Raw genomic sequence first — 57,671 nt, forward strand, 5'->3', positions numbered from 1 at the left:
GAAAGCCCGCTCCATGAGTTCGAGAACGCCATCCTCACGCCCCATCTGAGCGCGAGCACCGTTGAAGCCCAGCGCCGCGCCGGCGTGCAGACGGCCGAGTACGTGGCCGCAGGTCTCGATGGGTCCATTGTGCCCACGGCTCTCAACATGGCGCCGCTGCCGCCCGAGGTCATGGATGCGGTAGGACCCTATGTGCCCGCTTGCCAGATGATGGGTAGCATCCTTGCTCAGATGGATGGCGAGATACCCCAGTACCTCAAGCTCACTGCGGCCGGATCGCTCTCCACGGTCGACCTGTCCATCCTCGTAGCGGGCACGCTCAAGGGCCTGCTCTCGTACAAGCGGGTGGCCATGGTCACGCCGGTGAACGCCGAGTCTATGGCGAAGCGCCACGGCATCAAGGTCGAAACGTTGTCGCATGCCGACGCGGAGGGCTATGCCTCGGCGGTTTCCATCGTGGCCGACGGTACCGAGATAGCCTGCACGCTCGCGGATGAGGCTCACGGCGCCCGTCTGGTCTCGTTGCTTGGCTATAAGCTGGACATCGCTCCAGCTGGGCAATCGCTCGTGTTCGAGTACGAGGATGCTCCGGGTCGCGTCGGCGTTATCGGCACGATCCTGGGCGAGCAGGGCATCAATATCACCACGATGCAAATCTGCACGAAACCCGACGAGCAGCGAGCGCTCGTATACGTGAACGTTGAAGGCGCCGTGGACGATACGGTGCTCGCCGAGCTGCGCGAAGGCGTGAGCGGCCTTGCGAACCTCTGGTACATCAGATTGTAGCTTCGGAGCGAGCGGCGCGAATCCCGCGACTGGCGGGGTGCTGCTTTGTTATGATGGTGCAGGTACTTGATAGGGCCGCCGTGCAGAGAGGCACGCTGCGGCTGGCACAACACGGAAAGGAAGTACGCATATGACGCGCAAGATTGCCATCTTCGACACCACGTTGCGCGACGGCGAGCAATCGCCGGGCGCATCCATGAACACCGAGGAGAAACCGGTCATCGCGCGTCAGCTTCTACGCTTGGGCGTCGACGTCATCGAGGCAGGCTTCCCCATCTCGAGCCCTGGCGACTTCGAGTCCGTGCGTCGCATCGCTGAACTTGCCGGTGATCAGGCTACCGTCTGCGCCCTCACGCGCGCAGTCGAGAAGGATATCGATTCGGCGGCCGATGCGCTCAAGTACTGCAAGCGTCCCCGCATTCATACCGGTATCGGCGTGAGCCCCAGCCATATGCGCGACAAGCTGCGCATCACCGAGGACGAGTGCGTCGAGCGCGCTGTGAAGTGCGTCGCCTACGCCAAGAAGTACGTCGAGGATGTTGAATTCTATGCCGAAGATGCCGGGCGCAGCGATTACGCTTTTCTGGCGCGCGTCATCGAGGCCGTCATCAAAGCCGGTGCGACGGTGGTGAACATTCCTGACACGACGGGATATTCTCTTCCCGAGGAGTTCGGCGCGCGTATCGAATACCTCATGAATCATGTGGACGGCATCGAGAACGCCACCGTGTCGGTACACTGCCATAACGACCTTGGCATGGCTACGGCGTTGTCGCTTGCCGGCGTAAGATGCGGTGCAGCGCAGATCGAATGCACAATCAACGGTTTGGGCGAGCGCGCCGGCAACACCGCTATGGAGGAAGTGGTCATGGCGATAAAGATGCATGGCGAGGAGCTGGACGCCCACACCGACATCAACACGCGCGAGTTCATAAAGGCGAGCCGTCTCGTATCATCTATCACCGGCATGGGCGTGCAGGCCAACAAGGCCATCGTAGGGGCCAACGCCTTCGCGCACTCCTCCGGCATCCACCAGGACGGCGTGCTCAAAAAGCGCGATACCTACGAGATCATCGACCCGGCTGACGTGGGCGCAGGCCAGAGCCAGATCGTGCTCACGGCGCGCTCGGGCCATGCGGCGCTCAAGCACCGCCTGGAGGAGTTGGGCTACGAGCTGGAGGGCGAGCCGCTCGACCAGGTGTATGACGCCTTCCTCAATCTGGCCGACAAGAAGAAGGAAGTGTATGACGAGGATCTCGAGAGCCTGGTCAACGAGCGCGAGCGCAACGAGAGCGCGCTGTACTCGCTCGAAGGCGTGCAGATCAGCTGCGGGTTCCCGCTCACGCCCACGGCGACGGTTACGCTTCGCAATCAGGCCGACCAAGTGGTCACGGCGTGCGAGTTCGGCACGGGCCCGGTCGACGCCATGTGCAAGGCCGTGAACAAGATTGTCCAGGTCGACAATGATCTCACGGAGTTCTCGGTGCAGTCCGTCACCCGCGGCATCGACGCCCTTGGAGAGGTGACCATCCGCGTGACCGCGCCGGACGGCGACGTATACACGGGCCGCGGGGCGGACGGCGACATCGTGGTTTCATCCACCAAGGCGTATCTGAACGCGCTCAACCGCCTGCTGAACGACAAGCAGGGCAAGCGCGGCTAGGGCGGCGTCGAAAAGACCGACCGTCTCGGGACGGACGAAACCGATGAGCGCGCAAAGAACAGGGCGCGTTGGTGAAAGAGGGTGGCAGCGATGCCGCCCTCTTTCACGTTGAAACCCGATCGAAACAGGGGCTCTACACGGCGGAAACATTGACCCCGTAAGCTGAAGTCATAGCGGAAACGAGGGCCATGCATCCTCATGGAAAGGCGCGGTGCTTTTGGCGGACCTCCCTTGCCCGCGCCTTTCTGCGAGGATGCAGCCTCTGTTTCCGCTCAGGAGACCAACGTGAGACGCATGCAAGAGACGAGGAGCCCATCGATGAGAAAGTGGGCGACACTGCGCGAAGGCGACGTGCGCATTCCCTCCGGATGCGCCATCGCCGGCATCATGGACAGAAGCGGTGCGCGCCATGGCGGCAGCGACATCCTGAAATCGATCGCGCTCATGCACGATCGCAGCAACGGACTGGGCGGCGGGTTCGCGGCCTACGGCATCTACCCCGAGTTCGCGGAGCTGTACGCGTTCCATGTCATGTACGAGAGCAAGGAGGCGCGCGACCGCACCGAGGCATACCTTGACGAGCATTTCACGAGCGAGAAACAGGAGCGCATCCCCACCGAGCCGGTGAAGGGCATCCAGGATCCGCCGGACGTCTGGCGCTACTTCCTCGCGCCGCATCCGATAAAGCTCTCGCTGAGCGGCCTCGACGAGGCCGAGTACACCATGCAGCACGTGTTCCATATCAACGCGGACATCCCCGGGGCGTTCGTGGCCTCGTCGGGCAAGAACATGGGCGCGTTCAAGGGCGTGGGCTATCCCGAGGACATCGGCGCGTTCTACCGCATCGAGGAATACGGGGCATGGCTGTGGACGGCGCACGGGCGCTTTCCCACGAACACACCTGGATGGTGGGGCGGCGCGCATCCGTTCACGCTGCTCAACTGGTCCATCGTGCACAACGGCGAGATATCCAGCTACGACGCCAACCGCCGCTATGTCGAGCAGTTCGGCTATGATTGCACGCTCAAAACCGACACCGAGGTCATCACGTACCTGTTCGACCTGCTGGTGCGCCGGCACGGCTTCTCGCAGGAGATGGCCGCACACATCATGTGCGCGAGCGCCTGGGACGAGATCGACAAGATGGAATCCGGGCGTGCCGCGTTCGAGACGGCGCTGCGCTGCGTGTACGCGAGCGCGCTCGTGAACGGCCCGATGTCGGTGATCCTCGGCTCGGACGAGGGGCTGCTCGCGCTCAACGACCGCCTGAAGCTGCGCGCGCTCATGGCGGGCGAGAAGGGCAGCATGGTGTACCTCGCTTCCGAGCAGGCTGCCATCGAGGTGGTCTGCCCCGACGTGCAGAACGTGCGCTCCATCGAAGGCGGCGAGCCTTTCGTGGTTCAACGTGAGAAAGGGGCGTGAGGGGCATGCAGGACTACCTGCTTCCGCGCTACAAGGTGCTGCGCGACGCCGACCAGTGCGTCCGGTGCGGTGTGTGCGAGCGCTCGTGCAGCAACGAGGTACACAAGGTGGACGAGGAGCTCGGACGCGTCATCGCCAACCACCGCGCGTGCGTGAACTGCCAGCGCTGTGTGGTCATGTGCCCTACGCAGGCCCTCGCCATCACGCGGTGGCCCCAGGTGGGAAACGGCTCGAACAACTGGACGCTCGGCGCGATGCAGGACATCGCCAAACAGGCGCAGACCGGCGCGGTGCTGCTCTCGTCGATGGGCAACCCGCAGCCCTATCCCCTCTACTGGGATCATCTGCTGCTGAACGCGAGCCAGGTGACGAACCCGTCCATCGATCCTCTGCGCGAGCCCATGGAGACCCGCGTGCTCTTGGGCAGCCGCCCCGATGCGCTCAAGGTGGACGAGTGCGGGCGCCGGGTGATGTCGAAGATGCCGCCGCAGATCAAGCTCGACGTGCCGCTGATGTTCTCGGCCATGAGCTTCGGCTCCATCTCGCTCAACACGCAGAAGGCGCTCGCCATGGCCGCCGAGGAGCTGGGCACCTACTTCAACACCGGCGAGGGCGGCCTGCATAAAGACCTCGAGCGCTACGGGGAACACGCCGTGGTGCAGGTGGCGAGCGGCCGCTTCGGCGTGGACGCGCGCTATCTGAACGCGGGCGCGATGGTTGAGATCAAGATCGGCCAGGGCGCGAAACCGGGCATCGGCGGCCATTTGCCCGGCGAGAAGATCAACGAGGAGGTTTCGCAGACCCGCATGATTCCGCGCGGCACCGACGCCATCTCGCCCGCGCCGCATCACGACATCTACTCCATCGAGGATCTGCGCCAGCTCATCTACTCGCTCAAGGAGGCCACGCGCTACGAGAAGCCCGTCGCCGTGAAGATCGCCGCCGTGCACAACGCGTCCGCCATCGCCAGCGGCATGGCGCGCGCCGGCGCGGACGTCATCGTGTTGGACGGCTTCCGCGGCGGCACGGGAGCGGCGCCCCTGCGCATTCGCGACAACGTGGGCATTCCTCTGGAGCTCGCGCTCGCGGCGGTCGACCAGCGCCTATGCGACGAGGGCATTCGCTCGAAGGTGAGCCTCGTGGCCGCGGGATCCATCCGCAACTCGGCGGATGTGGTGCGCGCGGTCGCGCTCGGGGCCGACGCCGTGTACTGCGCGAGCGCTGCGCTCATCGCGCTCGGGTGCCACCAGTGCCAGGACTGCGCGAGCGGCCGCTGCAACTGGGGTATCGCCACGCAGCGTCCCGAGCTCACGCGCCGGCTCAACCCGGAGATCGCCGCCGAGCGCGTGGTCAACCTCGTGCGCGCCTGGAACCACGAGATCCAGGAGATGATGGGCGGCATGGGCATCAACGCCATCGACAGCCTTCGGGGCAACCGCCTCATGCTGCGCGGCGTGGGGCTGAGCGATAAGGAACGGGAGATCCTCGGCGTGAAGCATGCGGGAGAGTGAGGAATACGATGGGCAAGACGGTTTCCGTGACGCTGGGCACCGCGCACTTCGCCGAGGCGAACGCGACGGTGCGCGAGGCCCTTTCGCAGAACGATACGGTAGAAGTGAACGGGGTGTTCGCCCAGCGCTATCTAGGCTGCGCGATGCCGGCGGGCAAGACGCTCAGGATACACGGCGTCCCCGGCAACGACTTGGCTTGCTATTTGGACGGCGGCGAGATCGAGGTGTTCGGCAACGCGCAGGACCAGATCGGCAACACCATGAACGACGGCTGCATCGTGGTGCACGGCCGCTGCGGCGACGCGGCGGGATACGGCATGCGCGGCGGGCAGATCCTCGTGCGCGACGGCTGCGGCTGGCGCGTGGGCATCCACATGAAGCAGTTCGAGGGCAAGCGCCCTGCCATCGTCATCGGCGGCGACGCGGGCAGCTTTCTCGGCGAGTACCTGGCCGGCGGCATCATCGTGCTTCTGGGGAAGCCGGGAAGGCATCTGGCCACCGGCATGCACGGCGGCGTGATCTACCTGAGGCACCCGATCGGCGAGGACGAGGTGTCCGCGGGCCTCGTGCAGGAGCCTGCCGACGAAGTGGATCGCACGGTCATCGGCGCGCTGCTCAGGCGCTATAACGAGTGCTTTGCCGCCGACCTCGACGAGCCTCTGGACGAGTCCGGTGAAGGCTTCCACCGCTTGAGGCCCACCACCGTCCGACCCTACGCCGCCCTGTACGCAAACTGAGCGGCGGCGCCGAGATCGTCGGGGGGGCTCAAGACGGCATTCCGCCCCGTCTCGCTACGGCCGCCTCGACCAACCCCAGGAACAGCGGATGCGGGCGGGTGGGACGGCTCTTGAACTCGGGGTGGCCCTGGCTGGCCACGAACCAGGGATGCTCTTCCAGCTCTACCATCTCGATGAGCCGGCCGTCGGGCGACACGCCGGATACGACGAGCCCCGCCTCTTGCAACGCATCGCGATACGCGTTGTTCACCTCGTAGCGATGGCGATGCCGTTCGTAGACCACTTCCTCCCCGTATGCCCCGTGCGCGCGTGTGCCCGGCATCACGCGGCAGGGGTAGGCTCCCAAGCGCATGGTGCCGCCCTTATCCTCCACATCCTCCTGCTCGGGCATGAGGTCGATCACGGGGAAGGCCGCCTCCGCGTCGAACTCGGCGGAGGTCGCGCCCGGCATGCCGGCCACGTGGCGCGCGAACTCGCATACGGCGGCCTGCAACCCAAGGCAGATGCCGAGGAAGGGCAACCCGTTCTCGCGCGCATAGCGTGCGGCGGCTATCTTCCCCTCGAAGGCGCGCTCGCCGAAGCCTCCCGGCACGAGAACGCCGTCGACGTCTGCCAGCACATCGGCGGCGTTGCCGTCTCCGACCTCCTCGCCGTCCACGAGGCGCACGTCCACATGGCGTCCACAGGCAACGCCCGCGTGCCCGAGCGCCTCCATCACCGAGAGGTAGGCGTCGGGCAGGCTCACATACTTGCCCACCACCGCGATGCGCACTTGGCCCTCGCAGGCGCGCGAGGCCCCGATGAACGAGCGCAAGGGCGCAAGATCGGCCTCGGGCGCCTCGAGCCCCAACCGCGCGAGCGCCAACTCGTCGAAACGCTGGTCGTGCAGCATGAGCGGCACCTCGTAGATGGATTCCGCGTCGACGCAGGCCAGCACCTCCTCGGGCCGCACGTCGCAGAACAGCGCGATCTTCTCGCGAACAGGCTTGGTGACGGCATGGTCGCTACGGCACACGATGAAGTCTGGCTGCACGCCGAGCGACCGCAGCTCCTTCACCGAATGCTGCGTGGGCTTCGTCTTTACCTCGTGGGCCGCGGCGATGTAGGGCACGAGCGTAACGTGCACGAACAGCACGTCGCCGACGGGGCGCTCCTTCTTGAACTGGCGTGCGGCCTCTATGAAAGGCAGCGACTCGATGTCGCCGATGGTGCCGCCGATCTCGGAGATGACGATGTCGGCGCCCGACTGCTTGGCGATGCGCTGCAGCCGTTCCTTGATGGCCTCGGTGACGTGCGGGATCACCTGCACCGTGCCGCCGAGGAAGTCGCCGCGCCGCTCGCGCGCGATGAGTGAGCGATAGATAGATCCCTGCGTAAAGTTGGATTCGCGCGAGAGGTTCTCGTCGATGAAGCGCTCGTAATGCCCAAGGTCAAGGTCGCCCTCATGGCCGTCCTCGGTCACGAACACCTCCCCATGCTGAAAGGGGCTCATGGTGCCGGGATCCACGTTGAGGTAGGGATCCATCTTCTGCATGGTCACGCGGTAGCCGCGCGCTTTCAGCAGGTGGCCGAGCGAGGCTGCGGTGATGCCCTTGCCGAGCGACGAGACGACGCCGCCGGTTACGAAAATGTGCTTTGCCATGGGTCTCCTCACGTTCAAAGGCGTTCTCCAAACGTCTTTCGATTGTACGCGCCCGATGCAGTCGCCGTGGCCCTCGCCACATGATTTCACCTGTTGGAAACACGGTGTCGCTGCATGACCCGGATGGACGCCTCGACGTAACAGGAGTTTTCCAAGTGGAAAACCCCTTGAAACACAGCGACGGTAGCGTGGATGGGGAAGTGGGAACGGCAAGGCTGGCGAAGGTGGGCCGGCATCGACGAGTGAGGAGCTACCCTATGGCACGAGTTTCGGATACGTACGGCTCGATGGTGTTCAACGAGCACACGATGCAGGAGCGTCTGCCCTCGGCGACGTACAAGAGCCTGCTCAAAACCATGAAGCAAGGCGAGCCGCTGGAGATAGAGGTGGCCAACGTCGTGGCCCACGCCATGAAGGAGTGGGCAATTGAGAAGGGCGCCACGCACTTCACGCACTGGTTCCAGCCCTTGAGCGGCATCACGTCGGAGAAGCACGACAGCTTCATCGATCCCGGTCCCGACGGCCGCGCCATCATGAGCTTCTCTGGCAAGGAGCTGATCCAGGGCGAGCCGGACGCGTCGTCGTTCCCCTCCGGCGGCCTGCGTGCCACCTTCGAGGCCCGCGGCTACACGGCCTGGGACCCCACGAGCTACGCGTTCATCAAGGATGAGGTGCTGTGCATCCCCACTGCGTTCTGCAGCTATACCGGCGAGGCGCTTGACAAGAAGACGCCGCTTCTGCGCTCCATGAGCGCCATCGACGAGCAGGCCAAGCGCGTGCTCGAGCTGTTCGGGGAGGCACCGGCCCGCGTGACCACCACCGTGGGGTCGGAGCAGGAATACTTCCTCATCTCAGAGAAGGATTACGCGAAGCGTCAGGACCTCATCATGTGCGGCCGCACGCTGTTCGGCTATCCGCCCTGCAAGGGCCAGGAGCTCGAGGAGCACTACTTCGGCGCCATCCGCCCGTCGGTGAATGAGTTCATGAAGGAGCTCGACGACGAGCTGTGGAAGATCGGCGTGTCCGCCAAGACCAAGCACAACGAGGTGGCCCCCGCCCAGCACGAGCTGGCACCCATCTTCACCAACAGCAACCGCGCCATCGACGAGAACCTGCTCACGATGGAGAAGATGCGCCTGCTGGCCAGCCATTACGGCTTGGTGTGCCTGCAGCACGAGAAGCCGTTCGAGGGCATCAACGGCTCGGGCAAGCACAACAACTGGTCCATATCGGCCGGCAAGACCAACCTGCTCGACCCGGGTGAGACGCCCATGGACAACCTGCGCTTCCTCGTGTTCCTGACGGGCGTCATCCAGGCGGTGGACGACTACCAGGAGCTTTTGCGCATGTCGGTGGCTTCGGCCGGCAACGACCATCGCCTCGGCGCGAACGAGGCCCCGCCCGCCATCATCTCCGTCTTCCTGGGCGATGAGCTGGGGGCCATCGTTGACGCGCTCATCGACGACCACGTCTACACCTCGGCCGACAAGGTGGCCATGGATCTGGGCGTGGCCGTGCTGCCGAATTTCCTCAAGGACAACACCGACCGCAACCGCACCTCGCCGTTCGCGTTCACGGGCAATAAGTTCGAGTTCCGCATGCCGGGCTCGGCCGTGAACCTGTCGGACTGCAACATGATCCTCAACACGGCCATGGCGAAGAGCCTGAAAAGCTTCGCTGACGCGATGGAGGGCAAGTCCGGCGAGGAGTTCGAGGCGGCCGCCCTCGCCTACCTCAAAGACGTCCTTGTCGCGCACCGACGCATCATCTTCAACGGCAACGGCTACGCCGACGAATGGCCGGCGGAGGCCGAGCGCCGCGGCCTGGCGAATCACCGCACGACGGCCGACGCGCTGCCGTGCTTCGTCGCGCCTGCGAGCATCGCGCTGTTCGAGGAGTTCGGCGTGCTCACCGAGGCCGAGGTGCACAGCCGCTACGAGGTGAAGCTGGAGAAGTACAACAAGCTCATCAACATCGAGGCACGCACGATGAAGCGCATGGTGCGCCGCGCCTACCTGCCCGCCATCAACGGCTACGCGGCCGAGGTGGCCGGTCACATCTGCGCGGTGCGCGCCGTGAACGCCGATGCCGAGGTGGGCCAACAGGAGAAGCTGCTGGAGAAGCTGCTGGCCGGTGTGCGCGAGATCGACGCGCAGCTGCAAGCGCTCGACGCGGCCCATCACGCCAATGTCGAGATCGCCGACCAACAGGAGCGCGCGAGCGACAACGCGCACCGCGTCCTCCCTATCATGGAGAAGCTCCGCGCCGCCGTGGATGCCATCGAGGTCGTCGTCGACCGCGACCACTGGCCCGTGCCCACCTACAACGACCTGCTGTTCTACATGTAAGGTTTCGGCGGCTTGCCAGCCGCCGAAACTACTCGACGCTGCGAAGGGCCCTTAGTTCCGATCTTGCCCTTTTTCTACCTTTGCATACTATATCTATGCGAGGAAAAGGCGTCTGCCCGTGGATAGCCGGCTTCTGCAGAAGACGGGAGCTGGTATCCTTCGGACCCCCGGCTTGCTGCGAACCGGGGGGTCCGCTTGCTCCCTCGTTCCTACGCCATCGTCTCCTTGATGCGGCGAACGGCCTCGAGCAGGCGATCGTCGGGCGTGGTGAGCGAGATGCGCACGTAGCCCTCGCCGCCGGGGCCGTAGCCGCTGCCCGGCGTGACGATGACGTGCGCGCGCACCAACAGCTTCGTGGCGAACGACTCGCTCGTCTCGCCGGCGGGCACCTTCGCCCACACGTAGATGGTGGCCCTCGGCGCATCGCACGAAAGCCCGATAGCGCGCAGTGCCTCCACCACCAGATCGCGACGGCGCCGGTAGAGCGCGCAGAGGTCGGCCACGCACTGCTGGTCGCCGGAAAGCGCGGCGATGGCGGCGTCCTGCACGGCGGCGAACTGTCCGGAGTCCAGGTTGTTCTTCACCATACCCAATGCCTGCACGGCGGCCTCGTTGCCGCAGCAAAACGCGATGCGCCAACCGGTCATGTTGTAGGACTTCGACAGGCTGAAGAACTCGATGCAGCACTCCTTCGCGCGCGGCCGCTCCAAGATGGAGGGCGCGCGGTAGCCGTCGAAGCAGATGTCGCAGTAGGCGTTGTCGTGCGCGAGCAACAGGTCGTGCTCGAGGCAGAACGCGATGGCGGTGTCGAAGTATCCCTCGGTGGCGCAGGCGCCGGTGGGATTGTTCGGGTAGCCCAGGAACATGATCTTCGCCTTCGCCAGCACGTCGGCGGGCACCTGCGCGAAGTCGGCCAGAAAGCCGTCTTCCTCGCGCATGGGCATGAAGAAGGTGTTCGCACTTTGCAGCGTAGCGCCGCCGGAATACACAGGGTAGCCGATGGACGGCGCGAGCACCCAGTCGCCGGGATCCACGAACGCGGTGTGCAAGTGTGCAATGCCCTCCTTGCTGCCGATGAGCGCGAGCACCTCGCGCTCAGGGTCCACCTCCACGCCGAAACGTGAGCGCATCCAGTCGGCGCAGGTCGTGCGGTACGCGAGCGAGCCGGCGTAGTCGGGATACCGATGGTTTTCCGGCTTGCGGATGGCGGCGGCCATGGCTTCCACGATATGTGGCGGCGTGGGCGTGTCGGGGTCGCCGATGCCGAGGGAGATGACGTCGGCGCCCTGCGCTCTGAGCGCGTCGCGCTTCGCATCGATCTGGGCGAACAGGTAGGGTGCCATGCGGTCGAGGCAGGCGGCGGTTCTCATGCAGGGTTCCTTTCTCGCAGGGATACGGTGCCGCGGAACGACTCTGCGGCCGGGCCGGTCATCATGACGTGCCCGTCGTCGGCCCAACGGATGTGCAGCGCGCCTCCGCGCAGCAGCACGTCGGTCTCGCGAGCCGCGCGGCCGGTCAGGCAGGCCGCCACGGCCGTCGCGCACGCGCCCGTGCCGCAGGCGAGCGTCTCGCCGCACCCGCGCTCGTACACGCGCATCGCGATGCCGTGCGGCCCGACGACGGCGAACTCCACGTTCGCCTTCTCGGGGAAGGCGGGGTGAGATTCGAAGAACGCCCCGATCGTGTCCACGTCGAACACGTCGAGATCGACGTCGTCCAGGAAGCACACCGCGTGCGGGTTGCCCATCGACACGCACGCGAACGCGAACGGCCCCCAGGGCGAGTCGAGCGAGAGCGCGCCCGCGAACGGCTCGCCGAAGAGCGCCACCGCATCGGGCTCGGCGTCCACCGGCACGAGCGCCGGGTCGAGCACGGGCCGCCCCATATCCACCGTGGCGCGCGTCAGCATCCCCGCGGCGTCCACCTCGAATGCGATGGGCCGCGGGCCGGCGGGTGTGTCGGCCACGAGCTTCCCGTTCGCCGCCGGCACGTATCCGTTGTCGACCAGGAACTTCGCGAAGCAGCGTACGCCGTTGCCGCACATCTGGGCGGGCGTGCCGTCGGCGTTTACGTAGTGCATGTAGGCTGCGCATCCGGGTTGCGGGGAAGGGCGGACAACGATCACGCCGTCGGCCCCGATGCCAAAATGACGGTCGCACATATGCGCTATCTGGCCGGGCGAGAGGTCGATGCCCTTCGCAAGCCCGTCGAGCAGGATGAAATCGTTTCCCAAGCCTTGCAGCTTGGCGAACGGGAGGATGTCTTGCATGCGGGCTCCTTTGCGGTTCGGATCGTTGCCCCGCATGGTAAACCCGCTCGGCCCTTGCACCCGCCGATTTAACAGAGCTTTTACCTTCGCGCGGTCGGTCGTTCATGGGCGCCGACGTACCGTCGGCTCGTCGGACGCTCCGAATGTTACTTCATCAGCAGCGTTTCTCGACCGTTGACGGCTTTCCATAAAACGTCGACTGACACGCGGGGGAGGCGCGCGGTATGCTGAGGGCAGCGGTCATGCTGGCCGCGAGGTTGGGAGTGGCGGCGCGCCCGTCGCCGGAAGAAAGGATGCACGAATGGAAAATCCCGCTCAGAAATCCTACCAGCTCTACATCGACGGCCAATGGGTTGACGCCTCGGACGGGGGCACGCTCGATGTGTTCTGCCCCGCCAACGGCGAGCAGCTCTCCACCATCGCCGACGCCACGAAAGACGACGTCGACCGCGCGGTCGATGCGGCGTGGAGGGCCTTCGAGACCTGGGGCAAGACCGACAAGGCCGAGCGCGCCATCATCCTGAACAAGGTCGCCGACGTCATCGAGGCCAACGCCGAGAAGCTCGCGCTGCTCGAGTCGCTCGACAACGGCAAGCCCATCCGCGAGACGCGCGCCATCGACGTGGCGTACTCCGTCGACCACTTCCGCTACTTCGCCGGCGTGCTCCTGGCCGACACCGGCGAGGCCGATATGCTTCCCGGCAACATGATGTCCCTCGTGCTGCACGAGCCCATCGGTGTCGTGGGCCAGATCGTGCCGTGGAACTTCCCGTTCCTCATGGCCGCCTGGAAGCTGGCCCCGGTGTTCGCCGCCGGCGACTGCACGGTGTTCAAGCCGTCGTCCACCACCTCGCTCACGGTATTGGAGCTGGCGAAGCTCACCGAGGGCATCATCCCGGCCGGCGTGTTCAACGTGGTCACGGGCCGCGGCTCGAAGTCGGGCCAGTACATCCTGGACAATCCCAAGATCAGCAAGCTCGCGTTCACCGGCTCCACCGAGGTGGGCCGCGACGTGGCCCGTGCGGCTGCCGAGCGCCTGATCCCAGCCACGCTGGAGCTGGGCGGCAAGTCCGCCAACATCATCTTCCCCGACTGCAAGTGGGACATGATGCTGGACGGCGTGCAGCTGGGTATCCTGTTCAACCAGGGCCAGGTGTGCTGCGCCGGCAGCCGCATCTTCGTGCACGAGGACATCTACGACAAGTTCGTTGAGGACGCGTGCGAGGCGTTCTCGAAGGTGAAGGTCGGTATGCCTTGGGAGGACGACACCCAGATGGGCAGCCAGATCGACCAAGGCCAGATGAACAAGATCCTCGATTACATTGAGATTGCCAAGCAGGAGGGCGGACGCGTCCTCTGCGGCGGCGAGCGCGCTACCGAGGGCGAGCTGGCCAAAGGCGCGTTCCTCAAGCCGACGCTCATCGAGGTGCCCAACAACTCGTGCCGCGTGGCGCAGGAGGAGATCTTCGGCCCCGTGGCCGTGGTCATCAAGTTCAAGGACGAGCAGGAGGTCATCGACCTGGCGAACGACTCGGTCTACGGCCTGGGCGGCGCCGTGTGGACCCGTGACATCAACCGCGCCTTCCGCGTGGCGCAGGGCGTGCGCACGGGCCGCATGTGGGTGAACACCTACAACCAGATCCCGTCCGGCGCGCCGTTCGGAGGCTATAAGGAGTCCGGTATCGGTCGCGAGACGCACAAGGTCATGCTCGAGCACTACACCCAGACGAAGAACATCATGATCAACCTCGGCGAGGAGCCCAGCGGGTTCTACCCTGAGAGCTAGCGCTTCCTTCCAGCACGGTATGAGACGGGGCCCGGCAAATATGCCGGGCCCCGTTCCGTTCGATCCTTGGTTTCTGCGTCCGGGCGTGCGGCGGCGGCTTCTTCGCCGCCGTTGCCCTCGTGCGACATGCGCGCAGGCCGGATTCGAGCATGCAGATCGAATGCCGCACTTATTCGAACAGGGATTCATCCTCGCTGTCCGAGTCGGCATCCCACGAGTTCGAGTCCGCGAAGTCCAGAAACGCTTCGGGAGCGATGTCCATGCGCAGTCCGTCTTCGCCGAAGGAGGAGTCGAAGAACGCCTCGAGCTTAGCGCGATTCTCTTCGTCGGCAGGTTCCTTGAGCCAGACCCAGGCTGCCACAGGCTCGCCTTCGTCTTGGAAGTCGGCTCCGAGACCGCCGTCGAGGTTTGGTGCGCCCGGCGTAAAGAACCTATCATTGACGGCGAAGTGCCCTGCGAACGTCATGCGCGTCTCGACGTCGGGAACCGACTCGTCGACGACGTTCGATCGCTCGTAGAACACGACGCGCGTGCCGTCGGGTCCTTCGATGAAGCGGGTCGATCCGAGGCCGGCGAGGGCGGAGTACGCGGAGAAGGCCCCTCCCATGCCGGAGGGCATCGCGAAGGGATCCGGGGTTCCGTTTTCCATATGCATTCCTTTCCCATAAGCGGATTCAGGTTGGGGCGACGCAAGGCCGCATGGCAGCAGTGTAACAGCTCCTGCGCTCCGTGCGCCTCCGTTTCCGTTCCGTTGACGGACGTCAAAGATTGCGCCGCAGCTGGGCTTCCTTGATCTGCATCTCGATGGAGCTATGTATGATGTTGGCGAACGGGCCGGCTTGGCCTGTCAGCCGCTCGGAGAGGGGCTGGTCGCATTTGCGGATATGGTAGTACAGAAACGCGCATGTGTAGAACTCCGCCAGGAACTGGATGTTTTCCTCGGGGAGGTAGCGGTTCGATAGGATGATGTGGATATCGCGGCGCAACGCCGGCAGGTAGAGATTGTACAGGTAATTGCGGAGCGAATAAGGATTGTTGTCCATGAGAGCCTGGGTGTAGAAAGTGCGTTTCGCCTCTAGGACGTTGCCGAAGCACTCGAAGAAATCGGAATGGTCGAGCGAGCGGACACCGGACTTCTGCAGGATGTAGTAGGGGAACTGCGACGCCGAATCGCCGATGTTCTCCTCGTATACGAGCGCGCTCTCGGGGAACCGTTTCTTCAGCTCCTGCCCAAGATCGTAGCGGAAGATCCATGTGATGAGGGAATCCTTGTTCTCGAAATGATAGTAGAACGTCTTGCGGTTCTTGCCGGTTCGTTCGATGATGTCGCTGATCGATACCTTCTTCAGCGGCGTTTCGTCGCAGAGCTCGACGAACGTGTCCGCGATGAGGAGCATCGTGCTGAGCGCGTTCATGATGGACCTTGCCTCACTCTCGATTGCAGTGCTAAAGCGCGTTCTCAGGCATCGTCGTACGTGGCGATCGGTGCTGTTGGACAAAAAGTAGTATATGTGCAAAACTTCCTTTCGTAAACCCCCAGAAGTGCAGGAAGTATGTCCTAAAGCGGCCTTGTGATACGACCGATTGTTGCAAAGAAGCCGCTAAAGCGCCGATTCGATCCAACAATACATCCCATCTGTCCATCGTCACTCGAATAACGATCACGTACAATACATACTTAGAGACTGCGCGGAATCAGATGTTCCGCGTGGACGTGGGCGAGAGTGCACCGAGGGCATCCGACGGGGATCGCGAGACGAGAAGGATCGGCGCCGCGCGCTCCCGGGGCTTTACGAGCGCCGCACGGGGCATACCGCAGGTAAGAACGCTTTGCAAAGCGAAGCGGAAAGGGGTTTTGACGTGGCAAAGTATCAGAAGCTGCTCGAGCCGTTCTCAATCGGCAACGTCGAGTTGCGCAATCGGTTCGTCATGCTGCCCATGACGATCGAGAAGGTCGACAACTATCATGTGACCGACGACCTGATTGACTTCTACGAGCAGCGCGCCAAGGGCGGCGTGAGCCTCATCGAGATTGGCAGCGCCTATGTGTGCGACTGCTTCGACACCGAGCCGAAGTACCATACCACCACCGGTGCCTGCGGTATTTGGGACGACCAGTTCATCCCCGGTCTCCAGCGTGTCGCCGAGGTTTGCCACAAGCACGGCACCAAGGTGGCTGTTCAGCTGCAGCTGTGCTACGAGTGGCGTGCATCGGGAGATGACCCGCTGCTGTCGTATGCTCCTTCCAAAGACGTTCAGAGCGGCCCGTTCGTGGGAATGCCCGAACGCGAGTACACCAAAGAGGAGATCGCCATCGTCGTGAAGCAATACGGCGAGGCCGCCAAGCGCGCCAAGGATGCGGGCATCGATATCATCGAGATTCATGCCGGTATCGGCTACATGGTCATGCGCTTTCTGTCGAAGTACTCCAACCATCGTACCGATGAATATGGCGGAAGCCCCGAGAATCGCGCCCGTCTGCTTACCGAGATCATCGATGAGGTGCATAAGACCTGCGGCGACGACATGCCCATCCTCATCCGCATCTCCGCCGACGATCTCATGCCCGGCGGCAACCGCATCGAGGACACCAAGGAGCTCGTTCCCATCATCGAAGCCCACGGCGTGGATGCCTGGAGCGTCCAGGCAGGCTTCCATGAGGCGCCGCGCCCCGTGGCGAACCAGATCGTGCCCGAAGGCGAGTTCATCGATTTGGCCAAGGAGGTCAAGTCCGTCACGAACAAGCCTGTGTTCCCCGGTACGCGCATCAACTCGCTTGACATGTGCGAGAAGGTCGTCACGCAGGGATACGGCGACGCGGTGGGTATGGCCCGTCAGTTTATAGCCGATCCCGAGACCGCCGGCAAAGTGGCCGCTGGCCATCCCGAGCAGGTTCGCCCCTGCATCGTGTGCAGCCGCTGCCTTGACAATATCTTCATCGGCAAGCCGTGCCAGTGCTCGGTCAACGCCAATGTGTGGCAGGGCGCCGAGGTGGGCCTGCCTCAGGACAAGCCGGCCGAGCAGAAGAAGCACATCGTCGTCATTGGCGCCGGCCCTGGTGGCCTGGAGACGTCCCGCGTTGCTGCGCTGCGCGGACATAAGGTCACGCTCATCGACAAGGCCGACCGTGTCGGCGGCCTGCTCAATATGGCTCAGGTTCTCAACGCCAACATGGAGCCGTTCGTCACGTGGTGGGGCAACGAAATCAAGCTGCATCCCAACGTTGATCTGCGCCTCAAGACGGAGGTCACCGCAGCCGATATCAAGGCGCTCAATCCTGACGAGGTTGTCGTCGCTCCCGGCGGCGGCGTCATCCAGATCGACGTGCCCGGCATCGACGGCAAGAACGTCGTGAAGTCCGAGGATATCAAGGCCATGGTGGCCGGACATGTGCCCGAGGGCAAAGGCCTGATCTGGAAGGCCGCTGTGGCTGCGATCAAGGCGCAGGGCGGTACGGTCGGCTTCATGCGCTTCGGCCTGAACATGTCCACGGGCCCGACGGCTATCGTTGGAAAGCGCGTGGTCATCGTCGGCGGCGGCTTCGCCGGCCTGGAGTGCGCCGAGTCGATGTGCGAGGGCCGCGAGATCACGGTCATCGAAGAGGCCAAGAAGCTCGGCAACGGCATTGGCATCATCGACAAGAACCCCACCATCAATCTCGTGAAGTCCAAGGGCGTCAAGCTCATGCCCCTCACGAAGCTCGTGGAGGTCACGAAGAAGGGTGCGCGCGTCCAGAACGTCGAGACCGGCGAGGAGACCTTCATCGAGTGCGATACCGTGCTCACCTCGCTCGGCGTCGAGCAGAACACCGACCTCTACGACAAGATCGTCAAGGAGTTCCCGAACGCCAAGCTCATCGGCGACGCCACGACCCCCGAGGGCAAGGTCTACCGCACGCTCGAAGCCACCAAGGGCGGCTACGAGGCGGGTATGGCCTTCTAGGACTCCTCAGGCTTGTCCAGGCGCTCGCCGCGATCCCGTCTGCCTGCTGCAAAGCCGACGGGGGCGACCGATCGCCTCATACCGAATCGCCAGAAGCGGGCGGCCCTAGGGCCGCCCGCTCGCGTTGCGTTTGCGATACAATCGAGAACGGCGAACGGCCAAGGCGTCGAAGAGGCGCCGCGGCGGAAAGGAGAGGGCTGATGGATGCTTGGCTGCCGGGGGAACTGCTCGAGGTGCCGATGGAGGCGTCGTCTCTGGAGACGTATCGATCGTTTCTCGAGCACCGCGCAGAACCCGTTGCGCCGCGGCTTGCGGCGACGGTGATGCTCGTCCGCGGTCCCGGACAGAAAAAGGAGGCACCGCGTGCCGACTCCTTCCACGATGCATCGCAGGAAGTCTTCATGCTCCGCCGTGCTAAGACGATGGCCTTCGTGCCGGATGCCGTGGTGTTCCCCGGCGGCGGCGTCGATCCACGCGATGCGGACGAGCGCCTGCCGTGGACGGGACCGACGTCCGGCGAATGGGCGCATCGGATGGGAGTCGACGAGCAGACGGCTCGAAGCATTGTAGTGGCCGCGGCCCGCGAGGTGTTCGAAGAATGCGGGGTGCTGTTGGCCGGTGAGGGCGGGAGCGTGGTCTCCGATGTGGGCCGGCCCGAGTGGCGAGAGGAGCGCCAGCGCCTGTCCGAGCATGAATCGTCGTTCGCCGAAGTGCTGATGCGTCATGGATTGGTGCTGCGCGCCGACCTGCTGGGCCTGCGTTCGCACTGGCTAACACCGGTATACGAACCCCGTCGCTACGATACATACTTCTTCGCGGCTTTGGCGCCCGAAGGCCAGGTGCCCGATGATCGCACGACTGAAGCAAACGGGGCAGGATGGGTTGATGCGCGCCGCATCCTTGAAGGAGGAGAGCGCGGCAAGGTGCTACTCATGCCTCCGACCGCGTACAATCTTGCGCAGTATGCGCGTTCGCTGGGCGCCGAGGATTTCGTTGCGGGCGTACCGCGAGTCGAGCGCATCATGCTGGAGCCCTCCCGGCGTGAGACGGGGGAGGCGGTGCTCAGATGTCGACTTCCCTAGAGCAGCCAGGCGGCGCCACGCCGCCGACGCTAGCGGACGCCGCCCGCCGCGCACCGGATATCATCGAGAGGGCTCCCGATACATGGACGGGCGGGCGGCTGTCGCCGCGCGCGCGATGCGTGCTGGCGGACAATCCGTCGCCGTTGACGTATCTTGGCACGAACACGTGGATTCTGTCCGAGCCGGGCTGTTCGGGCTGCGTCGTAGTCGATCCGGGTCCTGCCGAGCAGGCCCATCTGCGCGCGGTGCAAGCCGCCGTTGACGAGGACGGCCTCGAGGTAGTTCTCGTGGTGCTCACGCACGACCACATCGACCACGCTCAGGGTGCGCAAGCTTTTGCCGATACCGTCGGGGCGCCGATCGTGGGGCGTCGCGAGGGGACGCTGCAGGATGGCCCGCTTCGCCTTGAGAAGCCGGGGCCGCTCCTTGAAGTGCTATCGCTACCAGGCCACTCGAGCGACTCAATCGGCCTCGTGTTCCCCGCCGATGCGTCCATCGTCACCGGTGACTTCATCTTCCTTCAGAGCTCGACGCTCATATGTTGGCCCGATGGCAGCCTGTCGGCGTACTTGGAGAGCCTCGATGCGCTGCATCGTGTCGTCAGTCAGCAGGGGATCGAGCGGCTGCTCACGGCGCATGGGCTTCCCATTGTCGATCCGCTTCCCGCGATCGAACGTCAGGAGGCACATCGCAGACGCCGTCTCGACCGGGTCAGGGCTGTGATCGAAGAGGGCGCGGGGCGCGACATCGAACGTATCACGGAGCGCGTCTACCAGGGGGTCGATGTGCGTTTGAATGCGGCGGTGCGGTGCAACATCCAAGCCCAACTCGCCTATCTCGAAGAACACGGCGAGCTGTAACGGCTGTTGGAGGCTGTTCTTCGAACGAGCCGAGACGACCGCACGAGCACGCGAGAGCCTTCCTCGTGCGAACAAACGATAACGAAAAGGGCCCTCGCGCGAGGGCCTTGCCGTATTCCGTCGATGAGGCGCCGTTCTACAAGCACTGCTCGGCTTGCATGCGGCGCGCCAGCTCGTCGGCCAGCTCGTGGCGCTTGACCTTGCCTGTCGCGGTTTTGGGGATGGCGTCGATGTATTCCATGCGCTCGGGCCACAGACGCTTTGCAACATGCTTCTCGGCAAGATAGGCTGTGACATCGGCCACGGTGGGGCGGCGTTCGTCCGAGGGCACCGCAAACGTGCATATGCGCTCTCCAAGCCGCTCGTCGGGCATGCCGATAGTGGCTGTCTCGTCGAGGCCGGGACAGCCGATGAGGTCGTCATCGATCTCGTTCGCGCAGATGTTCTCACCGCCTCGGATAATGATCTCCTTCTTGCGACCGTTGATGCGGATGCGGCCGCGCGCGTCCATAAAGCCGAGGTCTCCGCTGTAGAACCAGCCGTCGTCGTCGAGGGCGCGCGCCGTTCGTTCGGGTTCGTTGAGATAGCCGACGAACTGGTGCGGGCCGCGGGAGATCTCCTCGCCCTGCTCGCCGAGCGGCACATCCATGCGGTTCGCATCGACGATGCGTGTTTCGATGCCGGGGAGGGCCACGCCCGACCAGGCGCCGTTCCATTCCATGCACTCCGACGGCGGCACCAGGATGTGCGGGCAGCTTTCCGTCGAGCCGTAGCACTCGCACAGGAGCACGCCGTGCTGAAACGCGCACTGCACCAGAGAACTCGGCACGGGGGCTCCGCCGCAGATGAAGACCTTGAGCGTCTCCAGGCGCGGTCCTTCACCCAGCTCGATGCACTTGAGCATGTCGTAGATGAACGGCGTAGCGCCCATCGACCAGGTGCAGCGTTCGGTATTCATGATCTCAAGAGCTTTCGCCGGGCGGAAGTCCTGCTGCAGGACCGTCCGCCCCCCCAGCAGCATAGGCGAGATTAGCCCGTGAAAAAACCCTGTCGCATGATTGAGGGGCGACGCCATGAACATGACATCATCCCGGGTGCGCTCGGCTCCTGCCACGAATGACTTCTCCGAAAAGATGAGATTGTTGTGGGTGAACAGCACCGCTTTTGGCTTTCCGGTTGTGCCGGACGTCGAAAGGATGCAGGTTACGTCGTCGGAGGTGATGGCAGGACGTTCGACGAGCGGCTCGTAGCGTGCGCAGATCTCGTCGATCGTGGGCAGGTCGGAGTGCTTGGGCGCGGCTTTGTCCACGAGTGCCACCGGCCCAAGCGACGGTATGCTTTCGAGGATGCTGAGTATCTGTTCCTCGAAATCGATCTTCGCCACCTTCGTGGGGCAGATGAACGCCTTCGTGCTTACGAGGTTCATGTCGTAGATTAGATCGGCGTCGTTGTACTTGCGCGGGACGGGATGCATGACGGCCCCCGTTTTGAGCGCGGCCACATACACGATGCAAAACTCTGCCCAGGTCGGCAATTGGAACGATACGACGTCGCCGGGTCGAACGCCTTGTTCGACAAGCCATGCCGCCAAGCGCGACGCGCGATCGTCCACTTCCCGATAGGTGAAGCGCGAACCTTGATCGTCGCTCACATACTCCTGATCGGGGAAACGCGCGGCTTGTTCGAGCCAGATATCCCCGAGGGTTTTTTCCGTCCAGTAGCCTTGCTCGTAGTACAGGTTCTTACGTTCGTCGTTGATCTTAAGATCCGTTATCATCGCCTTGATGTCCTCTCCTGGCCGCACGCCACGGACGGTTCGGCTGCGCGAGGCTGCCCGGCCCGTAGGCGTTTCGGACGTCGTTCGGCATAGACGTGACTCCCTGTTCCGTCGGAGGGAGGCGCGATCCGACGGTTGGATTCGGTGCTCCCCCTTGGAACATGCATGTTGCTATTGTAGGACGCTCAACGGCAAAACCGATCGGTGAATCGCATGATCTTCCATCAGCAGTTTCTATGAAACCATAGAAACTGCAAATATAAGGTAGGAAAGTCTTTGTTGTCTTTTGGGGGTACGGCGACGGCCGGCGCAGCACTCTGGAACGACGTGCACGGAAACACCTGGTCAAAAAGTATTTTATAGGTCAGATGAAGACGCGTCCGGCCCGAGGGGCCCGATTGCGGCCGCTGTGGTCGGGCGAGGCTGAACAGCTTGGACGAACTGTGTCCGCCGCGGCGATTCAGGCGGTCAACAATAGGTTTCAATTGCCCATGGCAAGCCTGCGCGCGTCGTGTGATTATATACTACAACTGTGTCTGTGAAAGCCGATCAGCCTGATCGAAAGTAGAGAAGTGGAGCACAGGGAAAGGGGTTCTGAACCTATGAGCGTGTACCAGGAGAGTTACCATCTGCCGGAGTTCGACTACGATTACGAGAAGCTGCTGATCGACAAGCGCGGTCCGGTCTACGTCTGCTCGTTCAACGACGCCGGAAACCTCAACGCCATGTCGTACCAGCAGATGAGCGAGTTCAACGACTTCCTCATCAAGGTGCGTCTGGACAAGGATTGCCGCGTGATTGTCCTCACGGGCGAAGGCAAGTCCTTCTGCGCCGGTTTCAACCTCAACGATCTTGCGCTCGATCCGCCTGAGGATATGGGCCGCATCCAGCGCGACTTCTACGTCATGCAGCGCATGTGCTCCGATCAGGTCGTCAACATGCACCGCTGCGAGCAGCCCATCATCGGCGCTCTCAAGGGTTACGCCGTGGGCGGCGGGCTCTCCCTGGCGTGCGCCTGCGACATGCGCATCCTTGGCGAGTCTTTCAAGATGAACGCGGGCTACTTGTCCATTGGCTACACCGGCACGGACATGAGTGGTTCGTTCTATCTGCCGAAGATCGTCGGGTACGCCCGCGCGTGCGAGATCCTCATGAACCCCAAGCGCTTCGGTGCCGAAAAGCTCTACGAGTGGGGCTTCGCCAACAAGGTTGTCGCCGATGACGACGTCGTCGAAGAGGCCGTTGCGCTCGGCCAGCAGATTTGCGATTCGACGGCTCCGTTCGGTCTGCGCCTCACGAAGGAGGCTCTGAAGTCCTCGCTCGACGGCACGAGCTTTGAGACCCAGATCAAGATGGAGAACCGCAACCAGGTGCTCGCATCCAATACGCACGACGGCATCATGGGCACGCTGAAGATGAACCCGAAGAACAAAGAGGACGTCAAGGCGAACCCTGATAAGTACGCGTTCCACAACATGTAGGACGGCGGGTTGATCGTGCCGGCTTGACGTCGACGCGTACAGGAACGCCCCTGTCGAACGTTGGCGGGGGCGTTCCTCGTTATTGGATCGGATCGTCTGGATGCGGGCATTCGGGCGATCTGGCGACTGCATGCCTTCATCGAAGGCATGCAGTCGCGATGAGCAGGCAAAGGGGGCTCTCTCGCATGAAGATCCTGGGAATCAACGGCAGCCATAGGCCTAGCAGGGGCACAGCGGCTCTTTTGGGGGCGGTTCTGGAGGCAGCGCAGGAGCAGGGGGCTGACGTCGAGCAGGTCGAGTTGGCCGAGCTTGAGATAGGCTTCTGCATCGGATGCAATACATGTCTCGGTAAGGCGGCATGCGCGCTCCACGACGATATGGACATCCTCATCGAAAAGATGCGGGAGGCCGACGGCATCGTCTTGGCATCTCCCGATTATTTCTCGAGCATTACGGCACGCATGAAATCCTTCATGGAGCGCACGCGCCCCCTCCATATGGTGGAGAACGCGCTCAAGGGCAAGGTAGGGGGCATGGTGGCTACGGCGGGTCTCGATAATTGCGGCATCGAGGAAACCATGGCCGCCATGGAACGCTGGTTTGCAACCCACGAGATGCTCGTCGTTCATGCGCGTCCTGCGGGGCCGGTTTTGGGCAGCGGTGCAACTGCGACGGGCTTTGCGGGCCTCGATGAGGAAGGGAAGCCTATTTGGCGCTCGGTGAAGCGCGATGCCGCCGCATTCGCCTGTGCGCGTCAACTGGGAGGCGATTTGGTCGAACTCGCCGAGCGGCTTTCAGGTTCACGCTCATGCGGAGCTGGCTCAGCATGAGCGTTGCAAGCCGAAGCGGAGGGCTCTCGGCGCCGTAGGCCGTGCCGGGGATACGGCTCCGGGCAGGCCGCTGGGCAGACGCTTCCGTGCCCTATCCTCCCCGAGCACGTATCAAGACCGACGGAGGGCGCGTTCGACATGATATGGAAAAGGGGCTTCGCAGCCCCTTTTCCATATGCAAGCGGTTGGAACCCGCTCGACAAACGATTTCACTCAGGACTTACCACTTGCACTCGGCTTCGCCTGCAGCCTGACGCTGGGACTTGAAGATGACGTCAGGTACGTCTTCGCCGTGCCAGCACTTGACAACGCCCTGCTCCTCGAGCGCGTCAATTTGCTCGTCGTCGTAGCCGAGGCCATGCAGGTATTCAGCGGTGTGATAGCCGATGGGCTTGGACAGGATCATCGGAGGATCGCCGAAGTTCGCGTAGCGGATAGGCGTGGTAGTAATGGCATGCTCGCCGAAGGCGTTGTACTCGACCTTGCGCAGCGCGTCGTTCACGTACGCCTCGTCGTCTTTGAGAATGTCGGTGAAGCGGAATACCTTCTGGCTCGGCACCTGCCACTCGGCCAGGATGCTCAGCCACTCCTCCAGTTCCTTGTGAACGAAACCGTCTTCGAGGATGTTGATGACCTCGTGCTGCGAATCGTTCTGCTTGACGGTCTCGATCGTGCAATACGCCGGGTTGTCGACCAGATCGTCGCGCCCGATGATCTTCATCATGTCGTTGTAGTAACGGTTGTATTCGGGCTGGCAGATGTAGAGCCACTTGTTGTCAGCGGTCTTATACGTGTTGTTGAACGGGTTCGGCACGGATTTGCGGGACTTGGGGTAGTCGGCACCGAACTGCTGAGCGACCAAGCCGATGCCGCCAGCCCAAATAGCCGCATGGTACAGGTTAACGACGACCTTGTCGCCCCTGCCGGTGCGCAGCTTGTTTACGAGCGCGCCCAGAATGCCGGCCGCCATCATGATGGCGGCGTTGTAGTCGCCGAAGGCTTGCGGCGGGATGGCCGGAGCCGTGTCCTTTTCGGGGAACGTGCCCGAGACGCCGCCGCGAGCGGCCCAGCAGACCGCGTCGTAGCCGGGGGAGTGTGCAAACTCGCCGAACTCGCCATAGCCGCGCATCTGGGCCCAAATGAGGTTCGGGAATTCCTTGGAGAGGGTGGGATAATCGAGGCCGAGCTTCTCGAGGGCTCCGGTGCGCATGTTGTTCATGAAGACGTCGGCATCGGCGATCAGCTTCTTCAGAATGGTCAGGCCCTCTTCGGTTTTGAGGTTCAGGGAGACCCAGTTCTTGTTCGTGTTGTTGAGATCGATGGTGGGATCTTCGGTCTCGGTGAGTTCGCAACCGAAACCCGGGCCTTGCGTGCGCTGGGTGTCGCCGGCAAACGACTCGACCTTAATGATCTCGGCGCCCATTTCGGACAGGACGCGAACGGTCGCGGGGGCCGCGACGTACGTGCACACCTCGACCACTTTGATGCCCGCGAGCGGGCCGTAGCCGTTCAGCTTTTCGGTAACTGACATGCGCATTTTCCCCTTTCGTAACCTATGTGCCTCGAATTTCGCAGTATGAGTGTAAACCCAATCGTATAATCTCATGGAACAGCAGCCCATTCTATGGACAGTTGTAAGATTGTGGGGAAACAGCCCGCCCGCAAACAACCGAGACCACTTGACTCGGCGAAAAGCACGCCATTGGCGGTCACACAGATGATTTGAAATGACTAGTGTTCGCCGCTGGCTTGGGAGCTATTGTCTCTGAAGCGGCGGGCGCGGCGTGTTCAGCGTCCGAGGTTCTCGCTTCAGTGTCCGAGGTTCTCGCGGTCCACGCGACGGGCCTTGAAGAAGAGGTATCCCCATATCCCGTATCCGACGACGCCGAGGGAGACGATCGCCTCGAGCGGCAAGCCGGCGTAGATACAGGCGGCCAGCACCACGAGAACGAGAGGATTCAAGATGAGGACGATCTTGCGGTAGGGGTTCGCCGGGGTTGCCTGAGGCGTCGGCTTGGTTTTGTTCTTCTTCTTCGACATGCGCGGCCTTTCGTGTCGCTGTCGGGCAGAATGCGCGAAGCCTTCGAGGCTACGCAGGGAAGTCTCCATCGAAGCCGGCCGCAGATTCATCCTCGCGGTATTTTTCCAAGATGAGCGGTGCGGCAATGTACACCATGATCTCGTCGGTGCCTTCGGCTATCTGGTTGCCCCTGCAGTCTTGCCAGATACGACCTGTCCTGCACCGCTCGGAATAACCTCCGCCACCGAGGATCTGCATGGCGTCACTCGCCACTTTGGTGGCGGTCTCAGGTACGAAGCGCTTCATAAGGGCCACGTTCAGCCGTTCGTCGAGGGCGCGTTTGTCGATGCCCTGTGCGGCGCGGTAGAGGATGGAGCGCATGTTGCACAGGCTCACCTCCATGTCGGTCAGCATGAGCTCGATCTGCTGGAAGCTGCCGATGTTGGCTCCGAACGCCGTCCGGCGGCATGCATGGTTTACCGCGTCGTGCATGGCGGCGCTCGCCATCCCCACCGACGAAGCGCACGTGAACACGCGTCCGATCTCAAGCAACCGGAAGAGCTGCCGGAAGCCGCCGGAGCCGCCCGTCAGGCGAAAATCGGGAGAGAGTTGAACCCCGTCAAATACGATGGTGGCGAACGGCAGCATCGACTGGCCGATCTTGCTGATGGGGTAGGCGGTGATCCCCGGCAGATCGCGTGGGACGAGCCAGAAGGCGAGCGAAGGGTACTTCCCCGGCTCCTCCTCGTCCTGGTCGATGGCCGCTACGAGGATGAACGGTGCGTACTCGCCGTTGTTTACGTAGGTCTTCACGCCGTTCAACACCGGTTTGCCGTTTACGGTGCGCGTGCAAGCTTGCATGTTCATGCAGTCCGAGCCGGCATCAGGTTCCGAGATGGCGAGACCGAACAGCAGCCGGCCCGTATGACGGTAATCTTCGAGGATAGGGAGGAACTCGCCGCTCGTCGCGAACTCCTCGATGATACGAAGGTTGAACAGATCGTTTTGAAACGGCAGCGTCGCACCGGCACAACGTGACAGCTCCTCGAGGATCAGGGCCTGCGACGTGAGGGTGAAAGCGTCGTTCGTGTCGTTGTCCCATAGTTCGGGCAGGTTAAAGTACAGGCTGACGAAGCCCTGCGCAACTTCATCGGGCAGACCCTGATCCCGGCACCATTGCATGACCTGCGCATCTTTCAAGTACGTTCGCCCGAACTCGCGGAAAACGGCAACAAGCCGTTCCTGCTTGTCGTTGAGCTCAAAATCCATCCCGGTACGTCCCTTCGCTCGTGTCGGCGTTCAGTATATCCATCGTCCTCCCGATGATCAAATCGGCGCCGCCTTCGTCATGTCGAACGCGCTGTTCGCGAAGGAAAGCGGCCCGCTTTCGGCAGACCGCTTTCCTTCGAACGCCCGGATTCTCGGCGTATGTTCGGCGCAGCTTCGTCGCTAAGCCAGGACGACGAAGCGCAAAACGAGATACACGCAGGAGATAGCCGTAAGCACGATCATAACCGGGAAGCCCACCTTGGTGTACTCCATGAACGTAAGCGGGCAGCCGTTGCGCGTGGAGATGGAGGCCAGCACGACGTTCGCCGAGGCGCCGATGAGGGTGCCGATGCCGCCGACGCAAGCGCCGAGCGAGATGGACCACCACAGAGGCCCTACGTCGATGCCGCTCATCTCCATGGTTGTGATGATAGGGATGAGCGTAGCCACCAGCGGAATGTTGTCGAGAAAGGAGGAGAGGATGGCGGAGGCCCATACCAGCACGATGATGGTGATCATGAGATCGCCGCCTGTCGCGTTGATGAGTGCGTGGGCCATCAACTCGATGACGCCGGTTTCCGCCATGCCGCCGACGACGATGAACAAGCCGGCGAAGAAACCGATCGTCGTCCATTCGACATCGTTGATGATCTTCTCGATGTCCGTGCGGCTGATGATGAGCATGACGGCGGCCGCAGTCAGCGCGATGACGCTCGGTTCGATATGGAAGGCGCCGTGCGCAATGAAAGCGATCGCCACGATGACGGTCATCGCAACGCTTTTCTTGAAGAGGCGCGGGTCGCTGATGGCCTCCTTCTCGTCCAGTTTCATGACGGCTGCTTTCTCGGCATCGGCCACGCCCATCTTGCGTCCGTACAGAACGTAGAAGATGCCGATGCATACGGCCATCATTATGACGACGGCGGGTCCGTTATATATGAGGAAGTCGAAGAACGACAAGCCGGCCGCCGAGCCGATCATGATGTTGGGTGGGTCACCGATAAGCGTGGCGGTACCGCCCACGTTGGATGCAATGATCTCGGTGATGAAGAAGGGGATGGGGTTGATGTTGAGCATGCGGCAGACGGTGAATGTGACCGGCCCGATGAGCAGCACGGTGGTCACGTTATCCAAGAAAGCCGAAAGGACGGCCGTGATCAACGAGAACAGGATCATGATGATCCACGGGTTGCCCTTCGCAAGTTTCGTCGACTTGATGGCCAGGTATTCGAAGATGCCCGAATACTTCACGACGGCGACGAACATCATCATGCCCACCAGCACGCCGAGTGTGTTGAAGTCGATGTGCTCCATGCCGGTATCGAAGCTGACAATGCCGAGCAGAATGAGGACGACGGCGCCGGCAAGCGCCGCGGTCGCGCGATGGACCTTCTCGGAAACGACGAGGGCCATTACGACGACGAATACAACGATTGAGATGATTTGTGCCGTGGTCAGGGCAATCATGAGGGGACACGCTCCTTGTCGTAGGCAGGCAATGACGCATCCTTCGCGGCCAAGCCGTGCTGAAAGCGAAGAATCGCGGCTGAACCGTCGGTGCTCCATGACGATTCGACAACGTTCGATGCATGATAGCGAAGCACATTCTCAACCGTCAATCCGATCGTTCCTCCCATGCGCATGCCCATTTATTGATTCTGAGAATAGTTGACGTAAAAATATGGGACAAACCATCTTATCTGATGGTCCTCTTTCTTTCTGTTTCGCTGTATCAATAGGGTAGTTCCTATCGATGGGTGGTAAAACGATAGCTTCTGAGAATGATATTTTCGTTTACGATCGAAACCCATTTAAAATCGATTGGATTAAAGCATTCGTCGGGGATGATAATTGCAAGGGTTCGATCCTATCGATTATTTCTCTGTGAATGGAAGAATGCGATGCGATCGGAAGCGCCATCCGTCGAAGGGGCGGGATCGTGGATTTTGAGGAATCTTCCTCATCCAGATACAAGGAGGAAAGAAGGGGTCGGCTCAGGCACTGCGGCTGATTCCCGTCGGCACGAGAGGAAGGAGGAGGTGCTCGCACTTACTCGGGAACGCTCGTTCCCTTCCAGGGAACGAGGAAAGAAAGGGGTTTATCGATGGCTTTAAAACGTGAATACGGCGGTATCCAGCCCTGCATTCGTGCGGGTATCTTCCGCATTCGTATTCCTTTCATCCACTTTAAGATTTCTCCTCCGGAGATCGTTACGGGCCTCATGAACGCCTGTACCTCTTATGGAGCGCTCGCCGTTCTCATTACCACTTTGGGCCTCGATCCCGAGGTCGCGTGGGCGCTGGTCGTGTTCGAAACGGCTATGTACACGCTGAACTGGTTGCTCGGTGAGCCTTCCATTTGCGGTTGGATCACTCCCGCTATGGCCATTATGGTGCTATTCCTTGAGACTTTGCCGGAAGGGGTGGCGCGACTGCAGGCATTGACAGCGATCCAGCTTGAATTAGGCCTCTTATTCATAATACTCGGATTTACAGGCCTATCGAAAAAGCTGAACACGCTGGTACCGCCAGCGCTGAAAGCAGGCATCGTGCTGGGCGCCGGCATCAACGCCGTCGTCTCGCGCCTCAAGGAAGGCGGCGCCACCGACACGATGACCATCGCCTGCATCTGCGGCCTGGTCGTTGTCTGCCTGTTCATGTTCAGCCAGCGCGTCCGTAACAAGATGAACAGCAACAAGGTTCTCTCCTTCATGGGCAACTACAGCTTCCTGTGGGCCGTTATCGTGCTGTTCCTGGTCGGCGGCCTCTCCGGTGAAGTCCAGTACAACTTCTCCGGCGAGATCTTCAAGGTGCCCGACTTCATGGGCCTGTTCATGGCCGTCTGCCCGTTCTTCATCGGCTTCGCTGAGCCGAGCGTGTGGCTCATGGCCCTGCCCTATGCGCTCACCGCATGGATCATCGCCTACGGCGACTTCGTCACCGTGCAGGAACTCGGCATGTCCTCCGTCCGCGAGGACGAGCACATCGAGTTCGACGCGAACCGCACGAACGTCATCTGCGGCATTCGTAACGTCATCCTGGCCCTGTTCGCTCCGTACCCGGCACTTGCCGGCCCGCTGAGCGCCCCGTACTGCATCGCCACCTATGCGCGCTACAAGCAGGAAGGTCGCGAGGGCATGGACTCCATCTATGACGGCTCTGGCACGAACCTGATCTTCACGGTCGTCGGCCTGTTTATCTTCCCGCTCTACGAGGCCTCCCTGGCCGCCTCCGCTGCACTGCTGGTGGTCATCCTGGTCGTGCAGGGTTGGGCGTGCGCCACGATCGCCTTCGGCCTCATGGAAGGTCGCGAGGTTCTCGACAAGGGTATCGCCGGTATGTGCGCAGGCTTCTTCGTGGCCCGCGGCGCCCAGATCGCCCTTCCTGCGGCTATCGCGTTCTATCTGATCATCGCCAACAACCAGAAGATCCGCGAAGACTATGCTTGGAACAAGGATCGTCAGCGCATCGAGGACGAGGAAACCGCTCGCCAGCTCGAGGCTCTGCGCATCCGCATGGAGGCTCTCAAGTCCGGCGCTATCGTCGACGACGAGGATCTCCAGAAGGAAGGCAAGTAAGCGCATGTGCTTGATATGAGGAATCGAGTGCACTTCGTTCGATAACTCAAGCGTGCTTCTTAGGTGCCCCCGCAGGCTTCGGCCGGCGGGGGCACTGCCTTGCCCGCGCATCGCGCGAAGCGCGGTGAGGCGCGGCTGCGCTCGCGCGCACGGCCTGAGAACGCACAAAAGCCGGCCGCTTCGATGAAGGGCCGGCTTTTGTGCGTACTCGCGTGTCTGCAAAGGCTTCTCCTGCGGGGAACGACAGCCTGCTTACCCGAGCAGATCCTCGCGATGGATGGGCATCGAGACCAGCCCGATGCCGTCGACGTAGGCGTAAATCTCAAAGCCGCGCTTGCAATGGAACGTGCAGCAGACGCAGGGATCCTCATCGCAATAGGCATACGCGTCCTCGTCGCCGAGGGCGAACACGAGGGGGGGCTGCTTGTCGGGCATCACGTACTTGAGCTGAGAGCCCATGAATGTCTTGAGGGCGATCCAGCGAGGCGCGGCCCCCTCGTTCGACGTCCAGTACACGCGCAGCGCGTTTTCGTCGAATCCGCCCACGATGTCGTAGCGGAGCTCGAAAGCCGCGCTCGTTTGGGCCGTTGGGCCGGTGAGAGGCTCCATGGGGGCGCCGCAACACGACGGGGCGAACGAGTTGGTAGCATAGGGAAGCTTGACGTCGGGTCGGCGTACCAGTCCGGAGAATGTCGGACCATTCGGCCCGTCGATGCCCTGCACGACCGATCCGCACGTGGCGCAGCGGAAGAAGGGTATGGAGTCGTCGGTCACCCCGGGCTTCCACGTCGCCTTTGTGCGCGTCGGACTCACATCCGATGCTGTTTTGGTTGCCGGTTTCTCGTCTTTCTTGCTCATTGTATCCTCCTCGTCACGGAGCAGCTCTCAGGCTGCACGCGTCTGTTCTCTCGCATCGGTCATTATAGCAGGACGGCTGCATGGATCGGGATTTTGGTGTGCGTCTGGCGCATGCGCCGGATGGAAGGCCCACGTGGTCGAAACCGCCAAAAGACATCAAGCTGAAGGGCTCGAAACGGGACGGTCGAGCGTCGTGCCGGTAGCGGCTAGTAGTCGCTGCGCTGCATATTGAGGTAGTTCAGAAGCTCGCTTCGTTTGTGTATCTGCATCTTGTCGTAGATGTGGCGGATATGGGTGTTGACGGTGTAGGGCGAGATGACCAGTTTCGAGGCCATGCTGTTCGTCGTGTAGCCGCGCGCGATGAGTAGCAGGATTTCGCGCTCGCGAGCCGATAAGCCGAACTCCTCAGCCACTTCTGCGCAAATCTCGCCGATCTCGTCTTTAGAGGGGGGCGTTGCAGTGAGGGCCACGATGTTGTATTCCTGACGGACGAGGGGGATGAGCAGCGCGGCGAGGACGCAGATGAACGCGAGGCACGTTTCGGGGGTGATGGCGGCGGCAAGCTCGGGTGTATGCTCGTACGACACGGCGAGCGTGTTGCCGACGGCTATGCCGGCGCGTGCAAAGCTCCCTGAGAAGCTGAACGCGACGGCGGGGGTCGTGTAGCCCTTCGAGGTGAGGATGCCAAAGTACATGATGAGCAGGATCTCGAAAAGCGCTGAGATGCCGAGCGCTACGAAGAAGGCGGGGAAGAAGGCCGCTTCATCGGACAGGAACAGCGAGAACGCGACGATCTCGAATACGAGGAGCCAGGGGTAGAGCTTGAAGACGTTGGTTCTATCCTTTGAAAGTGCGCAGACGCCGGCGATGGCGAGCATGATGGCGCCGCCGCACAGCGTGCCGATGGTGAAGCTCGTGTCGCCGGTGGGTAAAACCTCCCAGGGGATGATGGCCACGAGAAAGTAGCACGCGACGCTCGCCAAGAACGTGATGGTGCTCACCATGGCCATGTTTTTGAGGCCGCTCCGGCTTGCCTGCTCGGGCAAGAGCACTGGGAAGCGGCGTTGTCCATCCCGTTGCGAGACGATCAGCAGGGCGCCCGAGGCAAGGGGCAGAAGCGACGTGAACGCGCTCGATGCATATGCGGGCAGCGCCCAGGCTATCACCATACACACGATCATGGTGATACCGAATACGGTGCCAATATGGCGAATTGAGAAATTCGCTTTGACGCAGGCATACCGTTCGCCCCAGAGGATCCAAAGCGCCGCCTCTGCCGGTCCCAGCAGGAACGCAATGGCGTAAGCGAGCAGCGGGGTAGGAAGCGATACCGCCCACAGGGTGAGCGCGAGCGTGCCCACACACATGAGCGTCGGTGCCGCGATGCGCAGCCACCGGTAGTTCGACAGCCGCTGCTTGCGACCGAGGGCGAGGGCGATGAGGAGCAGGAAGACGACGGTAGATCCCAAGTTGACGAGCCATGAATAGGTGACGCGGTCGTCGAGCAACGGCACCAATGCGAAAGAATGCGGGACGAACCAGAGTGTGTAGTGCCAGGCGAGCAGAAGCGAGAAGCCGGCGTATTTCAGCATGGGGCGCTTCGCGAAGGCGGCAAGCGGGCCTTCCCCTCTGCCGTCGGTTTTGCCCTGTCCAGACGTAGTCCCCATGCCCGACACCCTTCTATCAGCAGTTTGCGATGGATAACGATGCCTCTGAACTGCCTAAACCGCGAGGTACAGCACGTTCATGCAACCCCTGGCATCTATTGTGCCACGACGAGAAATGTATCACTAGCATGAATTGGTCTGCCTCGCAAAAAAATAAGTATTCGGCCTTTCATGGCGAATTGGCGATGGCGGCAAAACCTCGCCAACTCGTGAGTAAGACGATCGACGGTTTCAGTCGGGAGCACGTGCGTTTCGGACTGCTCCTCGTCAAAACATGAGTAATCAGATATTCACGGCTACTTTGCGATGGCAAATCTGCAGCATGCGCACACAATGCGGGCAACGGTTCGGTTGACGACCGGTCGCCGGATACTATAGGCCGACGACCGATTGTGAAGCCGGGCAAAACAACGAGAAAGGAAGAACGATGTCGTTGCTTGCCAAGAGCAAAGGTGAGGTGACCTACAAGGAGCTCACCACAGTGCACAAGTGGGCGCTCGTCGTGCTCATTTCGATGGGCTCGTCGATCATCTACGCCCCCATGTATCTGAAGAACGTGTTTTACGATCCCCTGATGCAGGCGCTCGGTGCGACCAACGCCGATCTGGGCCTCATGGTGTCGGCCTACGGCATCGCCGCCATGATCTGCTACCTGCCCTCCGGCATCGTGGCTGACAAGTTTCGCATGCGCACGCTGGCCTGGGTGGGCTTTCTCGCGACGGCGGTACTCGTGTTCGTCTACGCGATGCTTCCTTCCGTCACGGTATGCCTCGTCCTGTTCGTTTTGATGGGCGTCACCTCGATCCTGATTTGGTGGGGCACTCGCTTTAAAGTCATTCGCCTTTGTTGTGAGGAAAACGAGTACGCCAGCAAAATCGGCATCAGCTATTCCATCTACGGCGTGACTGGCCTCGTGATCGGACTTATCAACGCAGGCATCATCGCCGCTATTTCCGGTTCGGCTGGCGTGCAGGCCATGCTCGTCTTTCTGGGCGTCATGATCGCTCTCCTGGGCGTCGCCGCCTTCTTCCTCATCCCGGACTTCAAGGGCGAGATCAACAAGGATGCGAAGCTGTTCAGCATCAAGGAGGCCCTCCAGGCCATTAAGCATCCGGGCGTTATCTGGGCTTGCGTCGCCTACTTCTGCGTGTACGCTGTGTACCAGGGCGCTACCTACACCACTCCGTACCTCACCCAGTGCTTCAATGCCGATGGCAACCTTGTGAACATCGTGGGCCTCATCCGCACCTACGGAATCGGCCTCATCGCAGGCCCGGTCGTCGGGTGGATCGCCACGAAGATCAAGAGCCCCTCGAAGGCCATCTTGGGAGGCTTCATCCTCTCGATTGCGGCTCTCGTCGGCTTCATCCTGTTCCCACAGGATCCCTCGGGCGCCATCGTCGCCTCTATCTTGGTGGTCGTGTTCGGCTTCACTACCTACGGCGCCTTCTCCATCGGCTCGTCGCCCCTCTCCGAGGTCAAGATTCCGATGGCCATCTTCGGCACCGCTTCCGGTCTGCTGTCGGTCATCGGCTTCCTTCCCGACGTGTTCATCCATACGTGGTATGGCGGCATGATCGACGCCCAGGGCACCGCCGCCTTCAACGCCATCTTCGGCTTCGAGATCATGTTCGCGGTCGTCGGCTGCTTCTGTCTTGTCATGGTGCTGCGCACCCTGAAGAAGCACTTCGGTGAGAAAGCCGCGGAGGCCGAGAACGAGGCCGAGAACGAGGCGACGACGGCCTAGGCGCCTTGCCATCGGGGCGCGGGGCGTCGTGCGAAGCACCCCCGCGCACCCGGCCGAGGTCCGACGGTACGCGCAAAGCTCAAGCGAAAGGGAGTTCCACATGAACAAGCTCGACGTGCTGAATCTGATCAACCCGCAGATGAAGGCCGTGCTCGCGAAAGAAGACGAGCTGGCTGGCGATGCGAACGACACGTCCGTGGGATTCGAGCAGATGCGCGAGAACTATGTGGCCGGGCGCGCATTCTGGTGCGAAGGCGGCCCCGTCATGGCTGAAAAGTCCGACGTTGCGGTTGCCGGTCCCCATGGCCCGATCCCGCTGCGCTGCTACTATCCGACTGCCGAGGCTGCTTCGGCCGCCGCGGCGGGTGAGGGCTCGACGCCGGGCATTGTGTACGTCCACGGAGGCGGGTTCGTCCTCGGCAACCTCGACACCCATGATCGGATCTGCCGCATTCTGGCCGAAAAGACCGGCGCTTCGGTAGTCGCTGTCGACTATCGCCTCTCGCCCGAGGCCAAGTACCCGAGCGCCGTCGAAGAAGTGGCCGCTGTTGCAGGGCATCTGCATGAGCACGGCGCGGAGTTCGGCATCGACGGCGAACGCCTGGCGTTCGCGGGCGATTCCGGCGGTGCGCACTTGGGGCTGGCGGCGACGATGTATCTGCGAGAGGAGCAGGGCGACAGCGCCTTCGTGAAGTGCCTGTTGCTGTTCTACGGTTGGTTCGGTCTGACCGATTCGTCCTCGATGCGCCTTCTCGGAGGCCCATGGGACGGTCTCACCGAGCAGGACTGGCAGTTCTATTTGAGCATGTACGCCGAAGACCCCGCCGGCCTCGCGACGAGTCCGTATGCGAACCTGTTCCTGAACGATTTGGAGCACGCTGTGCCGCCCTGCTATATCGCCGCCGCGGAGTACGACCCGCTGCGCGACGATTCGGCGACGCTTGCCGCCATCTGCGAACAGTACGGCACGCCGTATCGTTACGAGGTGTTCAAGGGTGTCATCCACGCGTTTCTGCACTACACCAAGATGCTTGACGAGGCGAACGACGCCCTCGAGCACGGAGCGGCTTTCTACCGCCAGCAGCTGGGACTCTAGCTTCCGATCGGGACGAGCAGAGGTCGAAAGCCCGAGTCGAAACTACGTATCAAACCAGGGTTCAACGGCATCACGGAGGTGCCGACACACTAAAAGGAGGATCGTCATGGATTTCAAGTTGACGGACGAGCAGGAGCTGATGGTCGACAGCTATCGCGACTACATGGAAAGCGAGAACTGGGAAGGGTATTTCGCCGAGTGCGATGAGAAGCACGAGTACCCCCTGCGTTGGGTTCGCGGCCTCTGCGAGCTGGGCTTCGACCAGATCATGCTGCCCGAGAGCCACGGCGGGCTCGGCCTTGAGCAACCTTGCGTGACGCTCATGGCCGTCTACGAGGTGCTCGGCCGCTACGGCGCTCCCACCTACGTGCTCTACCAGCTTCCTGGTTTCGAGACCATCATCCGGGAAGGCACGCAGGAGCAGATCGACGCCGTCATGGCCACGCTTGGCACGGGCGAGCAGATTTGGAACTCCGCCTGCACCGAGCCGGGCGCTGGCTCCGACGTGAGCTCGCTCACCACGAATTATAAGCGCGAGAACGGCAAGATCTACCTCAACGGCACGAAAACCTTCATCACCTCGTCTGCTGGCGTGAAGTATCTCGTCATCATGGCGAAAAATGCCGACGACCCCGAGGTGTTCACCGAATTCTTCGTCGACATGTCCAAGCCCGGCGTGAAGTTGGGGCCCCTGCCGAAGCTCGGTCTGCGCATGGATAGCTGCTGCGAGGTCTACCTCGACAACGTCGAGCTTGAAGAGTCCGACATCTTCGGCAAAGAGGGCAATGGCTTCAACCGCGGCGTATCCGACTTCAACTTCGAGCGCTGGCTTGTGGGCGCCTGCGACTACGGCACCGCCATCTGCGCGTTCGAGGATGCCATGGCGCATGCGAACACCCGCATCGCCTTCGGCAAGCCCATCAGCCGCTTCCAGCTCAACCAGCTCAAGATCGCCGAGATGTGCATCAAGCTGACCAACATGAAGAACATGCTCTACGAGGCTGCATGGAACGCCGATAACGACGGCGGCAACTTCGATGCCGCTGCGGCCGCGATGTGCAAGTACTACTGCGCGAACGCCTCCTTCAAGGTGGTCGACGATGCCATGCAGGTGATGGGCGGCGTGGCTGTGGCAGGCGAGCACCGCATTCAGCGCATTTGGCGCGATCTCCGCGTCGATCGCGTTTCCGGCGGCACCGACGAGATGATGATCCTCGCCACCTCTAAGGGCGCCTCCATCAAGTACAAGCAGAAGTAGCCGGTCCGCACGACCGCGGGGGGGGGGCGATGCCCCCCCCGCATCGAAGACACTAATGTGAACAAGGAGGACACCACCATGGCACTTCCCACTGAAAAGCCGTCCTACGGCCCCCTCGACGGCGTCAAGGTTGTCTACGCAGCGGTGGAGCTGGCGTGCCCGAAGGCAGCCGACCTCATGGCCGACTGGGGCGCCGACGTCGTCTGGCTCGAGAACACGGGCGCGGGCGACACGATCCGCGACACTCCGTACGTGAAGCAGGCAGAGCGCCGCAACCAGCGCTCCGTCGCCCTGAACTACTTCTCCGAAGAGGGCAAGAAGGTCTTCTTCGACCTCGTGCGCGACGCCGACATCTTCATGGAGGCCTCCAAGGGCGGTACCTGGGCCCGCAAGGGCATCACCGATGACGTGCTGTGGGAGATCAACCCCAAAATGGTCATCGTGCACGTCTCCGGCTTCGGCCAGGAGGGCGACCCCAAGATGGTCAAGCGCGCCGCCTACGACCTGACGGTCATGGCCTACTCCGGCATCATCATGCAGAACGGCACGGAGGAGCAGCCCATGCTTCCCGGACCCTATGCCGGCGACTACTTCAACACGCTCATGATCGCCTCCTCGGCACTCGCGGCCCTCTACAAGGCCGAGAAGTCCGGCAAGGGCGAGTCCATCGACCTGGCCATGTACGAGACGCTGCTGGCCATCGGCCAGTACTACCTGGTGGACTACCTCAACGAGGGCATCAAGTGGCCCCGTCCCGGCGCCCGCAACCAAAACCTCTGCGGCATAGGCGAGTTCAAGTGCAAGGACGGCTTTTTGGGCGTGTGCCTGTACGGCGTCGACCAGAACAAGTACTTCCTCGAGACGATCGGCCTGGGGCACCTCTGGGGCACCGAGGACATCCCCGAGGACACGAGCGGGCTGTGGCTGTCCAACCCTCACGCCGACGAGATTCAGAAGGCGTTCGAGGACTACTGCCTGGCCAACTCCAAGTACGACATCGAAGAGGACTTCGCGGCGCATCGCATCGCCGCCCAGGTGGTCAACGACATGGAGGATCTCGTCGAGGAGGAGCACCTCAAGCTCCGCAACACGTGGGTGGACTGGGAGACGGCCGACGGCGAGACGTTCCACGGCCTTGGCGTGTTCCCGAAGTTTAAGAACAACCCCGGGACGATCTGGCGTCCGATGCCGCATCAGGGCGGCGACACCGTCGACGTCATGACGAAGCTGGGCTACAGCAAAGAGCAGATCGACGAGCTGGCCGCAGCCGGCGTCGTCAAAGTGGGCGAGTAGCGCTGATGCGCGCCGAGGGGTGAACCTCTCGGCGCATTCGGATGCGCGGCCTCGAGCAGAAGCGGGCGCCGCGCATCCGGATCTGACGACAAGAAGGGTGAGTCGAGTGACGGACATCGTGGGAAACGAAACGGTGCGCAGTCTCTGGGACGGTCTCGTGGCGGCCTGCGGCGACCGTACCTTCCTGAGGTTCCGCAACCGCGCCGACGAGACGCGCGCCTTTACGTACCGCGCCTTCAACGAGGAGATCAATCGGGCTGCCAACGTGTTCTTGTCGCTCGGCGTCAAGCATGGCGAGCGCGTGGCCGTGCAGCTGTGCACGTGCCCTGAGTTCATGATCGCGCTCTTCGGGCTTGCGAAGATCGGCGCGGTCATGGTGCCGATGAACGACCAATACCTCGCTGAAGAGGCGGACTACGTGCTTGAAAAGACGGACGCCACCTGCGCAGTCATCGAGCCGAAGTTCCTTGGGCTCTACTGCGGACTGCGCGACGAGGCTGGGCGCCTGCCCAAGGGGCTCTTCGTTGCGCGCATGAACGAAGAAGACGTCGAGGGTGCGGATGCGGCGCGTGAGGCGCTGGCTTCCGATCCGCTGCTGCGCGATTTCACGGCGCTGCGCGCACGGGCTGCCGTCGAGCTGGCCGAGTGCTGTGCGCTTTCTTCAGACGATCCTGCGGAGATCATCTTCACGTCTGGCACCACCTCGCGTCCGAAGGGTGTCGTACTCACGCATGCGAATATCCTATTCAGCGGTTTGTATGCAGATTGGGAGGTTTCGCTCACGCGTGACGATCGACTGCTCACCACGATGCCGGCCTGTCACTCGAACTTTCAGATGGCGGCACTTATGCCCGTGCTCACCGCTGGTGCCGAGCTTATCGTGATCGAGAAATACAGCGCGAGCCGCTTCTGGTCGCAGATACGCGAGTTCAGGGCTACGGTCACGCAGTGCGTTGCCATGATGCTGCGTACGCTCATGCTGCAACCCGAAGACGCGCTTGAGCGCGATCACGAGCTGCGCGAGATCCTCTATTTCTTGCCGGTGACGACGGAGGAAAAGGAGGCGTTCGAGCGTCGCTTCGGCGTGCGCATCATGAATACCTACGGCTCGACCGAAACCATCGGCTGGGTGCTCACCGATCCGCCCACAGGCCCGCGGCGTTGGCCGAGCGTGGGCCGCGTGGGGCTTGGGTACCAGGCGCGTATCGTGGCCGACGACGGCGCTGAGGCACCCGTCGGCGAAGTGGGGGAGATCCAGGTCAAAGGCATACCTGGTCGCACGGTAATGAAGGAGTATTTCGGCAACCCCGAAGCTACGGCCCAGGCGTTCACCCCCGATGGGTGGCTGCGCACCGGCGATAAAGGCTATGTCGACGAAAGCGGCTGGTTCTTTTTCGTCGACCGCAAGGCCAACATGATCAAGCGAGCGGGCGAGAACATTTCCGCCGGCGAGGTGGAGCAGGTACTCGAATGTCATCCGGCCATCGCTGAAGCGGCGGTGATCGGCGTGCTCGACCCCATCCGCGATCAGGCCGTCAAGGCGTTCGTGCGACTCGAATCCGGTGCGCGTCTGACCGAGGAGGAGGTGCGCGCGCACTGCGAGGAGCGCTTGGCCGCATTCAAGGTGCCCTCGATCATCGAGTTCGTGGAAGATTTTCCACGGACGTGCTCCATGAAGATCGAGAAGAAGCTACTTCGGTAACCCACCTGACGACTAGGCTGGGCCGGACGGGCCGTGCCCAGTCGCTCGAGCAGCACTCGCTTCGCTGCTGAACTCGCTTGATGGGCACCGCCCGTCCGGCCCAGCCTAGTCGTCGCGCGAGGTGACAACATCTTCGGTTGCTCAGAAGCCCTTTTTTGGAGGGCTTGGGAGATTAAGGAGAAAGCATATGGCTATCAGCACTGAGATCGTGGGCAGGGAGTTCGGGCCGTTCGTGCGGGAATACACGTTCAAAGACCTGGAGATATGCGCGCTCGGCTGCAATGCCGGCTACGACGGCTGGACCGACCTCGAGTATGTGAACGAGCACGACGCGGCGAACCCCGATTTGAAGGTGTTGCCCATCTTCGGCGTGCCGCTGACGGTGCACGAGGAGATGACGCGCACGCTCGATTACGGTTACAACTACGACGGCTCGCTCCACTACGGCTTCGAGATCCGCCTGCATGCGCCTTTCAAGATGAGCGACCGCGTGGAGACGTTTGTCACGCAGGACGCGCTCTACGACCGCGGTGAGGGCCGCGGGTGCTTGTCGAAGCAGACAGGGCGCTCCTATTCCTCCGATGGAACGCTTCTGTGCGAGACCGAGACCTGGGACGTGTGCATCTACGATGGCGGTTGGGGAGGCCCCAAGCCGCCGAAGGACATCGTCGAGATGCCCGACCGCGCGCCCGATGCCGTCGTAGTCGAGACGATGCCTCTTAACATGCCGCTGATCTATCGTATAATGGGAGACTGGCATCAGCAGCACATCGACTTCGCCTACACTGAGCAGACGGGGCTTTCGCGCCCCATCGCTCACGGTGTGAGCTTGGGCGGCTTCGCGATGCGCCACATCGTCAGCTCGTTCTTCCCGGGCGAGCCCGAGCGCATGACCCGCTTCAAGACCCGCATCACCTCGCCGGTGCTGCCGGGCACCGCGTTGCAGACCCGCATGTGGAAGGTCGGCGACAACGAGATCCGCTTCCAACTTGTGGATGCCGACGCCGACGAGACCGGCGCGAAGCCTCATTTGAACTTCGGCATCTGCGAATGGAAGCAAGCAGGTTGACCGGGCGAGGTCCACGCTTCGGGGAGCCGTGGCGACGGAGGCTTGCAAGACCATCCATTCGCCTCCAATGATCGTGCGGTCTTCGTCGCTGCGGCTCCCCGAAGCAGCCTCCTGCGATCGACGCAGGCGGCTTTTTTGCGCAGAAGGAGACAAGAGCATGAGCAGTGTGAAGCATATGACGCAGGTGACCAGCTCTCCGACGGCCGAGGCGGCCGGCAACGCAAAGCAGATCGGCGAGAGCGTTGTCCGAAAGGTCAAGCATACGGCGAAGCGCACCATCGACGATGTGGCCATGACGCCGTTCTTGCGCAAGATCACGTTCTTCTCGAGCGGCGGGTCGTTCCTCGACGGCTACGTGCTCTCGCTCATCGGCGTAGCGCTCACGCAGATCACACCCCTGTTCGACCTCACCGAGATGTGGACGGCCGCCATCGGCGCGTCCGTACTCGTCGGCATCTTCGTGGGCACCATCCTGGGCGGCTACCTGACCGACCGCATCGGCCGACGCAAGATGTTCATCATCGATGTGGTGGCCATCGGTTTGTTCTCGCTGCTGTCCGTGCTCGCGAGCGATCCGCTCCAGCTCGTGACGGCGCGCTTTTTCATTGGCATGTTCGTGGGCGCCGACTATCCTATCGCCACGTCACTCATCGCCGAGTTCACGCCCAAGAAGCACCGCTCCATCTCCATGGGCATGGTGTCGGCGGCGTGGTATTTGGGAGCCACCGTTGCGGCGGTCGTAGGCTACTTCCTCTACAGCGTGCCCAACGGATGGCAGTGGATGCTCGGCAGTGCCGTCATCCCCTGCATCATCCTCCTGATCGGTCGGCACGACATTCCCGAGTCGCCCATGTGGCTGGCCCAGAAGGGCCGCCGCGAAGAGGCGGACGCCATCGTGCACCGGGTGTTCGGCGACGATGTGGAGCTGGAGATGGAGGACCCGGGCGAGAAGACGAAACTGTCGAAGGTGTTCAAGGGCGGGTACTTCAAGCGCATCATCTTCCTAGGGATACTCACGCTGTGCCAGGTGGTGCCCATGTACGCCATCTACACGTTCGGCCCCGACATCATGAGCGCCTTCGGGCTGGGCGAAGGCCATGAGGCCATTCTGGGAGAAAGCGCCGTTAGCCTATTCTTCCTTATCGGTTCGATCCCTGCCATGTTCTGGCTGAATTCCATGGGACGCCGCCCGCTGCTCATCCGCTCGCTTGCTCTAATGGCGGCGGGCTTGGTCGTACTGGGGCTGTTCCCGGATGCGCCCATCCTCGTAGTCATCCTGGCTTTTGGGCTGTATGCATTCTTCAGCGGCGGCCCCGGCATTCTGCAGTGGCTTTATCCCAACGAGTTGTTTCCCACGGAAGTGCGTGCAAGCGCCGTGGGTATCGCCATCTCAATTTCGCGTATCGGCACCATCGTATCGACGTACGGCACCCCCATCTTCTTGGCGACGTTCGGCATTGGCCCGACCATGCTCGTGGCGGCCGGACTCGTGATCCTCGGACTTGTGCTGTCGATTTTCATGGCGCCTGAGACCAAGGGTAAATCACTTTTGGAGACGAGCGCGCTCGACGCTGACGACATGAGCCGTCGCGGGGCGTAACAGTTGCGGCTCGCAGCATCTGCGACTCCGGATAAGAGGAGTCGCAGATGCTGTGGTCATATCGCCGTGTTTCGATGATGCCTGCGCTCCGCATGCATCGCTCGGCCGTCGCCAAGCGATCGGCTCGCGTCGGCATACGGCCGGATATCGATGCGAGCACGGTGCTCGATGTGCCTCGCGACGGGGATCTGGCATGCAAAAACCCCGAGCCTTGGAGACTCGGGGTTTTTGCATGGGCGAATCGGCGAGGCTTTGGAGCGATGGACGAGAGGCGGCTCGCCGAGAAGGAGCTGTGCGAGAGCGGTTACTTGCCCTGCCAGTTCGGCGTGCGTTTCTCGACGAAGGCGGCCGGCCCCTCGATGCCGTCGGCGGTCTTCTCGAGGAAACGGTAGGCGGCATCGGAGTAGCGCATGGCGTCCTCTTCGGACATCTGGTCGGCGGCGTGCACGATGTACTTCGTCCACTTCAGGGCCAGAGGCGCGTTCTTCAGGCACTCCTCGGCCAGCTCGATGGCCTTGTCCATGACTTCTTCGGCCGGCACGACGTAGTTGATCAGGCCGAGCGCCTTCGCCTCGGGAGCCTTGATCTTCTTGCCGGTGAGCAGGAGCTCCATGCAGTCCTTGCGGTTGATGTCGCGGGCGAGGCGCACGAGGCCGCCCGTGGAGGCGATGATGCCGAGGCCCACCTCGGTGCAGCCGAACTTGGCGTTCTCGTTGGCAACCACCATGTCGCAGGACAGAGCGATCTCCATGCCGCCGCCGGCCGCGGAGCCGTTGCAGGCGCAGATGACGGGCTTGGAGCATAGGCGCGCGGTCAGGCCGCCGAAGCCGTGCTCGGTCACGGTCTGGCACTCGCCGCCTTCTGAGAGCTCGGAGAGATCCTCGCCGGCGCAGAACACCTTGCCGGTGCCGGTGACGATGATCGCGCGCACCGCGGGATCAAGCTCGGCGTTGTTCATGATGTTCTCCATGGCCTTGGAGGTGACGCCGTTAAGGGCGTTCGCCACGTCGGGTCGGTTGATGCGCATGATCAGCAGGCCGTCCTCGCGAAGTTCGGATACGACCGTCTCGGTTCCGTAGTAATCTGCCATTGCTCCTCCTTGGGTTGTAGCGATTTCCTTCCAGGTGCCGAGCGACGCGGTGTCAGGTGGTCGGTGCAGCTCGATGTCCGTGTTTCCGTGCACGCTCGAAGAACTGGCTTGTATGATAGGAAACGTCGGCTTTGGCGGCATCGCTAGCGGGGTGGTAATTCGCCGATACCTAAAAAACCGTGCATCGCAAGAAAAGCAGTAGCGGGCATGCGGGGCGCGTTTGGCGCTGCACGAGGGTTCTCTTCGGGTACCGTGAAGCTCGAATGCGTTTGCGCGGATATGTGAAAGCGCGGTGATACTATCGTCAAAATATAAGTAATAAAGGATTCGTGGCGGTTTTGCGATAGCAAAAAGATGGACGAATGATTCATACTGTCCGGGAATCGGACCTCTATTGTTCCGTTCACCGAGACTGGTGGCTGGTTGCCGACCAGGACGCGGGCCTCTCGTCCGCAAAGAGCCCCGCCATCTTAAAGTAAGCAAGGCTATCGACGCCTCTTGCCGAACGTGGCGGTACGAATGATCGCTTTCGCATCAGTCGTGCGATATTGAAGAGGACGAGGGCGCCGCGAAGCTTGATCGGCGCGAAGATGGTTCGGTGGGAATATGGAGTATGCTCTTCCTGCTCTAGCGGTTGAGATGCAAAACGCGATAGAATAGCCGCAGTCTAGGGGAGGGCCGGGGAGGTCCCGAACGGCCCACGAGGGACGCAGTTTCGAGAAAGGATGAGAGAATGGCTGATTTCGACGCGATCGTCGTCGGCTCGGGGTGCGCCGGCTCGGTCGCGGCCTACGAGCTGGCCAAGGCGGGCAAGGCGGTGCTCGTCGTTGAGCGCGGCAACTATGCCGGCGCCAAGAACATGACGGGTGGGCGCATCTACGCACACTCGCTCAAAAAGGTGTTTCCCGATTTCGAGCAGAATGCGCCTATCGAGCGGAGGATCGTCCACGAGCGCATCTCCATGATGTCGCCGGACGCGAACTTTACCGTCGATTTCACCTCCGACGAGATGGGCAAGGAGGGTCAGGACTCCTATGCGGTTCTGCGCGGTTCCTTCGATCAGTGGCTTGCCGAGCAGGCGGAGAACGAAGGCGCCGAATACATCTACGGCATCGCCATCGAGGAGCTTCTGAAAGACGACTCCGGTAAGGTCGTCGGCGTGAAGGCCGGCGAGGACGAGATCACCGCCGAAGTCGTACTTCTGTGCGACGGCGTGAACTCGCTGCTGACCGATCAGGCCGTCGGCGCCAAGCGCCCGCCAGCGCATGCGCTGGCGGTGGGCGTGAAGCAGACCATCGAGCTTCCCGCGAACGTCATCACCGACCGCGTGCTGGCTGGCAGCGACGACGAGGGCGCGGCGTGGCTGTTCGCCGGCGACTGCACCAAGGGCACGTTCGGCGGCGGGTTCATGTACACGAACAAAGAGTCCATCTCCCTCGGCGTGGTTGCCGGCATCGAGGCTACGGCCAACCACGGCAAAGCTCCGGTGTACCAGATGCTCGAGGACCTGAAGAACCATCCGGCGGTTGCCCCGCTCATCAAGGGCGGCAAGGTTGTGGAGCACTCGGGACATATGGTGCCCGAGGGCGGCATCAACATCATGCCCGAGGTCGTCGGCGATGGCGTCCTCCTGGCGGGCGACTGCGCCATGATGTGCATCAATCTTGGCTATATGGTGCGCGGCATGGACTTCGCCGTGGCGGCGGGCCAGATGGCCGGCCAATGCGCCGCGAAGGCCATCGATGCGGGCGACACCTCGAAGGCGGGCCTGGCCCCCTACAAGACGGCGCTCGAGAACTCCTTCGTACTGAAGGACCTCAAGCAGTTCAAGGCCGTTCCGGACTTCATGGAGAATTTCGAGCGCATGTTCTGCGGCTACCCGGAGATGATTCGCGACGCGATGAACACGATGTTCATCGTCGACGGCACGCCCGTCCAGCCCATGAAGAAGTCCATGATGCCCATCGTCAAGCAGGTTGGAATCATGAACCTGCTCAAGGACGTGAGAGGAGCGATGAAGGCGCTATGAGCGATATGAAGATCACGGTGAACGTCGACGAGTATCTGGCGATCAACAAGTACGAGGTCGACGAGTCCAACGCGCATATCGAGCTCGTCGACGATCCGTCCGATGCCGAGTTCGACAAGCTGATTCGCGTGTGCCCCGCCGCGCTGTACAAGCGTGACGACGAGGGAGCCAAGACGTTCGACTACGCCGGGTGCCTGGAATGCGGTACCTGCCGCATTGCCTGCGGCGACACCATTATCAAGAAGTGGGAGTACCCGCAGCCTACGATGGGCGTAGAGTACCGCTTCGGCTAGGAGCGCTCTTCGCTACGATAGGCGCTTCGGCGTTCGCGGACGCTGGTTGCTGACAACGGCCCGAAACCCTCCTGAGGGGTTCGGGCCGTCGCTTGCGCATGGATAGTTCCCCGTGGTCCGCGCGAGCCTCATTTGCGGTCGGCGTCGGAAGACGGGAAAGGCGATGGCGTCGTCCCCGTTTTTGAAAGCAAGCGCAAAGACAGGTGTATCCGGAGCGGGTCGAAGCCTTTCTCGGCCAGGTCCTCAAGGTCGATGCCGCTTATAGCCTTGATGCGCTTCAAGCGGTATGCGAGCGTATTGCGATGGATGAAAAGCGCTTCGGCTGTGCGTACGGCGCTGCAACCATGCTCGAGATAGGCGAGTGCCGTTGGCACATAGTCTGCCCCATCGCGCGCATCGAAGAGCGCGAGTTCGACGATGCTGCGATCAAGCAGCTGGTGCACGCCGTCGTCGAGCGCGAGCCGCTCGGCAGCGTCCTCGAACCAGCAGTCGTCATAAAAGCAGGTTCGCGATATGCCGAACCTGCCCGCATAGGCTCCTTTGTCGGCATGTCGATAGGCGAATGCGGCTTGATCAGCCGCCGTGCGCACGAGCGAGAAATCCATGAAAAGCGATGAAAACCCCGCAAGAAATCGCGGCTCCGTATCGGGGGCGGCATCGCAGCGGGCGTGGCGATCGTGCATAACGCTCAAAGGATAGTCGTCGTTGCGCGCGATCATCAGGTGGGATGCTCCCTCCTGGTAGAAGCGTGCCAACGGATAGCGCCTGGAGATACGTCGCAGTGTCTGCGCGCTCTGCGCTTCATCCTCCTCGTCTGCCCCGCTGAAACACGCCACAAAATAGGAGTCGTCTACCTTCCACCCCAGCTCAGCCAGTCCGCATTCGAGTGCGCGCGGTCGCACGGCCGATCCGGCGAGCAGGTCGCGCAGCGGGCCGAGGGACGCTTCCGCGATTTGGGGATAGGTCTTTCGGGGAAGAATCATGTTGAGCATATCGCCGAACCGGTCGGCGAGGGCCAGATCGGCGGGTGTGAACGGGGCGTTCACATCAACCAGCTCGAAGCAGCCGTGATACGCATCGCCGCACACGAGGTTGCGTACGAGATAGGTGCGACCATCGTCCATCGCATTGGGGACGAGATAGGCGTCTCGCCTTCCGAATGCGTTTCCCGAACATGCCGCCCATGCCTCCGCGTAGAGCTCGGAAGGGCACATGCCGGTTTCGATTGCGGGGGTCCACAGCCGGTCGTGAAAGCCTTCAGGAATCGTCCCGGCCGTCAGAACGAAGTAGAGTGCTCCGTCGGAAAGCATGATCGGGTTCGAGAACATGGTCGCTGCGACGTCGAACACCTCCTGCAGCGGGGCGTCGCGGGCCATTGCTGCAAGGATGCCTTCCGCCCAACCGTCAAGGCGCATACGGTACTCAAGGAGGCGTCCGAGCAGTTCATGAGGGGACGGAAGCCCCTCTGCAGCCGGTACGAAGATCGCGTTCAAACCTTCTAAGCTCAGATGGTTCGCATCGGCATCGTATCCGAGCACGACGAACGATCCGAAGTGCGCGATGTCGTGTTTCTGCTGCATGCACGTGCAGATATCGGCGATGAAAAGGGTTCCAGGGCGCGGTCTGCTTGCGGGCGAGAACACTTCGATACGGTCGAGGTCGAGCGCCGAGTGCGACGCGAACCGGGCAATGGGGTGCAGATCGGCGAGCTCTGCATAGACGAGATCGAGATTGAAGTCCATAGCACTCCTTGGCGGCGGAACGGTTCGATGCCCTGACGAGGCTTCTCTGATAATCGGCTGGTTTGAGAAGCCGATCGGCACGGCCTTATCAACGGGTGAGCAACGGCGGGCCTTCCAATCGGCGACGTCCGGTCATTCTATCAGGTATGAGTCCGAGCTTTGTTCAGAATGCACAAAGCATCATGCTCATATTTGGTTCGAGAAGACGATGACGGCGCCGCGTGTGCTGGCTAGACTTAGCGGCCGGAACGCCTCTCGGCGCACCTGCGGCGGGAAGAAGCGAACGAGCAAACGAACGTGGAACGAGAGCGAAGGAGCACGGCATGGAGCTGACGAGACGTGGCTTCCTGAAAGAGTCGCTTGCGGCGTGCGGCATGGGCGCGGCGGCAAGCATGGTGATGCCGTACGGATGGTTGGCGCCTGCAGCAGCGCATGCAGCCGTTGGCCCTGTGGGCGCGACGAGCGCTGATGGGGGCGAGGAACGTATCGCCTGCACGTACCATCAGGAGCATTGCGGCGGGATGTGCCCGCTCAAGTGCACGGTCCGGAACGGGCGCCTGGTGAAGGTGGAGCCGAACGACTGCGTGGACGACCGTTACGAGACCATTTGCCTCAAGGGCATAGCCGAAGTGGAGCACGTCTACGGAGCCGGGCGCGTGCAGGTGCCGCTCAAACGCTCCGGCGAGCGCGGGTCGAATGAGTTCGTGCAGGTGAGCTGGGATGAAGCACTTGATGATATCGTGACGCGCATTCAGGGCATCCAAGAGACGCACGGCAATGATGCCGTGATGGTCACGGCATCAAGTGAGGCGAACTTTCCGTTTCTGGCCGCCATGCTCGGCGCCCAGACGGGCGGTAACACAGGTATCGACGTGGGTACCGGAAACGGACTTGATCCTGCCATCGGGTTTGGCGGAGGCTATGCCATGGCGACCGCCGAAGCGCGCGATTGGGTGAATGCGCGTCTCGTGCTGACCGTCGGCAGCAATTTCTGCGAATCCAGCTTGCCTCAGGTGCGTTTGTTCTTCGAGGCGAAGGAGGCCGGGGCGAATATGATCGTCGTCGACCCGCATTTCTCCACCACGGCGTCGAAGGCCGATGAGTGGGTGCCCATCGAGACGGGCACCGACGCGGCGTTGTTTCTGGCCATGGCGCACGTCATCCTGAATGAGGGCCTGGGCGACGCGGTGTTCATGGCGGCGCATACGTCGCTGCCCTTCTTGGTGGACGTCAGGACGGGATCGCTCCTGCGCGAGCATGTGGCGGATCCTGCGGCGGAGGAGCCCGAGACGGGTGTGCAGAACCCGTTTCTTGTGATCGGGTCGGATGGAGCGCCGGTTCCCTATGATCGCGCCGGCGTCGAGCCGGCTCTTTCCGGCACGACGAAGGTGGGTGAAGCGCAGGCGCGCACAGTCTACGACCTGCTTGTCGAGAGCCTGTCCTCCTGCACGCCCGCCTGGGGCGCCGATATCACCGGTGTTGTCGAGGAGAAGATCGTCGAGCTTGCACGGCTTTATGCACAGGGCCCGTCCACTATTGCTTTGGGATGGGGTGGCAACGACAAGCTGTCCAACGCCGATATAGCCGGGCATGCGGCCGCCGTGCTCGCTGGCATTACCGGCAACATCGCCAAACCCGGTGCGAACATTGGCGTGTTCGTGGGTGGCTGCTGGAATGGTCGCTCGACCACGCTCGGAGCGTGGGAGCTGCCTGAGGGCATGGAGCCGTCCGAGGACGAGATGGCCGCCTACGACATGCGTGAGAAGCTCAACAACGTGCGCGCCTACATCTGCTGCGGCGATTTTATGGCGCAGCACTTCGCGCACATGGCAAAGACCGAGGACTGGGCGCGTTCGCTCGATCTCATCGTGTCCATCGACCCGTACTTTACCGAGGGTGCGAAGTGGGCCGACTACGTGTTGCCGGCTACGACGCGCTTCGAATTGGACGCCGAGGTGGGCAATGCCAAAGTGGGCTACAACCAGCTTGTGCTACAGAACAAGGTGATCGACCCGCTATTCGAGGCCAAAACCGATTTCTGGATTCAGAAGGAGTTTGCGCGCAGGCTGGGCGTTGAGGATGCGCTCCCGTCGGACTCGGTCGAGCTCGTTGAGACTCTCATTTCCGGGGCTGAGGATCCTGAGATTGGCTCTCTCACCATCGGGCAGATTAATAAGAATCATGGAGCCTGGCCTCTGCCCGGCATCGACGAGCCGCGTCAAGAGTTCGCCGATCTCGTATTCGCCACGAGCTCGGGACGACTTGACCTCTACTACGAGAATCTCGTTTCCTTCGGGCAGGCGCTGCCCGCATGGGAGCCGCCTGTTGAAGCATGGCGGGACAATCCAAAGCGCGCCGACTTTCCGTTGCAGCTGGCGAATGTGCGCACGCGGTTCCATATTCACAATCAGTTCAACGATGCGCGGTGGATTCAGCAGTATTTCGAGCCAACGCTTGATGCGAATCCCGCCGATCTCGAGGCGCGAGGCCTAGCTACAGGGGATGTCGCAGAGGTGTTCAACGATCGGGGCAGCTTTGAGGTGCGCGTACAGGGCAATCCTTCCATTCGGCCCGGCTCGGCGCGTCTGTGCGAGGGCGCGACGGCCGACTATCTTGCGAGGGGCAACATGCAATCCGTTACGAACGATACGATGATCGAGCGTGGCTCGGAGCTTCTGTGCGGCCCGGTCATTCCATTCTCGGACACCCTTGTGGAACTCAGGAAAGCGTAAGGAGGCAGCCATGACCAAGCTTGCCATCGCGATCGATCTTGACCGCTGCGTGGGATGCCACACCTGCGCGAACGCCTGCAAGATGCAAAACAATGTACCCATGGGGATGCTTTGGAACAGGATTCTCACGAAGGATTGCGACGTCATCGACGGAGCGGTGGGGGAGTACCCTGCGCTCGCCCGCACCTATCTGCCGGTACAGTGCCAGCATTGCGCGAATGCGCCGTGCCAGAAGGCGTGCCCGACTGGCGCCACGTACAAGGACGAGAAAGGCCGAGTCGAGGTGGATTACGACAAGTGCATCGGCTGTCGTATGTGCATGGCGGCGTGCCCCTACAATGCGCGCGTGTTTAACTGGGACGACCCGGTGCGCGAGCCTGGTTTCGACTATGGCGACGCTCGCGTTCCTGTCCGTGCAAAGGGCGTGGTGGAGAAGTGCACGCTATGCAAGGAGCGAACCGATGGCGACGAGGTTCCCCTGTGCGTGCGCGTGTGTCCAGCGCGCGCCCGCATCTTCGGTGATTTGGACGATCCCGACAGCGAGATATCCCGGGCTGCACTTCGTTCGGGCGCGCATCATCTTCTCGAAGAAAAGGGTTCTCGGCCCCAGATCTTCTACATCGGTTAGGAGAGATCATGAGTCTGACAAGGCCTTACAAAATCACTATCGCCGTTTTGGCCGTGCTCGTCGCACTCGGTATGGGCGCCTACATCTTCCAGCTTGTTGGAGGCCTGGGCGTCACCGGCATGTCGAACGGCACGTCGTGGGGGCTCTACATCGCGGGCTTCATGTTTCTCGAAGGACTTGGCGCCGGCGCGCTTGCCATAGCTTCAGGTGTGACGGTGTTCCGCGCTTCGGCATATCGTGCGGCGGTGCTCCCGGCCGTCATCATATCCGTCGTGTGCATGCTGCTGGCCGGGGCCCTCGTACTCATCGACCTGGGCGGTGTCGTCCGTATAGCGAACATGATGCTCTCGTTCAACCCTGCTTCTCCGTTGTTCTGGGATGTCTGTCTGGTCAGCTGCTTTCTCGTGGTGGGCGTGGTGTTTTTGTACCTGCTGACGTCCAAACGCGGCACTGCGGCCAGCCAGATGGCGACGGCGCGCATCGCTCTGCCTATTGCGGTGCTCGTGCCTTCCGTCACGGCGTGGCTTTTCGGATTGCAGATCGCTCGTGAGGGGTGGTACTCGTCGATCATGGCCCCTCTGTTTGTCGCATCGGCGCTCGACTCGGGCTTGGCGTTGCTCGTGCTCGCACTTATCTGGTTGAACCGCAACCGCGTGCGGGCTGGTTCAGAAAGATGCCTCTCGGGTTTGGCCGGGTTGCTCGCCCTGTTCGTTGCTGTCGACGGCTATATGGTTGGCTGCGAGGTGCTGACTATGGCGTACCCGGGTACGGAGGGGGCCGCCGCATTGCTCGCTGAGATGACGTCGGGATCGATGGCGCCGTTTTTCTGGATCGAGGTCATCGTCGGCGTGTTCGCGCCTTGCTTGATTCTTGCGTTTGCGAAGAACCGACGTCGACCGGGCATCGTGGCGCTTGCAAGTGCTGGCGTGCTTGCAGGTGTGTTCTGCAAGCGCATCTGGCTGCTGCTTGGCAGCTTCGTCTATCCCAACGTGGCTGGCGCGCCCGGGCTTATCTCCGGTTCGAGCTCGACGCAGGGCGTCGAAGGCGTGCACGGTTGGACGGTCGTCAGTTCGTATGCTCCGACGCTTCCCGAGGTGCTCATCGTGGCAGGTGTTTTCGCGCTCGGCGTCCTGGCCTTCCTCGTGCTCGCTCAACGATTTTTGGTGGACGATGTCTCATCAGAAGAAGGATTGACGGACAAAGGCATGCTCGCTGTTGAAAGAGAGGACGTCGTTGCGTCCCACGAGCCGATCGAAGCCTCCCTCGATTGCCGTTTCGGGACGGTGCGCGCCGGCGAGCAGGAGCGGTCGCAATGAGCGTGCTCGACGTGCCGTCTGCTCGCATGCAAGCGGATGCCGAGCCGAACGTGGGCGTCTTCGCGTTCGGTCCTTCGGAATGGGAGCTTTTGTCCGAGCGGTTCGCCTTTTTGGGAAACAGCCTGCTCGATCCACCCTCGCGCGATACGGCCCTCGGACTGCACGAGCAGTTTTGGGGCGTTTTCGCAGAGGGGCTCGTCGGCGTCGGCTGTGCGAACGAGCTCATCGTGAGCGGCGTGGATCATGCGCAACGCTTCGCGCGCCGTATGGCTGTCGGAGATGAGGGCGCGCTCGGTCTTGTTCGGATGGAGCATGCGCGTTTGTTCGTCGGCCCTCCGAAGCCGGCCGCTCCTCCTTGGGAGACGTTCTATGCGCAGCCTGGATGCATCGGAGATGCGGGCTTCGGCCGCGCGACGTTCGCTATGCGCTCCATACTGCGGCAGGCAGGCTTGGAGGTGCGGGGCGCAAGCAACCAGTACGCTGACCATATGGGGCTCGAGCTGCTCTACATTGCAACGCTCTGCGATCGATTCGCCTGCGCGCCGCCTTCCGCTGATGAGGTTGCGATGCTGGTTGGCTTTGTGGGGACGCATCCGGGTGCATGGGCGCCGGCGTTCTGCGCGGCCGTGCAGAACGCAGCCCCCGACGGCTACTACCGGTGCATCGCGGAGACGGCTGCAGGACTGTGCCGATGCCTGGCTCGGAATGCCTAGGAGCTTGCGAGGTGCGGATATCGTGCGGCCATCGAGTCTTGTTATGGCGGGGTAAACAAAAAGATCACCGGTATATACCGGTGATCTGGCATTTTATGGCTCCCCGGGTAGGATTCGAACCTACAACCCTCCGGTTAACAGCCGGATGCTCTGCCGTTGAGCTACCGAGGAATCAAGCGCTTCAGTGCGCAAGTGAGAATTATACCCGAACCTCGCCAATACGCAATACCGAATTTTCAGCGAAATGCGCGGGTTGTGGGGCTGATTCGGCGCTGTTTTCCGAACTGCTCCTCCTGCGGTTCGCGCTGCTATGCTTCGGGCGCATCCCCGCGAATCACACGTTCCTTCATGAGCATCTCTTCGTAGTTTTCGATCTTACCGTTCAAACGGTCGAGGCCGGCCTGCATGTCGGCGATGCGCTTCTCCACCAGCTCGCGCTGCTCTTCCAGCAGCGTTTTGCGCGCGGCGGCCGTGTGCTCGCCCTGCTCGAACAGCTGCATGTACTCGATGAGCGCCTCGATGGACACGCCGGCGCCGCGCATGCACTTCACGAATTGCACGCGCGCGCAGTCCTGCTCGCCGTAGTCGCGCACACCGCTTGCGTTGCGCGTGACGCTGGGCAGCAAACCGATGCGCTCATAGTAGCGTAGGGTGTCGGCGCTCAATCCGTACTGTTTGCTCACTTCGGCTATCTTCATAGCGCGTCGCTCCTTTCGTTCGCGTGCTGTGCCTATTGAAGCACATGGAGCGCACTCCAAGTCAAGCGATCGGATGAAAGCGGATCCGCTTCGCAGATAAAGGACGTCGAACGCGCGGATTCGAGCGCGCGTCGGAGGATGAGCATGTCGCGTTCGCGCAATGATAGCACCGCCTTCTGCGCGGAGAACGAGACCGACGGCGCGGAAACCGCAGCCGCGGGAGTAAGCCTGTGGCAAGCGTTTTCCCGCTGCGGCGGCTAGCGGGGCGTGTCGTTCTCCCATGTCATCGAACTTTGGAGCATTCCCACTAAAGAACCTCGTGAAAAACGACCTGGGCTTCACGTTTCTGCCGCGTTTCGCCGTGGCCAGCGAGCTGCGCGCCGGCGAGCTGGTGGAGTTCGAGGCGGGGCTGGGCGAAACCGTCATCACGGCGGCGTGCTGCTGGCACAAGGACAAATGGGCGAGCCCTCTGATAAGCTTGTTTTCCGGGCTCTGCGAAAGCGGGTGGTAGCTTCGGCCGAATATCGGCTATCATAAATGGTCGCGCCGGTGCGGTCGAAAGCCGCTTCGTCGCGCCGCAAACGAGTCGAGGGAAAGCACGCACGCACCATGATCATGCAGCTCGAACATATAGCGAAGTCGTTCGGAGGACGCCAGCTCTTCCACGACGTGACGTTCCGCCTGGAAGAGTATGAGCGCCTGGCGCTCGTGGGTCCCAACGGCGCCGGCAAGACCACCATGCTCAACATCATATCCGGCCAGGAGGACGCCGACGAGGGCCGCGTGCTGTTCGCCAAGGGCGCGCGTGTGGGCTACCTGGAGCAGGAGGCCATCGAGATGGCAGACCAGCCCATCTTCGAGGAGGTCATGTCCTCCCAGGTTGAGGTGCTGGAAGCCGAGCGGCGCCTCTACAAGCTGGAGCACGAGCTGGGCGAGGACCCCACCGAGCAGCAGCTGGCCGCCGCTGGGCGCGCCCGCGACGCCTACGAGGTGCTGGGCGGCTACACCATCGAGGCGAAGGTGCGCAGCGTCATGTTCGGCCTCGGGTTCAAGGAGGACGACCTGCGCCGCTCCACCACGGAGTTCTCGGGCGGCTGGCAGATGCGCATCGCGCTGGCGAAGCTGCTGATCCGCAACCCCGAGGTGCTGCTGCTCGACGAGCCCACGAACCACCTGGACCTGGAGAGCGTGAAGTGGCTCGAAGGGTTCCTGCGCGGCTACGCCGGCACCGTGGTGGTGGTGAGTCACGACCGTGCGTTCATGGACAACATGGTGGACCGTGTGGCCGAGGTGGACAACGGCCAGGTGAACCTGTACAAGGGCAACTACTCGGACTACCTCAAGGCGCGCGAGGAGCGCCTTGAGCGCCTGCGAGCCGAGGCGGCGAAGCAGGCCGAGGAGATCGCCCACATGGAGGCGTTCATCGAGAAATTCCGCTATAAGGCCACGAAGTCCAAGCAGGTGCAGGACCGCGTGAAGAAGCTGGAGAAGATCAAGCGCATTGAGCTTCCCGAGGAGAAGAAGACCGTACACTTCAACTTCAAGCAGCCTCCACGCACCGGCGATGAGGTGGTGCGGGCGCGGGGCCTGGTGAAGCGCTTCGGCAACAAGACGGTGTACGACGACTTCGACTTCACCATGTACCGCGGCGACAAGATAGCGCTCGTAGGGCCCAACGGCGCGGGAAAGTCGACGCTTCTGAAGATGGTGGCCGGCGCGCTTGCGCCCGACGCGGGCACCATCGACTACGGCGTGCACGTGACCAAGACCTACTACGCCCAGCACCAGCTGGAGGAGCTGCACCCCGGCAACACCGTGTTCGAGGAGCTGGACCATGTGGCGCCCGGCTGGACCATCTCCCAGGTGCGCACGCTCCTGGGCGCGTTCCTGTTCACAAGCGATGCGGTGGACAAGCGCGTGAGCGTGCTGTCCGGCGGCGAGAAGAGTCGCCTGGCGCTGGCGAAGATGCTCGTGGCGCCCCGGCCGCTGCTGTGCCTGGACGAGCCCACGAACCACCTGGACATCGCGAGCGCCGATATCCTGGAGCAGGCCCTGCGCGCGTTCGAGGGCACCATCCTGTTCATCACGCACGATCGACATCTCATCCGAGGCGTTGCGAACCGCATCGTGGAAGTGACGCCCGAAAAGGTGACCAACTACGACGGCGACTACGATTACTATCTGTTCAAAAGCGGGCAATTGGACGGTCCTGCGTCCGATGAGCGCTCGCTTGTGGACGAAGTGATGGCGGAGGACGGATCCGGCAAGAAGGGCAACAGCGCAAAGGACGGATCGAGGGCCGCGGGTTCGAAGCTCCGTGGAGCCAAAACCGTCGCGAACGTAGATCGACGCGACTGCTCGGGCCCGGCCGAGGGCGCCGCTGCGAAGCCGGCCGGCCAGTCCGCCGAGCTCACTGCTCCGCGCGAAAGCGCTCCCAAGACCAAGGAGCAGAAGCGCCGCGAGGCCGAGGCTCGCAACCGCGCCTACGCCGCGCTCAAGAATCATCGCAAGCGCATTGCCGAGCTCGACCGTCAGATGGAGCGCGACAACGCGCGCATGGCGGAGCTTTTAGAGCTCATGGCCGACCCGGGCTTCTATATCAATGAGGATGCCTCATCCGATGCCGTCGCCGAGCATGCCAAGCTCAAGCAGCGGCTTGCCTCGGCCGAGGAGGAATGGTTCACATTGACCGAAGAGCTGGAGGCCGAGATGGCGCGCCAGGCTGAGGAGCTGTCGTGAGGGCGGGCGGGTGGACGCCCCGTCGATCGAGCGGTCCTCGCTTCTCTTCGGAACTCGCTTGGCGGGCGTCCACCCACTCGTCCTTCGCTCGGTTTTCGCTGGCTGGTCCTCTCGGCCTCCAGCCCTTCGCCCGCTGCGGAAGGAGCGAACACGCGTGCTGAACATCGTGCTCGTGGAGCCCGAGATACCACAAAATACGGGCAACATCGTGCGGACGTGCGCGTGTGTAGGCGCGCGGCTGCACTTGGTGGAGCCGCTGGGGTTTCGTCTGACGCAGAAGAACCTCGCGCGTGCCGGATGCGACTATTGGGATGAGGCGGATATTGTGCGCTGGCCGTGCGCCGATGCATTTTTCGAGGCTCATGACGTTGACGAGCTGCACCTGTTCACCGGGCAGGC

General features: G+C 62.2%; 44 protein-coding genes and 1 tRNA gene (2 of these 45 running past the window's edge). 29 read left to right on the forward strand and 16 right to left on the reverse strand.

The features are described 5' to 3' along the window. From serA to ABGT83_RS02275, 5 genes are all read left to right on the forward strand, one after another. Window positions 1-786: the final stretch of a phosphoglycerate dehydrogenase gene (serA, locus tag ABGT83_RS02255; protein WP_103264862.1), read on the forward strand. The gene continues 798 nt to the left of window position 1, outside the view; only the last 786 of its 1,584 coding nucleotides appear in the window; its start codon lies off the left edge, out of view; its stop codon occupies window positions 784-786. A 130-nt stretch (window positions 787-916) separates the two neighbouring features. Next, window positions 917-2,449: a 2-isopropylmalate synthase gene (locus ABGT83_RS02260; RefSeq protein ID WP_346685709.1), complete on the forward strand. Its 1,533-nt coding sequence runs from the start codon at window positions 917-919 to the stop codon at window positions 2,447-2,449. 318 nt (window positions 2,450-2,767) lie between these two features. Beyond that, window positions 2,768-3,871, forward strand: a complete 1,104-nt coding sequence (locus ABGT83_RS02265) for a class II glutamine amidotransferase (RefSeq protein WP_346685711.1) — start codon at window positions 2,768-2,770, stop codon at window positions 3,869-3,871. 5 nt (window positions 3,872-3,876) lie between these two features. Beyond that, window positions 3,877-5,382, forward strand: a complete 1,506-nt coding sequence (locus ABGT83_RS02270) for a glutamate synthase-related protein (protein WP_346685713.1) — start codon at window positions 3,877-3,879, stop codon at window positions 5,380-5,382. An 8-nt stretch (window positions 5,383-5,390) separates the two neighbouring features. Next, entirely contained in the window at window positions 5,391-6,119 is a 729-nt protein-coding gene (locus ABGT83_RS02275) for a glutamate synthase (protein WP_103264866.1), read from the forward strand. A 28-nt stretch (window positions 6,120-6,147) separates the two neighbouring features. Here the strand turns inward: ABGT83_RS02275 and ABGT83_RS02280 are convergent, their stop codons facing one another. Beyond that, window positions 6,148-7,761, reverse strand: coding sequence for a CTP synthase (locus ABGT83_RS02280; RefSeq protein ID WP_346685715.1), 1,614 nt, complete (start codon window positions 7,759-7,761; stop codon window positions 6,148-6,150). Window positions 7,762-8,018: 257 nt separating this feature from the next. On the opposite strand from ABGT83_RS02280, the gene ABGT83_RS02285 reads away from it, so the two are divergent. Continuing rightward, window positions 8,019-10,109, forward strand: coding sequence for a glutamine synthetase III (locus ABGT83_RS02285; RefSeq protein WP_103264868.1), 2,091 nt, complete (start codon window positions 8,019-8,021; stop codon window positions 10,107-10,109). Window positions 10,110-10,318: 209 nt separating this feature from the next. On the opposite strand, the gene ABGT83_RS02290 is transcribed toward ABGT83_RS02285, so the two are convergent. Both ABGT83_RS02290 and dapF read right to left on the reverse strand, forming a co-directional pair. Then, window positions 10,319-11,479, reverse strand: a complete 1,161-nt coding sequence (locus tag ABGT83_RS02290; RefSeq protein ID WP_346685718.1) for an LL-diaminopimelate aminotransferase — start codon at window positions 11,477-11,479, stop codon at window positions 10,319-10,321. Next, complete coding sequence (gene dapF / locus ABGT83_RS02295) at window positions 11,476-12,378, reverse strand: diaminopimelate epimerase (RefSeq protein WP_346685719.1); 903 nt, start codon at window positions 12,376-12,378, stop codon at window positions 11,476-11,478. Before dapF ends, ABGT83_RS02290 begins: the two co-directional genes overlap by 4 nt. A 301-nt stretch (window positions 12,379-12,679) precedes the next feature. Here dapF and ABGT83_RS02300 point away from each other — a divergent pair, with 301 nt between their 5' ends. Then, window positions 12,680-14,164, forward strand: coding sequence for an aldehyde dehydrogenase family protein (locus ABGT83_RS02300; RefSeq protein ID WP_346685721.1), 1,485 nt, complete (start codon window positions 12,680-12,682; stop codon window positions 14,162-14,164). 169 nt (window positions 14,165-14,333) lie between these two features. On the opposite strand, the gene ABGT83_RS02305 is transcribed toward ABGT83_RS02300, so the two are convergent. Together ABGT83_RS02305 and ABGT83_RS02310 are read right to left on the reverse strand one after the other, a co-directional pair. Then, window positions 14,334-14,813 (reverse strand): hypothetical protein, encoded by a 480-nt coding sequence (locus ABGT83_RS02305; RefSeq protein ID WP_103264872.1) that lies wholly within the window; start codon window positions 14,811-14,813, stop codon window positions 14,334-14,336. 112 nt (window positions 14,814-14,925) lie between these two features. Further along, window positions 14,926-15,579 carry a TetR/AcrR family transcriptional regulator C-terminal domain-containing protein gene (locus ABGT83_RS02310; RefSeq protein WP_103264873.1) on the reverse strand — a complete coding sequence of 218 codons (654 nt, stop codon included), beginning with the start codon at window positions 15,577-15,579 and terminating at the stop codon, window positions 14,926-14,928. Window positions 15,580-16,024: 445 nt separating this feature from the next. Between ABGT83_RS02310 and ABGT83_RS02315 the strand changes: the two genes are divergently transcribed. The 3 genes from ABGT83_RS02315 to ABGT83_RS02325 all read left to right on the forward strand — a co-directional run bounded on the left by ABGT83_RS02315 (window position 16,025) and on the right by ABGT83_RS02325 (window position 20,048). Beyond that, window positions 16,025-18,106 carry an FAD-dependent oxidoreductase gene (locus ABGT83_RS02315; RefSeq protein WP_103264874.1) on the forward strand — a complete coding sequence of 694 codons (2,082 nt, stop codon included), beginning with the start codon at window positions 16,025-16,027 and terminating at the stop codon, window positions 18,104-18,106. A 200-nt stretch (window positions 18,107-18,306) separates the two neighbouring features. Then, window positions 18,307-19,188: an NUDIX hydrolase gene (locus tag ABGT83_RS02320; RefSeq protein WP_103264875.1), complete on the forward strand. Its 882-nt coding sequence runs from the start codon at window positions 18,307-18,309 to the stop codon at window positions 19,186-19,188. Further along, window positions 19,173-20,048, forward strand: coding sequence for an MBL fold metallo-hydrolase (locus ABGT83_RS02325; protein ID WP_103264876.1), 876 nt, complete (start codon window positions 19,173-19,175; stop codon window positions 20,046-20,048). Before ABGT83_RS02320 ends, ABGT83_RS02325 begins: the two co-directional genes overlap by 16 nt. 136 nt (window positions 20,049-20,184) lie before the next feature. Here the strand turns inward: ABGT83_RS02325 and fadK are convergent, their stop codons facing one another. Beyond that, window positions 20,185-21,825: a medium-chain fatty-acid--CoA ligase gene (gene fadK / locus ABGT83_RS02330; protein WP_346685723.1), complete on the reverse strand. Its 1,641-nt coding sequence runs from the start codon at window positions 21,823-21,825 to the stop codon at window positions 20,185-20,187. A 602-nt stretch (window positions 21,826-22,427) separates the two neighbouring features. Here fadK and ABGT83_RS02335 point away from each other — a divergent pair. Together ABGT83_RS02335 and ABGT83_RS02340 are read left to right on the forward strand one after the other, a co-directional pair. Continuing rightward, entirely contained in the window at window positions 22,428-23,306 is an 879-nt protein-coding gene (locus ABGT83_RS02335) for an enoyl-CoA hydratase/isomerase family protein (protein WP_103264878.1), read from the forward strand. A 185-nt stretch (window positions 23,307-23,491) separates the two neighbouring features. After that, complete coding sequence (locus tag ABGT83_RS02340) at window positions 23,492-24,136, forward strand: flavodoxin family protein (protein WP_346685725.1); 645 nt, start codon at window positions 23,492-23,494, stop codon at window positions 24,134-24,136. Between the two features lie 220 nt (window positions 24,137-24,356). Here ABGT83_RS02340 and ABGT83_RS02345 read toward each other — a convergent pair whose 3' ends face one another. From ABGT83_RS02345 to ABGT83_RS02360, 4 genes are all read right to left on the reverse strand, one after another. Beyond that, window positions 24,357-25,667 (reverse strand): CaiB/BaiF CoA transferase family protein, encoded by a 1,311-nt coding sequence (locus ABGT83_RS02345; protein ID WP_103264921.1) that lies wholly within the window; start codon window positions 25,665-25,667, stop codon window positions 24,357-24,359. Window positions 25,668-25,945: 278 nt separating this feature from the next. Next, a complete protein-coding gene (locus tag ABGT83_RS02350; RefSeq protein WP_346685727.1) occupies window positions 25,946-26,176 on the reverse strand; it encodes a hypothetical protein in 231 nt (76 codons plus the stop codon). Between the two features lie 49 nt (window positions 26,177-26,225). Then, the gene (locus tag ABGT83_RS02355; RefSeq protein ID WP_346685728.1) at window positions 26,226-27,425 is read right to left on the reverse strand and encodes an acyl-CoA dehydrogenase family protein; all 1,200 of its coding nucleotides are present in this window, start codon (window positions 27,423-27,425) and stop codon (window positions 26,226-26,228) included. Between the two features lie 180 nt (window positions 27,426-27,605). Continuing rightward, window positions 27,606-28,892 (reverse strand): ArsB/NhaD family transporter, encoded by a 1,287-nt coding sequence (locus ABGT83_RS02360; protein WP_346685729.1) that lies wholly within the window; start codon window positions 28,890-28,892, stop codon window positions 27,606-27,608. Window positions 28,893-29,529: 637 nt separating this feature from the next. Here ABGT83_RS02360 and ABGT83_RS02365 point away from each other — a divergent pair. After that, window positions 29,530-31,002: a hypothetical protein gene (locus ABGT83_RS02365; RefSeq protein ID WP_346685731.1), complete on the forward strand. Its 1,473-nt coding sequence runs from the start codon at window positions 29,530-29,532 to the stop codon at window positions 31,000-31,002. Between the two features lie 252 nt (window positions 31,003-31,254). Here the strand turns inward: ABGT83_RS02365 and ABGT83_RS02370 are convergent, their stop codons facing one another. Beyond that, the gene (locus tag ABGT83_RS02370) at window positions 31,255-31,860 is read right to left on the reverse strand and encodes a hypothetical protein (RefSeq protein WP_103264883.1); all 606 of its coding nucleotides are present in this window, start codon (window positions 31,858-31,860) and stop codon (window positions 31,255-31,257) included. A gap of 206 nt (window positions 31,861-32,066) precedes the next feature. Continuing rightward, window positions 32,067-33,527: a helix-turn-helix transcriptional regulator gene (locus tag ABGT83_RS02375; protein WP_346685732.1), complete on the reverse strand. Its 1,461-nt coding sequence runs from the start codon at window positions 33,525-33,527 to the stop codon at window positions 32,067-32,069. Between the two features lie 427 nt (window positions 33,528-33,954). Between ABGT83_RS02375 and ABGT83_RS02380 the strand changes: the two genes are divergently transcribed. The 7 genes from ABGT83_RS02380 to ABGT83_RS02410 all read left to right on the forward strand — a co-directional run bounded on the left by ABGT83_RS02380 (window position 33,955) and on the right by ABGT83_RS02410 (window position 43,292). Next, entirely contained in the window at window positions 33,955-35,274 is a 1,320-nt protein-coding gene (locus ABGT83_RS02380; protein WP_103264885.1) for an MFS transporter, read from the forward strand. Window positions 35,275-35,374: 100 nt separating this feature from the next. Further along, window positions 35,375-36,370: an acetyl esterase gene (gene aes / locus ABGT83_RS02385; RefSeq protein ID WP_103264886.1), complete on the forward strand. Its 996-nt coding sequence runs from the start codon at window positions 35,375-35,377 to the stop codon at window positions 36,368-36,370. 106 nt (window positions 36,371-36,476) lie between these two features. Beyond that, window positions 36,477-37,628 (forward strand): crotonobetainyl-CoA dehydrogenase, encoded by a 1,152-nt coding sequence (caiA, locus tag ABGT83_RS02390; protein ID WP_103264887.1) that lies wholly within the window; start codon window positions 36,477-36,479, stop codon window positions 37,626-37,628. Between the two features lie 78 nt (window positions 37,629-37,706). Next, the gene (caiB, locus tag ABGT83_RS02395; protein WP_103264888.1) at window positions 37,707-38,921 is read left to right on the forward strand and encodes an L-carnitine CoA-transferase; all 1,215 of its coding nucleotides are present in this window, start codon (window positions 37,707-37,709) and stop codon (window positions 38,919-38,921) included. Between the two features lie 106 nt (window positions 38,922-39,027). Next, window positions 39,028-40,623 (forward strand): crotonobetaine/carnitine-CoA ligase, encoded by a 1,596-nt coding sequence (gene caiC / locus ABGT83_RS02400; RefSeq protein WP_103264889.1) that lies wholly within the window; start codon window positions 39,028-39,030, stop codon window positions 40,621-40,623. A gap of 187 nt (window positions 40,624-40,810) precedes the next feature. Beyond that, a complete protein-coding gene (locus tag ABGT83_RS02405) occupies window positions 40,811-41,692 on the forward strand; it encodes a MaoC/PaaZ C-terminal domain-containing protein (protein ID WP_346685733.1) in 882 nt (293 codons plus the stop codon). Window positions 41,693-41,849: 157 nt separating this feature from the next. Next, window positions 41,850-43,292, forward strand: a complete 1,443-nt coding sequence (locus ABGT83_RS02410) for an MFS transporter (protein ID WP_103264891.1) — start codon at window positions 41,850-41,852, stop codon at window positions 43,290-43,292. A 304-nt stretch (window positions 43,293-43,596) separates the two neighbouring features. Here ABGT83_RS02410 and ABGT83_RS02415 read toward each other — a convergent pair whose 3' ends face one another. After that, entirely contained in the window at window positions 43,597-44,382 is a 786-nt protein-coding gene (locus ABGT83_RS02415) for an enoyl-CoA hydratase/isomerase family protein (RefSeq protein ID WP_103264892.1), read from the reverse strand. 733 nt (window positions 44,383-45,115) lie between these two features. Between ABGT83_RS02415 and ABGT83_RS02420 the strand changes: the two genes are divergently transcribed. Beyond that, a complete protein-coding gene (locus tag ABGT83_RS02420) occupies window positions 45,116-46,411 on the forward strand; it encodes an FAD-dependent oxidoreductase (protein WP_103264893.1) in 1,296 nt (431 codons plus the stop codon). Continuing rightward, a complete protein-coding gene (locus tag ABGT83_RS02425; protein ID WP_103264894.1) occupies window positions 46,408-46,704 on the forward strand; it encodes a ferredoxin family protein in 297 nt (98 codons plus the stop codon). Before ABGT83_RS02420 ends, ABGT83_RS02425 begins: the two co-directional genes overlap by 4 nt. A 128-nt stretch (window positions 46,705-46,832) precedes the next feature. On the opposite strand, the gene ABGT83_RS02430 is transcribed toward ABGT83_RS02425, so the two are convergent. After that, the gene (locus ABGT83_RS02430; RefSeq protein WP_346685736.1) at window positions 46,833-48,446 is read right to left on the reverse strand and encodes a PucR family transcriptional regulator; all 1,614 of its coding nucleotides are present in this window, start codon (window positions 48,444-48,446) and stop codon (window positions 46,833-46,835) included. A 323-nt stretch (window positions 48,447-48,769) separates the two neighbouring features. Here ABGT83_RS02430 and ABGT83_RS02435 point away from each other — a divergent pair, with 323 nt between their 5' ends. Genes ABGT83_RS02435 through ABGT83_RS02450 form a run of 4 tightly spaced genes read left to right on the forward strand, consistent with a single transcriptional unit; the run spans window position 48,770 to window position 53,835 of the window. Beyond that, window positions 48,770-51,178, forward strand: a complete 2,409-nt coding sequence (locus tag ABGT83_RS02435; protein ID WP_346685738.1) for a molybdopterin-dependent oxidoreductase — start codon at window positions 48,770-48,772, stop codon at window positions 51,176-51,178. Between the two features lie 10 nt (window positions 51,179-51,188). Continuing rightward, a complete protein-coding gene (locus tag ABGT83_RS02440) occupies window positions 51,189-51,806 on the forward strand; it encodes a 4Fe-4S dicluster domain-containing protein (protein ID WP_103264897.1) in 618 nt (205 codons plus the stop codon). An 8-nt stretch (window positions 51,807-51,814) separates the two neighbouring features. After that, window positions 51,815-53,122, forward strand: coding sequence for an NrfD/PsrC family molybdoenzyme membrane anchor subunit (gene nrfD, locus ABGT83_RS02445; RefSeq protein WP_103264898.1), 1,308 nt, complete (start codon window positions 51,815-51,817; stop codon window positions 53,120-53,122). Beyond that, window positions 53,119-53,835 (forward strand): TorD/DmsD family molecular chaperone, encoded by a 717-nt coding sequence (locus ABGT83_RS02450; RefSeq protein ID WP_346685740.1) that lies wholly within the window; start codon window positions 53,119-53,121, stop codon window positions 53,833-53,835. Before nrfD ends, ABGT83_RS02450 begins: the two co-directional genes overlap by 4 nt. Window positions 53,836-53,931: 96 nt before the next feature. On the opposite strand, the gene ABGT83_RS02455 is transcribed toward ABGT83_RS02450, so the two are convergent. After that, window positions 53,932-54,006: transfer RNA gene (locus tag ABGT83_RS02455), tRNA-Asn, on the reverse strand. Window positions 54,007-54,143: 137 nt separating this feature from the next. Further along, on the reverse strand, window positions 54,144-54,533 hold the full coding sequence (locus ABGT83_RS02460; RefSeq protein ID WP_103264900.1) for a MerR family transcriptional regulator: 390 nt from the start codon (window positions 54,531-54,533) through the stop codon (window positions 54,144-54,146). Window positions 54,534-54,852: 319 nt separating this feature from the next. Here ABGT83_RS02460 and ABGT83_RS02465 point away from each other — a divergent pair, with 319 nt between their 5' ends. The 3 genes from ABGT83_RS02465 to ABGT83_RS02475 all read left to right on the forward strand — a co-directional run. After that, window positions 54,853-55,044: a hypothetical protein gene (locus ABGT83_RS02465; protein ID WP_157938933.1), complete on the forward strand. Its 192-nt coding sequence runs from the start codon at window positions 54,853-54,855 to the stop codon at window positions 55,042-55,044. 98 nt (window positions 55,045-55,142) lie between these two features. Next, on the forward strand, window positions 55,143-57,272 hold the full coding sequence (locus ABGT83_RS02470; protein ID WP_346685742.1) for an ABC-F family ATP-binding cassette domain-containing protein: 2,130 nt from the start codon (window positions 55,143-55,145) through the stop codon (window positions 57,270-57,272). Between the two features lie 154 nt (window positions 57,273-57,426). Then, window positions 57,427-57,671: the 5' portion of a tRNA (cytidine(34)-2'-O)-methyltransferase gene (locus ABGT83_RS02475; protein ID WP_187143290.1), read on the forward strand. It continues 217 nt past the right edge of the window; only the first 245 of its 462 coding nucleotides appear in the window; the start codon lies at window positions 57,427-57,429; its stop codon lies beyond the right edge, outside the window.

The sequence above is a fragment of the Enteroscipio rubneri genome (assembly GCF_963929405.1).
In the GTDB taxonomy this organism is placed as follows: domain Bacteria; phylum Actinomycetota; class Coriobacteriia; order Coriobacteriales; family Eggerthellaceae; genus Enteroscipio; species Enteroscipio rubneri.

What these genes read in the sequence shown, in the direction of transcription:
- ABGT83_RS02260 (WP_346685709.1), top strand. Translation starts at nt 917, where the DNA reads ATGACGCGCAAGATTGCCATCTTCGACACCACGTTGCGCGACGGCGAG.
- ABGT83_RS02265 (WP_346685711.1), top strand. Translation starts at nt 2,768, where the DNA reads ATGAGAAAGTGGGCGACACTGCGCGAAGGCGACGTGCGCATTCCCTCC.
- ABGT83_RS02270 (WP_346685713.1), top strand. Translation starts at nt 3,877, where the DNA reads ATGCAGGACTACCTGCTTCCGCGCTACAAGGTGCTGCGCGACGCCGAC.
- ABGT83_RS02275 (WP_103264866.1), top strand. Translation starts at nt 5,391, where the DNA reads ATGGGCAAGACGGTTTCCGTGACGCTGGGCACCGCGCACTTCGCCGAG.
- ABGT83_RS02280 (WP_346685715.1), bottom strand. Translation starts at nt 7,761, where the DNA reads ATGGCAAAGCACATTTTCGTAACCGGCGGCGTCGTCTCGTCGCTCGGC.
- ABGT83_RS02285 (WP_103264868.1), top strand. Translation starts at nt 8,019, where the DNA reads ATGGCACGAGTTTCGGATACGTACGGCTCGATGGTGTTCAACGAGCAC.
- ABGT83_RS02290 (WP_346685718.1), bottom strand. Translation starts at nt 11,479, where the DNA reads ATGAGAACCGCCGCCTGCCTCGACCGCATGGCACCCTACCTGTTCGCC.
- dapF (WP_346685719.1), bottom strand. Translation starts at nt 12,378, where the DNA reads ATGCAAGACATCCTCCCGTTCGCCAAGCTGCAAGGCTTGGGAAACGAT.
- ABGT83_RS02300 (WP_346685721.1), top strand. Translation starts at nt 12,680, where the DNA reads ATGGAAAATCCCGCTCAGAAATCCTACCAGCTCTACATCGACGGCCAA.
- ABGT83_RS02305 (WP_103264872.1), bottom strand. Translation starts at nt 14,813, where the DNA reads ATGGAAAACGGAACCCCGGATCCCTTCGCGATGCCCTCCGGCATGGGA.
- ABGT83_RS02310 (WP_103264873.1), bottom strand. Translation starts at nt 15,579, where the DNA reads ATGAACGCGCTCAGCACGATGCTCCTCATCGCGGACACGTTCGTCGAG.
- ABGT83_RS02320 (WP_103264875.1), top strand. Translation starts at nt 18,307, where the DNA reads ATGGATGCTTGGCTGCCGGGGGAACTGCTCGAGGTGCCGATGGAGGCG.
- ABGT83_RS02325 (WP_103264876.1), top strand. Translation starts at nt 19,173, where the DNA reads ATGTCGACTTCCCTAGAGCAGCCAGGCGGCGCCACGCCGCCGACGCTA.
- fadK (WP_346685723.1), bottom strand. Translation starts at nt 21,825, where the DNA reads ATGATAACGGATCTTAAGATCAACGACGAACGTAAGAACCTGTACTAC.
- ABGT83_RS02335 (WP_103264878.1), top strand. Translation starts at nt 22,428, where the DNA reads ATGAGCGTGTACCAGGAGAGTTACCATCTGCCGGAGTTCGACTACGAT.
- ABGT83_RS02340 (WP_346685725.1), top strand. Translation starts at nt 23,492, where the DNA reads ATGAAGATCCTGGGAATCAACGGCAGCCATAGGCCTAGCAGGGGCACA.
- ABGT83_RS02345 (WP_103264921.1), bottom strand. Translation starts at nt 25,667, where the DNA reads ATGTCAGTTACCGAAAAGCTGAACGGCTACGGCCCGCTCGCGGGCATC.
- ABGT83_RS02350 (WP_346685727.1), bottom strand. Translation starts at nt 26,176, where the DNA reads ATGTCGAAGAAGAAGAACAAAACCAAGCCGACGCCTCAGGCAACCCCG.
- ABGT83_RS02355 (WP_346685728.1), bottom strand. Translation starts at nt 27,425, where the DNA reads ATGGATTTTGAGCTCAACGACAAGCAGGAACGGCTTGTTGCCGTTTTC.
- ABGT83_RS02360 (WP_346685729.1), bottom strand. Translation starts at nt 28,892, where the DNA reads ATGATTGCCCTGACCACGGCACAAATCATCTCAATCGTTGTATTCGTC.
- ABGT83_RS02365 (WP_346685731.1), top strand. Translation starts at nt 29,530, where the DNA reads ATGGCTTTAAAACGTGAATACGGCGGTATCCAGCCCTGCATTCGTGCG.
- ABGT83_RS02370 (WP_103264883.1), bottom strand. Translation starts at nt 31,860, where the DNA reads ATGAGCAAGAAAGACGAGAAACCGGCAACCAAAACAGCATCGGATGTG.
- ABGT83_RS02375 (WP_346685732.1), bottom strand. Translation starts at nt 33,527, where the DNA reads ATGGGGACTACGTCTGGACAGGGCAAAACCGACGGCAGAGGGGAAGGC.
- ABGT83_RS02380 (WP_103264885.1), top strand. Translation starts at nt 33,955, where the DNA reads ATGTCGTTGCTTGCCAAGAGCAAAGGTGAGGTGACCTACAAGGAGCTC.
- aes (WP_103264886.1), top strand. Translation starts at nt 35,375, where the DNA reads ATGAACAAGCTCGACGTGCTGAATCTGATCAACCCGCAGATGAAGGCC.
- caiA (WP_103264887.1), top strand. Translation starts at nt 36,477, where the DNA reads ATGGATTTCAAGTTGACGGACGAGCAGGAGCTGATGGTCGACAGCTAT.
- caiB (WP_103264888.1), top strand. Translation starts at nt 37,707, where the DNA reads ATGGCACTTCCCACTGAAAAGCCGTCCTACGGCCCCCTCGACGGCGTC.
- ABGT83_RS02405 (WP_346685733.1), top strand. Translation starts at nt 40,811, where the DNA reads ATGGCTATCAGCACTGAGATCGTGGGCAGGGAGTTCGGGCCGTTCGTG.
- ABGT83_RS02410 (WP_103264891.1), top strand. Translation starts at nt 41,850, where the DNA reads ATGAGCAGTGTGAAGCATATGACGCAGGTGACCAGCTCTCCGACGGCC.
- ABGT83_RS02415 (WP_103264892.1), bottom strand. Translation starts at nt 44,382, where the DNA reads ATGGCAGATTACTACGGAACCGAGACGGTCGTATCCGAACTTCGCGAG.
- ABGT83_RS02420 (WP_103264893.1), top strand. Translation starts at nt 45,116, where the DNA reads ATGGCTGATTTCGACGCGATCGTCGTCGGCTCGGGGTGCGCCGGCTCG.
- ABGT83_RS02425 (WP_103264894.1), top strand. Translation starts at nt 46,408, where the DNA reads ATGAGCGATATGAAGATCACGGTGAACGTCGACGAGTATCTGGCGATC.
- ABGT83_RS02430 (WP_346685736.1), bottom strand. Translation starts at nt 48,446, where the DNA reads ATGGACTTCAATCTCGATCTCGTCTATGCAGAGCTCGCCGATCTGCAC.
- ABGT83_RS02435 (WP_346685738.1), top strand. Translation starts at nt 48,770, where the DNA reads ATGGAGCTGACGAGACGTGGCTTCCTGAAAGAGTCGCTTGCGGCGTGC.
- ABGT83_RS02440 (WP_103264897.1), top strand. Translation starts at nt 51,189, where the DNA reads ATGACCAAGCTTGCCATCGCGATCGATCTTGACCGCTGCGTGGGATGC.
- nrfD (WP_103264898.1), top strand. Translation starts at nt 51,815, where the DNA reads ATGAGTCTGACAAGGCCTTACAAAATCACTATCGCCGTTTTGGCCGTG.
- ABGT83_RS02450 (WP_346685740.1), top strand. Translation starts at nt 53,119, where the DNA reads ATGAGCGTGCTCGACGTGCCGTCTGCTCGCATGCAAGCGGATGCCGAG.
- ABGT83_RS02460 (WP_103264900.1), bottom strand. Translation starts at nt 54,533, where the DNA reads ATGAAGATAGCCGAAGTGAGCAAACAGTACGGATTGAGCGCCGACACC.
- ABGT83_RS02470 (WP_346685742.1), top strand. Translation starts at nt 55,143, where the DNA reads ATGATCATGCAGCTCGAACATATAGCGAAGTCGTTCGGAGGACGCCAG.